The sequence below is a fragment of the Rhodococcus sp. AD45-ID genome (assembly GCF_003023755.1).
Taxonomy (GTDB): Bacteria; Actinomycetota; Actinomycetes; order Mycobacteriales; family Mycobacteriaceae; genus Rhodococcus_F; species Rhodococcus_F globerula.
The window spans coordinates 1544193-1601863 of the sequence record NZ_PYHL01000002.1 but is presented as its reverse complement, the minus strand read 5'-3'; the positions used below and the strand labels follow the sequence as shown (position 1 = coordinate 1601863).

Here is a 57671-nt window from a genome sequence, read left to right as displayed (position 1 = left end):
GTTCGATTGCCGACGAGCAGGAATTTGTGGTCATGGGCGGCACCACAGAGCCAATCGTTACCGCGATGCGCGAGTCGTATCAGCGAGACCTCGATCTGGAGTCCGCTATACGTATCGCAGTTGGAGCATTGCAGAAGGGTGGGCCGGCGCCCGTCGGAACAACCGAGGCCGAGCCCAGGGTGCTGACTGTCGAGGCACTGGAAGTTGCAGTTCTCGACAACAACCGTCCGCGCCGTGCGTTCAAGCGAATCTCGGGAGCAGCACTCGAAGCCATGCTGCCATCGGCAGCAGAGCCCCAGAGTAAGGCTGAGAAGACTGAGGATGCGCCGCCGTCAAACGGCGACGCACCCCAATAGCAACTGTTTTTCAGTCCTTCGAGATTCTGTAGACGGCAACCGCGGCCGGTTCGGTACTGAAATCGAACCGGCGCGCGTCTGCCACAACTTCACCGTCGGTGGCAATCGCTACAGACTCGGCATTCACCTGAACCGAGAGCGTCGGCGCCAGGGCGTGGATGTAGACCGGTGAGCTGCCCAATGTTCCTGTGGCAGCGGCAAACAGCAACCGGGCGCGGGAGAATTTCCGGTCGGCTCGCAAGTATCGGACGTCGAGCAGTCCACGGTTGAGTTCGGGCCGCGACATCGGGACCTGGTCGCCGGGGGAGTACCGGCCGTTTCCAACGAAGAGCATCCAGATACTGGCCTTGGTGCCGTCGATGGTGACACTCATCGGCTCTGCGGCGGCTAGCACGCGGATCATCGCCGCGGCGGCCGCCGGCCACTTGCCGAATCGCGGTTCCCACTTTTCACGTAGCCGTACCGCATCCGGATAGCCGCCCAGACTGGCTGTGTTGAGAAAACGAGCGGTAACCCCGGTATCGGTTGTCACCACGGCATGATCGACAAACGCTGCTTGTCCGGACTCGACCGCCGTCACCGTTTCAGCAACGTCCGCGACACCGACGTCGCGGGCAAAGTGGTTGAGGGTTCCACCTGGGAAAACTGCGAGCGGAAGATTGTGTCGTGTTGCCGCGTCCGCGACCGTGACGACGGTGCCGTCGCCGCCGCACACACCTACCGCTCGTGGTTTCGACTCACGAAGCTTCGCTTCGATCTGCTTGTCGAAATCTATGTCCGGGTTGAATTCGATAATGACTGCTGCGGGCAGGGCTTCCCGGATCGCATCCACGATGCCGTCGTCTTCGCTGCCGGATCCGGGATTTGTGAAGACGACCAGTCCGTCGCCTCCAGGCAGCGCAGGTACCACACACTCGGGACCAAGATCCGCGGGTTCTTCGTCGCGTACTGCCCACCACCTGCGCGTTCCCGCTGCCACGGCACCTCCGACGGCTATTCCGGCGAACACGTCCGAAGGCCAGTGCACCCCGTTGTGGACGCGTGAATAGGCGACGGCCGCGGCCAGTGGAGCGAGTACTGCGCCGGTTGTCGGAGATTCCATTGCTACCGCGGTAGTGAATGCGGCTGCGGAGGCGCTATGACCCGACGGGAACGACGAGGACGTCGGGAACTCGACTCCGCGCTTCGGGTTGATCCACGCGCGGACGGGTGGGCGTCGACGGGGAAAAAGCGGTTTCAACACACCGTTTGCCAGTGCGCTCGATCCGGCCAATGCGAGCATTCCGCGGGCAGCCGCGCGGCGCGGTTGTCCGCCGATCAGCGCGAGGACACCGGCGATAGCCATCCACAGGAACCCGTGGTTGGCTGCTCGCGAGAGCCGCCGCATCACGGAATCGAGCGTGGAAGGCTTCAGTGCGCCAGTGCTTTCCATCCATTTGACGTCGGTTCGGACAAGTTTTCGGTGCAGGTAGCTCACCCCGCCACACTATGCCGACTCGAGATGTTGTCGAGTCGTGACGCCACGGGAGTTCGTCAACACGGGTGAAGCGGGCATTCTGGTTGTACTGTCGAAGTGTGCAGAGACGAATCATGGGTATCGAGACGGAATTCGGCGTTACCTGCACCTTTCACGGGCACAGGCGACTGAGCCCCGACGAGGTTGCTCGTTACCTCTTCCGTCGTGTCGTGTCGTGGGGTCGTAGTTCCAACGTCTTCCTCCGCAACGGAGCGCGCCTGTACTTGGATGTTGGTTCTCATCCGGAGTACGCAACCGCCGAGTGCGACAGCCTCATCCAACTGGTCAACCACGACCGGGCCGGTGAGCGAGTTCTCGAGGAACTGCTCATCGATGCGGAAGAGCGGTTGGCAGAAGAGGGAATCGGTGGCGACATCTACCTCTTCAAGAACAACACCGACTCCGCCGGAAACTCGTACGGTTGCCACGAGAACTTCCTGGTCGCGCGAGCTGGCGAGTTCTCCCGCATCTCCGACGTGCTGTTGCCGTTCCTCGTGACGCGTCAGTTGATCTGCGGTGCCGGAAAGGTTCTGCAGACACCGAAGGCAGCCACGTTCTGTCTCTCCCAGCGTGCCGAGCACATCTGGGAAGGCGTCTCGTCGGCCACCACACGTTCGCGTCCGATCATCAATACCCGCGACGAACCTCATGCCGACGCCGAGAAGTACCGTCGCCTGCACGTCATCGTGGGCGACTCCAACATGGCCGAGACCAGCACGATGCTGAAGGTCGGCTCTGCCGCCTTGGTGCTCGAGATGATCGAGGCTGGAGTCTCCTTCCGCGACTTCGCCCTCGACAATCCGATTCGTGCCATCCGAGAGGTCAGCCACGACGTCACCGGAAAGCGTCCGGTCCGGTTGGCCGGCGGCCGCCAGGCCAGTGCTCTCGACATCCAGCGTGAGTATCACTCGAAGGCTGTGGAGCACCTGCGCAATCGCGAACCGGATCCGCAGGTAGAGCAAGTTGTCGATTTGTGGGGCCGCATGCTCGACGCCGTCGAAGCCCAGGATTTTGCGAAGGTCGACACCGAGATCGACTGGGTGATCAAGCGTAAGTTGTTCCAGCGCTACCAGGATCGTCACGGATTTGATCTGTCGGACCCGAAGATCGCGCAGCTCGATCTTGCGTATCACGACATCAAGCGTGGGCGCGGAGTGTTCGACGTGTTGCAGAAGAAGGGCTTGGTCAAGCGCGTCACGGAGGACGAAACGATCGACGACGCCGTCGACAACCCACCGCAGACGACACGCGCGAAACTTCGCGGCGATTTCATCACTGCAGCGCAGGCCGCGGGGCGTGACTTCACCGTCGACTGGGTGCATCTCAAGCTCAACGATCAAGCTCAGCGAACAGTCCTGTGCAAGGACCCGTTCCGTTCGGTCGACGAGAGAGTTGAGCGACTCATCGCGTCGATGTAGTGCGCTGACGTGTCGGCAACCGCAGAGCCACTAGGATTTCGGCGTGGCGACATCGAAAATCGAGCGGTTGATGAACTTGGTGATTGCATTGCTCTCCACCAGGCAGTTCCTCACTGCGGAGAAAATCCGTGATTCAGTAGCCGGTTACAGCGATTCCGCCAACTACGAGGCGTTCTCTCGGATGTTCGAGCGGGACAAGAACGAGCTTCGTGACCTCGGAGTTCCGTTGGAGACGGGACCGGCTGGGCGGTTTTCGACGGTCGAGGGATATCGGATCAATCGCAATGCGTATGAGCTTCCTGATGTCGATTTGACCAGCGAAGAGTCGGCGGCCGTTGCCGTTGCCGTGCAGCTGTGGGAATCGCCCGAGCTGATTTCCGCCGCACAGAGCGCCTTGCTCAAACTGCGTGCTGCCGGTGTGCAGGTCGACGGGGATGTTTCCGCCGCGCCGATTACCGCGATTCCGGCTCGCTCACGTGGTTCCGAACCGGCTCTCGGGAAGCTGCTCGCCGCAGTCGACGCGGGCCGGGCCGTTCATTTCCAGCATCGCGCTGCGCTCAACGAACCGTTCATCGAGCGGACAGTGGAGCCGTGGGGCGTGGTCACGCATAACGGCAAGTGGTATCTGGTCGGTCATGATGTCGATCGGGACGCTGTCCGCACGTTCCGCCTGTCCCGCATCGGTGACGATGTTCGCGAATTCGGCCCAGTCGGCGCGGTGCACAAACCGGAGGGTCTTGATCTTCGCGAGGTTGTGGACCGAGTAACCGGATCCGGTGTCGTGACCGGTACCGCGACTGTCTGGGTGGCGGCGAACCGCGCACACGAGCTGCGCAGGTTGGCGTCGTCGATGACGGATCGGACGCTGACCGAACGCGAGGGAAGCGTTCTGTCGATCCCGGTTCGATCGTGGGAGTGGACTGCCAGATTGATCGCCGGACACGGGGCAGATGCGTTGGTGCTTGATCCGCCGGACCTGCGGGCTGACGTGATCACCAAACTTCAAGGTGCTGCGGCACGCTCGGAGATTGCCGAGCAGAAGGAAACTCACTGATGAACAATCGCCTGTCGTCGAGGCTTGCTCGATTGCTGAATCTTGTTCCGTTTTTCATCGCGAACCCTGGAATGAGCGCCGCGGAGGCTGCCGCCGAACTCGGTGTCAGCACAACGCAGTTGATGAACGATCTCAATCAGTTGTGGGTGTGCGGGCTGCCCGGGTACGGCCCGGGCGATCTGATCGACCTGTCATTTTCCGAGGAGAGCATCGACGTCACGTTCTCCGCTGGTATCGACCGCCCCCTTCGGTTGACGTCGACCGAAGCGACCGCGTTGCTCATCGCGTTGCGCTCGCTGGTGGAGATGCCGGGCATGGTCGATCCGTCCGCGGCGCAACGAGCAATTGCCAAGATCGAAGCGGCGGCAGGCTCTGCGGCAGCGCGCGCCACGGGTAACGGGCATGAGGCCGAACCGGAAGTGGATGTCGCCGAAGATCCGGTAACGGCGACGGTCCGGTCGGCGCTGGCTGATCGGCGCGCACTGAAGCTGACCTACTACTCGGCTTCGCGGGACGCGGTGTCCGAGCGGGTGGTCGATCCAGTGCGAATCGTGTTGGTCGACAATTTCAGCTATCTCCAGGGCTGGTGCCGCCAGGCCGAGGGTGTGCGGTTGTTCCGATTCGATCGGATCGATGCGGCAATCGAACTCGACGAGCCGTCCACTCCGCCACCGCACGCGCTCGACGAGGATTCCAGTCTGGAATTGTTCAGCGGCGACGGATCACTGCCCGAAGCCCGATTGTTCGTAGCTCAGAACTGTGTCTGGATGCTCGATTACTACCCGATGGACGTCCAGAAGGTGAACGACGACGGTTCCGTCGAGGCAACAATGAGTTTCGGGACACTCGAGTGGATGGCACGGTTGGTTCTCGGGTTCGGTGAGGGTGTTCGGGTGCTTGCACCGCCGGAACTGGTTGCCGAAGTGCATAATCGGGCGGTGACGGCATTGGACGCCTACGACACGATCGGATCGTGAGCGGGCTTCACAGCAACCGCGCATGAAACAAACAGGTAAACGGTAGCTGAAGTAAGGACTTGGAAGCCTCCTTACGCCGGTTGTGTCCGGTAGCATCGAGGAATCTGATCATGGGAGGTCATTATGGGTGCAATGCAGCCGATGCATTGGCTGATTGTTGCTGTTGTCGTTGTCATTCTGTTCGGGTCGAAGAAACTGCCCGACGCAGCTCGAGGACTCGGCCGTTCACTGCGCATCTTCAAGAGTGAAGTCAAGGAAATGCAGAATGACGACGCGGCTCCTGCTGCGCCCGTCGTTGCTCAGGCCCCGGCTCAGCTGCCGACCGCACAGGTGACCGCTACCGGCGCTGCTGCTCCGATCGCGCAGCCGACCGAAGTCAAGCCGCTCTAGCTACATGCCGCTGTCCAACCGGGGTGAAATCTGTATTCACCCCGGTTGTGTGCTGACCAAAACCAGTTTGCCAAGAGCAGGATGTACCAGTGCGAATTCCGTTAGACCCGCGTAACCGCCAGCGGAAGGTCAACCCCGACGGCACCATGTCGTTGATCGACCACCTGTACGAATTACGAACTCGACTGCTGTTCGCGTTCCTCGGTGTCATCATCACCACCGCCTTCGGATTCTTCTGGTATTCCGCGTCGATTTTCGGGATCGAAAGCCTCGGCGACCTCTTGCGCGGACCGTACTGTGAGCTTCCGGTCGAAAGCCGCGCAAACCTCAGCGTCGACGATGCGTGTCGTTTGCTGGCAACCGGGCCGTTCGAGCAGTTCATGCTGCGATTCAAGGTGGCCCTCACCGCGGGGATCGTGCTTGCCAGTCCGATCTGGTTGAACCAGTTGTGGGCATTCATCACTCCGGGCCTGTATTCGAAGGAACGCCGCTACGCCGTGGCGTTTGTCACCGCGGGTGCCGGCCTCTTCATCCTCGGTGCCGTTCTTGCGTACCTGGTCGTGTCGAAGGCTTTGCACTTCCTTCTCACCATCGGTGACAACGTTCAGATCACCGCGCTCAGTGGTTCCGAGTACTTCGGATTCATCATCAACCTGCTGCTGATTTTCGGCGTCAGTTTCGAGATTCCGCTACTGGTCGTCGTACTGAACTTTGCGGGAATCCTTACCTACGAGCGGCTCAAGGCGTGGCGTCGCGGCTTGATCTTCGGCTTGTTCGTGTTCGCGGCCATCGCGACTCCGGGTTCGGACCCGTTCTCGATGCTCGCGCTTGCACTCTCGCTCACTCTGCTGTTCGAGTTCGCGGTACAGATTGCGCGCATCAACGACAAGCGCAAGGCCAGGAAGTCCGGCGAAGACTGGGGCGCACTGTCGGACGAGGAAGCGTCGTCGATCTCGGCGCCGACCGACTTGAACGAAGCTTTGGACGAACCCGCGAAGCCGAAGGCGGAGTCACGCGGATTGTTCGGCCGGAAGTCGAAGGCGAAGGCAACTGCCGCGACCGAAGCCGGTTCCGGTGCTGCCGGCAACACGTCGGGCCAGGACTTTACCGACACCCTGTGAGGCGTTCCCCGGTACCTTGTGAGGCGTGTCTCCAGGGTGCTGGGGTTGCCGTGTCGCCGGCGTGTGACACGCTGACGAGGTGGTTATGAGTAGTAGTGAAACGAGTTCTGATGTTGAGCTCAGCAAATTTGCTTCGGGGCTGAAGTTCGATCTCGATCCGTTCCAGATCAACGCCTGCCGCGCCCTCGAAGAGGGTCACGGTGTGCTGGTGTGCGCGCCGACAGGTGCGGGAAAGACTGTGGTCGGCGAATTCGCCGTCCACCTGGCGTTGGCTGCTGGGCGAAAGTGCTTCTACACCACGCCCATCAAAGCATTGAGCAATCAGAAGTACGCCGAACTGAGCGAGCGATACGGCCCCAGTGAAGTCGGTTTGCTCACCGGAGACACCAGCATCAACTCCGACGCTCCTGTTGTTGTCATGACCACCGAAGTGCTTCGCAACATGCTGTACGCCAATTCGGAGGCGTTGCGCGGTCTGTCACACGTTGTCATGGACGAGGTTCACTACCTGGCCGACCGGTTCCGCGGCGCAGTGTGGGAAGAAGTGATCCTGCACCTGTCCGAGGACGTGCGGTTGGTGAGTTTGTCCGCCACCGTGAGCAATGCCGAGGAATTCGGCGCCTGGATGGAGACTGTCCGCGGTGACACCACCGTTGTGGTCGACGAGACGCGGCCGATTCCGTTGTGGCAGCACATCATGGTGGGGCGCCGGATCTTCGATCTCTTCGACAGCCGTAGCAATCCTTCGGCCGGACCCTCGAAGTTTGTTGTCAACCAGGATCTGGTTCGGCATGTCAAACAACGTCAGGCCCTCGACCGGGTGGAAAGCTGGCAGCCGCGCGGCCGCGGCCGCAGTCGCTACCAGAGTGCCAACGATTTCCGGCCACTTCCCAGGCCGGACGTGATCGCACAACTGGACAAGGAAGGTTTGCTGCCGGCAATCACCTTCATCTTCTCGCGCGCCGGGTGCGATGCCGCGCTGACTCAGTGCGTTCGCTCGAGGCTGGATCTGACGACTCCCGAACAGGTGCGTGAGATCGACACGATCATCGACAAGCACATCGGTGGCCTCCCCAAAGAGGACTTGGAGGTGCTCGGTTACTGGGAGTGGCGTAAGGCGTTGCAGCGCGGTCTGGCAGCCCATCACGCCGGGATGCTGCCCGCTTTCCGGCAGACGGTCGAGGAGTTGTTCGTCAAGGGCCTCGTCCGCGCTGTATTCGCCACTGAAACTCTGGCACTGGGCATCAACATGCCGGCCCGCACCGTGGTTCTCGAACGGCTGGTCAAGTACAACGGCGAAACTCACGCTGAGCTGACGCCGGGTGAGTACACACAGCTCACCGGTAGAGCTGGCCGACGCGGCATCGATATCGAGGGGCATGCAGTCGTCCTGTGGCAGCCAGGTGTCGAACCGACCGACGTCGCCGGCTTGGCGTCCACCCGAACATTCCCGCTGCGCAGCTCTTTTCGGCCGTCATACAACATGTCGATCAATCTGGTGGATCGCATGGGCGTCAAGGAATCCCGCACGCTGCTCGAGCGCTCGTTCGCCCAATTCCAGGCGGACCGCTCCGTGGTAGGCGTGGTGCGGAGCATCGAACGCAACGAGACCGCGCTGAAAGCGTTGCAGGACAAGCTCGGTGGTCCAGACGGTGAGTACTACGAGTACGCGTCGTTGCGTGATCGACTGAGCGATCGGGAACGCAAACTCGAACGAGAAAGTCGTGAGGATCGCCGCGATCAGGCCGTCGCGTCGCTGCGTACGCTGCGACGCGGTGACGTCATCGCGATTCCGATCGGACGCCATTCGGGTACCGCCGTTGTGCTTGTGCCGGACAACGATCCGAAGGATCCACGGCCGTTGGTTCTCGCCGAAGATCAGTGGGCCGGAAAACTGTCCGCCGCGGATTTCCCCGAAGCTGCCGAAACGCTCGGTGTGATGCGGTTGCCGAAGTTCGTCGATCACCACACCGGACGGTCGCGGCGCGATCTGGCGTCGGCGTTGCGCAGCACCGGATTCACCGCGCCGCGCCGGAAGAAGCGGCACAAGGGCGGCGCGTCCGAGGACGCCGAGGTGGCGTCGTTGCGTCGCGCGATTCGGTCGCACCCGTGCCACAGTTGGCCCGATCGTGACCATCTCGGTCGTATCGGGGAGAAGTACAACCGGCTGGCTCGGGAAACACAGGCACTGCGACAAAAAGCGGCAGCCACCACCAATTCCTTGGCGCGTACGTTCGACCGCATCGTGTCGTTGCTCAAGGAGCGCGGTTACATGAGCGCCGAGTCCGTGCCCCAAGTGACAGAAGCCGGGCAACGTCTGAGCCGGATCTACAGCGAGAGCGACTTGCTGGTGGCCGAGTGCCTACGTACTGGTGCGTGGCAGGGTCTGACTCCGCCCGAACTTGCGGCGGTCGTGTCCTCGGTCGTGTACGAATCCCGTAGGGACGGCGACACGACGAGTCGAGTTCCGACGCAGGCGATCCGTCATGCGCTCACAGACACCCAGCGTCTGTGGAGTGAACTGCGAGCGGACGAAATTCGCCACAAATTGCCGCCGACGCGTGAGCCTGATCTGGGTTTTGTCACGGCGGTCTATCACTGGGCGAGCGACAATTCGCTGGTCGAAGCGTTGCTGGCTGCCGGTGTGCAGGGGCGCGCGTTGTCGGCGGGCGATTTTGTCCGCTGGTGCCGACAGGTAATCGATCTCCTCGATCAGGTGCGGCTGACGGCTACGGATCCCGTCGTCGCGAAGGTCGCGGCGAAGGCCGTGGGGGCGATTCGTCGCGGAGTGGTCGCTCTCGACGCAGCTTGAGCGCGGACTGTGTGGTTGGATTCCCAGGAGTTGCGTGTGCACGCGGCATCTGGCATGCGTGACGTACGCGGTAACTGAAGACTGGTGTTTCGAGTGGAGGCGAAGATGAGCGGGCCTTACGGACCGAATGATCCGAATGGGCAGTGGGGCAACGGTGAACAACCACCGCAGCAGCCGTGGGGACAGCCTGGATACGGGCAGCCGGGTCAGCCCCAGGGTCAGCCGGGTTACGGTCAGCCACAGGGCCAGCCTGCGTACGGGCAACCCGGATACGGCCAGCCAGGCCAGCCTCAAGGCCAGCCCGCGTACGGGCAACCCGGATACGGCCAGCCAGGCCAGCCACAGGGGCAGCCCGGTCAGCCCGGTCAGCCCGGATACGGTCAGCAGCCGTGGGGTCAGCCTCAGCAGCCCGGTCAGCCGGGTCAGCAGCAGTGGGGTCAACAGCCAGGCGGCGACCAGACTCAGGTCTGGGGGCAGCCAACGGCCCAGCAACCGCAACAGGCGTGGGGCGCGCAGCCCGGTGGTCAGCCCGGCGCGCCGGTTCAGTGGAATCAGGGACCGCAGCAAGGTGCAAAGTCCAAGAAGCCGCTGATCTTCGGTGCGATCGGTGTACTGGTCGTTCTGGCAGCCGTCGTCATCGGCCTCTTCGTATTCACGTCGAAGGACACGCTGGACGCAAATGCTGCGGCCAAGGGTGTCGAGAAAATCGTCACCGAGTCGTACGGCGCCAAGAACGTCAGCGACGTTTCCTGCCCGTCGGGTCAGGAAATCAAGTCCGGTGCAAAGTTCACGTGCACCCTCTCCGTCTCGGGTGAGAAGAAGTCGGTGACGCTGACGTTTGTCGACGACACCGGAACCTACGAAGTCTCGCGCCCCAGCTGAGTTGTCAGTTGTCAGCCGGTCGGCTTGCCGCAGCTTTGAGTGCCGCGGCAAGACGGCCGGCCGAACGCTCGATTCTCAAGGTTTCAGCCAGTTCGTCGAAGCGGGCTTGATCAACCGGTGCGTCGGGAAGTACGTCGGACCTCGAGAACTGCACATCCGCGTCACGCACGACACGCACAACGGGTAACGCGGCGTCGAGGTACGCCTTCGCTTCGGGCGACGTCAGTTTCGCTCGCAGACCTTTCGCCATATCGGATTCGGGATCTTCGGCAGCCGCGCGGATTCCGGCGAGCGATCCATACCTGAGCATGAGCGTCGACGCGGTCTTTTCGCCGACCCCCTTGATGCCAGGAAGTCCGTCGGACGAATCTCCGCGCAGCGCAGCCAGTTCCGCGTAGGCGTCGCCGGCGCGGTCGGCGGGCACACCGTATTTCTCGGCTACCTCGGCCGGCCCGAAAAGTTCGGCTTTAGCCAAGCCGCGGCCGACGTACAGGACGCGAACGGGAACGTAGTCGTCGGTGACAACCTGCAACAGGTCGCGATCTCCGCTTACGACGACGGTGAGATCGTCACGCTCGGTGGCGGCAAGCGTGCCCAGGACGTCGTCGGCTTCGAGACCGACCGCGCCGGCGGTGGCGATTCCCGCTGCCGCAAGAACATCCATGATCATGTCGACCTGCGGGGTGAGGGTGTCCGGCACTTCCTCGGACGAGCCGTCGGATCCCTCGGCAACGCGGTGAGCTTTGTAGGTGGGGATGGCGTCGACGCGGAACTGCGGCCGCCAATCCAGATCCAGGCAGACGGCGAGGCGACTCGGTTGGTGCTTGGTGATCAGCGACGCGACCATGTCGGTGAATCCGCGGACTGCGTTGACGGGTCTGCCGTCATCGCCGACAAAGGACTCAGGCAGTGCGTGGAACGCACGAAACCACAGGCTGGCACCGTCAAGGAGAAGCAAAGGCCCACTCATGGTCACCATCCTGCCAGTCGGCACTAATCTGGAAGCCATGACCTCTCCCGCCGAATATGGTTCACGTTTCCCCTCAGCCGTCTACGAATCTCGTATTGCCCGCGCCGCGGAGTTGGCGAGCGCGGCTGGTCTGGACGGTCTTGTGGTCACGCCGGGGCCGGATTTGCGCTATCTGACGGGCTCCCGAGCGGATTCGTTCGAACGGTTGACGGCCCTGGTGATCGCTGCCGACGGAGCAAGGGCGTCGGTGGTGCTTCCTCGGCTGGAACTGGCGTCGTTGAAGGAATCAGCGGTCGGGGATCTTGGCCTCGACGTGCTGGACTGGGTGGACGGTGTTGATCCGTATGCCATTGTCGCTGGTCAATTGCCGACGGGCGCGAAGGTCGCGGTCACGGATGCGATGCCTGCGCTGCATTTGATTCCGTTGGCCGACGCTGTTGGTTCGTTGCCGATTCTGGCTACGGGCGTGCTGCGTGAGCTGCGGATGGTCAAGGACGCCGCGGAGGTCGACGCGCTCCGTCGCGCCGGTCAGGCCATCGACCGTGTGCATGCACGGATGGCCGAGTTTCTCGTTGTGGGACGGACGGAAGCCGAAGTCGGCGAGGCGATTTCAGCAGCGATTCTCGAGGAAGGTCACACCGAGGCGGCATTTGTCATCGTGGGGTCGGGTCCGCACGGCGCCGATCCGCATCACGAGGTGTCCGATCGTGTGATCGAGAACGGCGACATTGTGGTGATCGACATCGGCGGGCCGGTGGAGCCCGGATACAACTCCGATTCCACTCGCACGTACAGCATGGGGAAGCCGTCAATCGAGGTTGCTGCCCAGTTTGCCGTGCTCGAAGCGGCTCAGCAGGCGGCTGTGGACTCTGTTCGCCCCGGCGTGTCGGCGGAATTCGTGGATGCCGCTGCGCGCGACGTGCTCGCTGCACAAGGGTTGGCCGAGGTGTTCGTTCACCGCACAGGCCACGGGATCGGCTTGTCGGTCCACGAGGAGCCGTACATCGTGGAGGGCAACAGCATCGAACTGGCCGAGGGTATGGCTTTCAGCATCGAACCGGGAATCTATTTCCGGGGCAACTGGGGTGCCCGGATCGAGGACATCGTTGTTGTCACCGCGGACGGTTGCGAGTCGTTCAACAACCGTCCGCACGGTTTGACGATCCTTTAGCTGGTCAGCTCTTCGGCCGCAGGTTTGAATGCGGCCGTTCCCAGAATGCGGGTGACGTCGATTTCGATGACCACCCGCGCCGGATTGATCCGTGGCTGGCGGTACCGCTCGGCGTAGCGCTGAACGGCGTCGGCCACGGATTCAGGGTCGTCGAGCACGCGCGCCGGACCTTCGAGGGTGAGCCAGCGTCCACCGTCGACAGAACTGATGGCGCCGTAACCACCCCGGGCGGCGTTGACGGCTTTCTGTGATCCGCCGCTGGTGATGACACGTGCTTTTCCTGCTTCCTGATCCCACGTGAATCCCACGGCCACGACGTGCGGTGTGCCGTTCGGGCGCAGAGTTGTCAGGGTGGCGAGATGGTATTCGCGCACGAACGCCAGACCGTCGTCGGAGAGCGCGGCGGGTGCGGAGGGGGTGATGGTCATGCCACGACGGTAATCGAGGACACTGGTGCAGTGACTGCGGGTGCGAACACTGAAGATGCCGAGACGGTCCTCCTGCTGGGAGGGCGAAGCGAAATCGGTCTGGAGATTGCCGTCCGGTTGGCCCCCGGCAGAAGAATCGTGCTGGCGGCGCGGCGCAGCAACGACCTCGAACAGCAACGCACGATGTTGACGGACGCGGGCGCCCTAGCCGTGACAGCCGTCGAATTCGATGCCGATGCAACCGACACTCATGCAGACTTCCTCGCACAGGTTGCCCGAGCGCACGGCCGGATCGACGTCGCGGTGCTGGCGTTCGGAATCCTGGGTGATCAGGCCCGCGCGGAAACCGACGCCGCTCATGCCGTTGCAATTGTTCACACCGATTACGTGGCGCAGGTCAGCATCCTGACTCTTCTCGCGGACTTGATGAAGCGACAAGGCCGCGGCAAGATCGCTGTCTTCTCGTCCGTGGCCGGTGTCCGGGTGCGCCGCGCAAATTACGTCTACGGTTCTGCAAAGGCCGGCCTGGACGGCTTTGCCAGCGGCCTCGGAGATGCGTTGCACGGCAGCGGAATTCAACTACTGCTTGTTCGGCCTGGTTTTGTGATCGGCTCGATGACCGAGGGCATGAAGCCGGCGCCGATGTCGAGCACACCGGCGCAGGTCGCCGACGCGGTAGTTCGGGGATTGCAGTCCGGCGCAACGCGGGTGTGGGTTCCGCGAATCCTCCAACCAGTTTTCTTCATGATGCGACTTCTCCCACAATCGATCTGGCGGCGGATGCCGCGATGACCGCCGACGAACCCGTTGTTGTCGTCGGTCTCGGCGCTGACGGTTGGGAGGGCTTGTCGGACTCGGCGAAGAGCGCTGTGCTCGGCGCTCAGGTGTTGATGGGTTCCTCGCGTCAACTGGACCTGATCCCATTGGTAGACGGCTCCTCGGCCGATCGGATCGCCTGGCCCACACCGATGCTCTCAGCGCTCCCCGGACTGTTCGACGCTCACGCGGGCCGCCGTATCTGCGTGCTGGCCAGCGGCGATCCGATGTTCCACGGGATCGGCGCCACACTCGTGCGTCTGCTGGGTGCTGACAAACTTCGGGTGATCTCGCACCCGTCGTCGATTGCTCTGGCGAGTGCTCGCATGGGATGGGCGTCGGCCGATGCGGAGTTGGTGAGCCTGGTCAACCGCGACGCCACCACCGTCTTGCCGTCCGTCACCGACGGTGCGCGGTTGTTGGTGCTGAGCAACGGCAGGGCCACACCCGGCGAGGTGGCAGAAATACTGACCTCCACCGGTTTCGGTCGGTCCACGATCACTGTCCTCGGACAGTTGGGTGGAGCGCACGAATCACGCACCGTTGCCCAGGCGGACGAGTGGGATGTCGATGCCGCAGATGTCGACCCGTTGAATGTTCTTGCCGTGGAATGTGTTGTGTCGGGCGCACCGCACCGTCTGACGCGCGTGCCCGGATTGCCCGACGCGGCATACAGCGGTGACGGTCAGATGACGAAGCAGGAGATCCGCGCGCTGACGATCTGTGCGCTGGCCCCGGCTCCCGGTGAATACTTGTGGGATGTCGGCGGCGGGTCTGGCACTGTCGCGATCGAATGGATGCGCACCCACCCACGTTGCACCGCAACGTCATTCGAGCAGGCGGCATCGCGGATCTCCCAAATCGAGGGTAATGCGCGGGCCTTGGGTGTGCCGAGCCTCGATGTCCTCGGGCGCGCGCCCGAATCGTTTGCCGAGGTGACTCGCACACCCGATGCCATCTTTATCGGCGGAGGTGTGACGCAACCCGGAATGCTCGACGCCTGCTGGGACCACCTCGAGGCCGGCGGCAGACTGGTAGCCAACGCCGTTACCGCAGAATCGGAAGCGTTGCTCCTGGAGTGGTTCACCCGATTCGGCGGCACGCTGCGTCGGTTGCAGATCCAGCGGGCCGAGCCCTTGGGAACATTCAACGTGTGGCGACCCCAACTGCCCGTCGTGCAGTGGTCGGTCACAAAAACGGAGGCAACTGCCGGTGCAGATGCCGATCACACAGAGGAAGACGCTCAATGACCGTTCATTTCATCGGTGCTGGTCCCGGTGCTGCCGACTTGATCACGGTGCGCGCCCAGCGCATCATCGCGGCAAGTCCGGTGTGCTTGTACGCGGGCAGCCTCGTCCCCGCGGAACTGCTCGAATACTGCCCGGCCGGCGCGCAGGTGGTCGATACCGCTCGATTGAGCCTCGACGAGATCACCGCGCTGCTCGTGGCAGCGGATTCGGCGGGACACGACGTAGCGCGGTTGCATTCCGGTGACCCGTCGATCTTCAGTGCGGTAGCCGAGCAGGCGCGACGGCTGGACGCAGCCGGAGTCCGATACGACATGGTGCCGGGTGTTCCGGCGTTTACCGCGGCAGCGGCCGCACTGGGCCGTGAATTGACGGTTCCGGGCGTATCGCAGACCATCGTGCTGACCCGAGTGTCGACGCTGTCGACAGCGATGCCCGAAGGTGAGGATCTCCGGTCACTCGGACGCAGTGGTTCGACCATGGTGATTCATCTCGGCGCGCACCGCATCGAGCAGATCGCCGACGAGCTTGCCGAGAACTACGGTATCGACTGCCCGGTCGCGGTGGTCGCATTTGCGTCGCGCCCCGACGAGATCGTGGTGCGTGGAACGTTGAGTTCGATAGTGCGTCAGGTTCACGAGGCCGGCATCACCAAGACTGCCGTAGTCATCGTCGGACGCGTGCTCACGGCCGAGGGGTTCCCGGATAGTTACCTGTACTCGGCCGCACGTGAGCGGGTCACACACTGACCGTGCACAACGCCCGCCCCCGCGTTCTTGTGCTCGGAGGAACCGGCGAGGGACGCGAGATTGCCGCCCGCCTCGCGGATTCGGTGGACCTCGAGGTGGTCACGTCGCTCGCCGGCCGAGTCCGCGACCCGCGCTGGCCTGAAGGCGAGGTTCGCGTCGGGGGCTTCGGTGGCGCCGAGGGCCTCGCGGGGTGGTTAGCGGAAAACGATATTCGTGCCGTGCTCGACGCGACGCACCCATTTGCGTCCCGCATCACGGCTAATGCTCATCTGGCGGCTCGCACCTGCGAGATTCCGTTTGCTGTCTGCCAGCGGCCGTCGTGGGCGCAGCACCCACAGGACCGATGGTTTCCGGCTCGCGATCTCAGCCATGCTGCGGAATTGGTCCCTGTGTTGGGCACTAGAGCGTTCTTGACCATTGGTAGGCAGGGAGTTTCTGCGTTTGCCGAGGTCAGCGGCGTGAGTTTTCTCGTGAGGTCCATTGATCCACCGACGGGCGCCATGCCTGCGCCCCACGAACTGATCCTGGCGCGCGGGCCGTTCGACGTCGAATCGGAGCGCGAACTCATGCGCCGCCGCGGTATCGACGTTGTAGTGACCAAGAGCAGCGGGGGTGACCAGACGTACGCCAAGATTGTTGCCGCTCGGCAACTGGGCTTGCCGGTGATCGTGGTGGAGCGCCCACCGGCACCGGAGGGCGTGGAAAGCTTCAACTCGCCTTCTGCCGCCGCAGCGTGGCTCGAATCGACAGTTACGTGAAAGTTCGGGGGCACGCGGTTCAGGTTCGTCTAAGGTTCGCGGAACATACTGGACCTATGTCAGGAACGGGTCCAACACGCCGAGGGTGCCTATGAGGGTGTCCGTCCCCGCACTCGGGCGTCGGAAGCGTTCGACAATTCGTGTCCGGACTCTCCACGCCCGCGTGAAAGTACTCACTGCAGGCTTGGTGGCGATTGCTGTGATCGCGTCTGCTGCTTCGGTGTATTTCGTATTCAACGCCTACCTTCAAGGCAACGTCGATCGTCAGTTGGAGCGAACAGCCGACGCAATTGCCGATACCGTCAACTTCGGTGGTGTCACACCGGTTTTGGGACTGACAGCCGGCGCCGATACCGCAGTGATCCAAGCTGTCGGATTGGTGACGACCGATGGAGCATTGGTGACGGCAACACCGGGATTGCCACCATTCAGTACCAGCGGTGAGGCAATCAAATCCCTGGCCCACAAAGCTTCCGGGTCCACCATTGCGACCTTGGATTCGTATCGGGTGTTGGTTACGCCGTCGGTCGCGGGTCAGACTTTGATCGTCGCGCAATCGCTCGGGCCGACAAATTCCGTCTTGAAGCGACTTGCGGTAGTGCTGGCTGCGCTCGGTGCCGCGGGTATCGCGTTGGCCTATGCCGCAGGAGATGCTGTGGCGCGCACAGGATTACGGCCGATCGCACGATTGACCGCGGCGACACAACGTGTTGCCGCAACGGACGATCTCACACCGATACCGGTCACGGGCGACGACGAGTTGGCCTCGCTGACTGTCAGTTTCAACCGAATGCTGGGCACCCTGTCGGAATCACGGGCGCGTCAGCGTAGATTGATCACTGATGCCGGACAGGATTTGCTGGCACCCCTGACGGCATTGCGAACGAATATCGAACTGTTGATGTCGATCGACACCGCCTCCGGAACTGTGTCGGAAGCCGAGACAGCACTACTGCGAGACGAGATTACACATCAGATGATGGAATTGACCGCCCTGGTCGGCGAGCTTGTCGACCGTGCCCGGGTCGACGAAAGCGCCTCCGGACGAATCGAATCTCACCTGTGATTCATCCCTCACCTGGAGTTATGTATTTGCGAAATATTTTCTGACAATTCACTGCTGGTTAGTTGGGGGAGTTGAGATCATTCTGGGTATAGCCCGATTGGGGTGCAAACCGGAAGAGGGTTTGCGGGGGACCCTCGAGTGAGAGAGGAGTTCTCGTGGTCAAGCAAGCACGCGCCGAGCTGACGCGGCAGCAGATCGTCGCCGGCGCGGCAGCACAATTCGAAAAGACCGGGTACGGCAGCACAAGCATGAGTGACATCGTGGAGGGCGCCGGCACCACGAAGGGCGCCCTGTACTTCCACTTTGCATCGAAAGACGAACTGGCACAGTTTGTCATCGCAGAACAGCACCGCATGTCCATCGAGTCGGTCGAGGCGATATCCGCAACGTCGGCGACTCCGCTCGAAAAAACGGTCATGCTCACCCATGAGATGGCACGGCAGATCGTCGAGGAACCCATCGTCCGAGCCGGAATTCGATTGACCTTGGAACTGAGCACATTCGAAGGTCCCGTCGAGCCGTACGCAGACTGGATCAATGCGTGCACCGAACTCGTGCAGCAAGCGAAGGACAGCGGTCAGATCAAGCCGTCGGTGGACGTCGCCGCTTTGGGGCGATTCATTCCGGCTGCGTTCACCGGAGTTCAACTGGTGTCCAACGTGATCACCCGGCGCACTGATCTCACCGAACGTGTCGATGAGATGTGGCAGTTGCTCCTACCGGGAATCGTGTCCGGGCCGGCCGTTGGTGACATCGACCGACTCGTGAAGGCGCGATGGGAACCCGCTGCCGCCTAGCTGTGCCACACTGCTGACGTGGACCAGGAACCGCTGACCTACTCCGAAATCGGAGCAACAGGTGGCCTACTGCCCGTTGGCTATCACCACGTGCGCGAGCGTGCGGTGGTCGGTACTACCCGCGCCGATTTCGAGGCAGCGGCCAATACTGTCATGACGTGGGGGATGCATCGCGGCGCTGGATTGACGGTGAAAGCTGCCGGTGACACCGCCAGGACCGGCGAAGACGCAACTTTCGGTTTCGGACCGATATCAGTGCCCGTCCGCGTTGTTTACGTGGTCGACGAGCCGAACCGGACCGGATTTGCGTACGGCACGCGCCGTGGTCATCCCGAGTGCGGTGAAGAGTCGTTCATTGTCCATTTCGACGAACTCGGCAATCAGGTTCGCCTCGAGATCACGGCATTCTCCAAGCCCGGTACCTGGTGGGTGCGGTTGGGTGCTCCGATCGGGCGTCTGGTGCAGGGATGGGTGACCCGGCGCTACATCCGCGCAGTGATTGTGAAGGATTTTGCTCGCTGAGCGAACAAAATCCTTCACAATCAGGTTAGGGGTAGCGACGCGGCGTGAACACCTGTCGGCCGGAACCGGTATCCACAACCTTTGTCATGGACGATCCGACGATCAGCAACGTGCGCATATCGATCTCGGACGGTTCGAGATCGCCGAGCGTGACGATGCGCACCGATTCCTCCGCGCCGGCAACATCGCGGCCGATGATGACCGGGGTTTCGGGGGAGCGGTGCTCGAGTACCAAATCCTTCATGGCCTGGACCTGCCACGTTCGGGATTTCGACGCCGGGTTGTAGACGGCAAAAGCCATATCTGCCGCGGCGACCGCGGAGATTCGACGCGACACCACTTCCCACGGCTTGAGCCGATCCGAGAGGGAGAGCACGGCGTAATCGTGACCCAGCGGGGCTCCGACACGGCTGGCCACGGCATTTGCCGCTGTCATGCCGGGCAGGATTCGGACGGGAACGCCGCTCCACTGATCTTCGGCTGCCACCTCGAGTACCGCTGCAGCCATGGCAAATACACCGGGATCGCCGGACGAGACGACGGCCACGCGGGCGCCGTTCTTGGCGAGGTCGAGGGCCATCGCTGCCCGCTCCGCTTCGACGCGATTGTCGCTGGAATGGCGGCGCTGTCCGGGGCGGGTTGGCACGCGGTCGACGTACGGGCCGTATCCCACAAGGTCTGTGGCCAGTGAAAGTTCATGCGCCACTTCAGGTGTGGTCCATGCGGTGTCGCCGGGTCCGAGGCCGACGACAACCACTTCACCCGCGGTGTTTTCGCGCGTCGCTGCATTGTTCGACGGGCTGGGAACTATGGCGATGGAGAAGTACGGCACGCCCGCTGGATCGACGTCGGCGGCAGCGTCGACGCGCTGGCGAGGTGTGCTGGCTCGCTCGACATAGTGCGCTTCGCCGAGTCGGCCGGCGTCCTCGAGTGAGCGCAGAACCGGCGGGAAGGTGCGGCCCAACTTGAGGATCGCTGCGGCGTCTGTTTCCTTCAAGCGTCGCGTGAGCTCCGCTTGCGGCAAGGTTCCGGGCAGGATCGTGAGGATTTCGTCACCTTCGACCAGGGGTTTTCCGAGTGCGGCCGACGCGGCACTGACGGAGGTGACACCGGGGATGACCTCGGCTTCGAAACGATCCGCCAGGCGTTTGTGCATGTGCATGTACGAGCTGTAGAACAGTGGGTCGCCCGCGGCGAGTAGTGCCACAGTGCGTCCGGCGGCCAAGTGGACGGCCAACCTTTCGGCTGCGGCTTCGTAGAATTCGTTCATCGCACCCTGGTATCCACCGGGGTGGTCGATGGTTTCGGTCGTGACGGGGTACACGAGGTGTTCCTCGATCTGGCCCTCGCGCATGTACGGAGCAGCAACCCCGCGGGAAATGCTCTTACCGTGCCGCGCGGAATGGAATGCGATGACGTCGGCCTCGCCGATCACTCGGGCAGCTTTGACGGTCACCAACTCCGGATCGCCGGGTCCGATACCGACTCCCCACAACTTGCCTTCGCTCATTCTTGTTCGCTCGCAATCGCATTGACGACAGCCGCGGTGACGGCACTGCCGCCGCGTCGGCCTCTCAGTATCAAATGTTCTATGCCGCTGGGGTGTCCGATCAGCGCTTCTTTGGATTCTGCGGATCCGATGAATCCCACGGGTCCGCCGACGATAGCAGCAGGCCGCGGTCCGCCCGCCTCGATCAGGTTGAGGAGATGGAACAGCGCGGTCGGCGCATTGCCGATCGCGACCACGGCGCCTTCGAGTTTCGGGCCCCAGAGTTCGATAGCCGCCGCAGAGCGTGTGTTGTCGATTGTGTTCGCCAGCAAGGGAACCTGCGGATCGCGCAGTGTGCAGATCACGTCGTTGTCGGCGGGCAGACGCTTACGGGTAATGCCGGCGGCGACCATGTTCGCATCACAGAAGATCGGCGCACCCGCTCGCAGGGCAGCCCTCGCGACGGTGACGACGTTCGGTGTGAACGCGATGTCGTCGACCAGATCGACCTGACCGCTCGCATGGATCATCCGCACAACAGCTTGCGAGACATCCGCCGGAAAACGGCTCAGGTCGGCTTCAGCCCGAATTGTGGCAAAGGACTGGCGATAAATTTCTGCGCCGTCACGGATGTACTCGATCATGGGGCACAGGATAGAGGTATCACCGATCGGCCTGATTCACCCGGTAACCGTCGGTCGTCGCAATCACGTCGGCTACTTTCGCGCGGGGGCGCCCGCAGGAACGGTCACAGCCCGCCCAATGCTGCCGCCCTTCGATCGGTAGTGAATTCTGCTCGACCGCTTCGATGGCGTCCGCCCGGACATCGGCGAGCGACTTCTCGCATCCAGGGCTTCCGGTGCAGGCTGTGACGTCGAGCCACGGCGAATTCTCGTCGAAGATCAAGCCCATCGGAGCGAGAACTCGCACCACCTGCTCGGCTGCGCCTTCGTCGAGATCGAAGATCATGATCGAGCGCCACGGCGTCACGACCACGGGTTTTTCGATGGCGGCGAGAAATTCGGCGAGCCGTGCGTCCAGGAGTCCGAAGCGGAGTCCGCCGCCTAATGCGACGGTTCCGTCGCGTTGTTCGAGCCATCCGATCGACGGCCCCGCATCCGGGGCGAGGTCGACGGCACCGGCAAATTCCGCTGAAAGGCCCAGATGATCGATGGTTCGAGCGATTCCGTCTGGCACTTCGGCAAGTCGCCAGTGCTTGTCCCGAAGATTCAGGAACGCGTGCGCGGCCTCGAGGAGCATCGGCACAGCGTCGTCGACATGGACAAGGTGGTTCGTGCGATGCCCCGCGAGGACGAGTGAGTGCTCGGATTCGCTGTGGGCGTGCAGTCCGAAATCGCCGTGCAGACCGCTGATGTCGCCGCGGCCGTCGTCGAGTGTGAAGAGTATTCGCCCTGGTAGCTGCGCCAACGCGGGGTTCGACTGCACCGCAGCGTCAAGAGTGCGAACCAGCTCACGCACATCGGCGACACCCCCGATTCGGCCGGACAGCGGCGACGCCAGAATGTTGCGAACCCGCTCATGCGTTGCCGAGGGGAGCAAACCAGCGGACGCGATCCGTTCGGCGAATACGCGGGGGTCCTTGACGGCTCGGAGCTGAATATTCCCACGTGAGGTGAGTTCCATCTGACCGTTGCCGACGTCGCGCGAAGCCTCGGCCAGCGTTTGCAATTGGTGTGGAGCCAAAGCGCCGCCGGGTAGGCGCACGCGCGCCAACGGGCCGTCTGCGGCCTGGTGGACCTGCAGCGCTCCAGGGCACGCGTCTGGCTGAGAACGGTCTGTGGACATGGTTCAAGGGTACGACCGTGCAGAGCACGGACCCGCGACCGGTAGCATCACGGTCAACCAGTGACAGCAGGTGAGGAAACCGGTGAGATTCCGGTGCGGTCGCGCCACTGTGAGTGTGTACAAGCGGAAGTGTTTCCGTTCGTAAACACGAGTCAGACCCTCAACTGCTGTCCATGAAAGATCTTTTTCACGGGGCGCGAAACCCCAGGAAGGTTTCACCTGTGATTCTTCTGCTCTCGACGTCCGACACCGATCTGCTGAGCGCTCGCGCAAGCCAGGACAACGGAGACGGCGTTTCGTATCGCTGGGCAAACCCGTCCAGGCTGCTGGTTTCCGAGGATCTACCCGGCTTGCTCGACGGCGTCGATCTTGTGATCGTGCGCATCCTCGGCAGCCGTCGGAGCTGGGAAGACGGTCTGGACATGGTCCTGGCCAGCGGCCTGCCCGTCGTGGTGCTCGGCGGCGAACACGCGCCTGATGCCGACCTCATGGAGTGCTCGACTGTCTCCCCGGGGGTTGCGGCTGAAGCGCACAATTACCTGGCCGAGGGCGGCGCAGACAACCTGGCGCAGCTGCACCATTTCCTGTCCGACACGGTGCTGCTCACCGGTCACGGCTTCGAGGCCCCGACGCGGCTGCCGTCGTGGGGAATCGCTGAATTTGCCCCCGACATCAGCGACAACAGTGGTCCCGTCATCGCGGTTCTCTACTACCGCGCCCAGCACCTCGCCGGGAATACCCGCTACGTCCAGGCGCTCTGCGACGCGATTGCCGATGCCGGCGGCACCGCGCTCCCGATCTACTGCGCCTCGCTGCGCAGCGCCGAAGCCGAATTGCTGACCACACTCCGACGCGCCGACGCCATGGTCGTGACGGTTCTCGCGGCCGGCGGAACGAAGCCGGCCACAGCATCCGCGGGCGGCGACGACGAAGCCTGGGACGTGGCAGCGCTCGCCGCATTGGACGTTCCGATCTTGCAGGGACTGTGCCTGACCAGCAGCCGCGCCACCTGGGATGCCAACGACGACGGATTGTCGCCGCTCGATGTCGCGACGCAGGTTGCGGTCCCCGAATTCGACGGACGCATCATCACGGTGCCGTTCTCGTTCAAGGAAATCGATTCAGACGGACTGTCCACGTACATGCCTGATCCGGAGCGCGCAGCCCGCGTGGCCGGCATCGCGGTGCGTCACGGCAAGTTGCGTCATATTCCGACACCGGAGCGCCGTGTTGCCTTGATGCTGTCGGCGTACCCCACCAAGCACGCTCGCATCGGCAATGCCGTTGGCCTCGATACACCTGCCAGCGCAATCGACCTGCTCACCGAAATGCGTAGCGCTGGTTACGATCTCGGACCCATCGACGGACCGGACTCGGTTCCCGGGTTGGCCGCCAAGGATGGCGACGCGCTGATTCACGCGTTGATCGCCGCAGGCGGGCAGGATCCCGACTGGCTCACGGTCGAGCAGCTCGAGGGCAACCCGATCCGTATTTCGGCGGCGCGATACCGCGAGTGGTTCGCCACCCTGCCCGAAGATCTGCGCAGCGGCGTCGAAGAACACTGGGGCGAAGCGCCCGGCGAGCTGTACGTCGATCGCTCGCAGGACCCGGACGGCGAAATCGTCATCGCGGCACTGCGATTCAACAACATCGTGCTCATGGTCCAGCCGCCACGGGGATTCGGGGAAAAGCCCGTCGCGATCTACCACGATCCGGATCTGCCGCCGAGCCACCACTACCTCGCCGCGTACCGCTGGATCGCTGCAACCCCGGACAACGGCGGATTTGGTGCCGACGCGGTTGTTCACCTGGGCAAGCACGGAAACCTCGAATGGCTGCCAGGCAAGACGCTCGGCATGTCCAGCAACTGCGGCACCGACGCCGCTCTCGGTGACCTGCCCCTCATCTACCCGTTCCTGGTCAACGACCCGGGGGAAGGAACACAGGCAAAGCGTCGTGCCCACGCGACGCTCGTCGATCACCTGATCCCACCGATGGCCCGCGCCGAAAGCTACGGCGACATTTCCCGCCTCGAACAACTACTCGACGAGCACTCCAACATCTCCGCGCTGGACCCGTCCAAGCTCCCGGCCATCCGCCAGCAGATCTGGACCCTGATGCGGGCCGCCAAGATGGACCACGACCTCGGACTTGCCGAGCGCCCGGAAGAAGACGTGTTCGACGACATGCTCCTGCACGTCGACGGCTGGCTGTGCGAGATCAAGGACGTCCAGATCCGCGACGGTCTGCATATTCTCGGCCGCGCACCCGAGGGCGACGCCGAAATCGAACTGGTCCTCGCAATGCTGCGCGCCCGCCAGATGTGGGGCGGCGAGCAGAGCGTCCCAGGTCTGCGCGAGGCTCTCGGACTCAGCGAAGACGGCGACGAATCACGTAATCGCGTCGACGACATCGAAGAAAAGGCGCACGCTCTGGTCCGCGCGATGTCGGAAGCCGAGTGGAATCCTGCTGCCGCAGAAGAACTCAGCGACGACCTCACCGTCGTGAAGATCCTTCAGTTCGCCGCCACTGAGGTGGTTCCGCGCCTGCGACAGACGAACAACGAGATCAAGCAGGTCCTGCACGCGCTCGACGGCGGCTTCATCGCGGCCGGCCCGAGTGGCTCACCGCTGCGCGGATTGATCAACGTGCTCCCCACTGGTCGCAACTTCTACTCGGTCGATCCCAAAGCAGTTCCCTCGCGACTGGCGTGGGAGACCGGCCAGGCAATGGCGGAGTCTCTTGCCGCCCGCTACCTGGCCGACCACGGTGAGTACCCGCGCTCGGTGGGGCTGTCCGTGTGGGGTACCGCCGCCATGCGTACCTCAGGCGACGACATCGCAGAAGTGTTTGCACTCCTCGGTGTTCGCCCCGTCTGGGACGAAGCCAGCCGACGCGTCGTCAACCTCGAGGTCATCGACCTCGAAGAACTCGGCCGCCCGCGCATCGATGTCACAGTCCGCATCTCCGGCTTCTTCCGCGACGCCTTCCCGCACGTCCTGGCGCTCCTCGACGACGCTGTCCAGTTGGTCGCAGCGCTGGACGAAACGGATGAACAGAACTACATCCGCGCCCACGCCCAGGCAGACCTCGCCGAACACGGAGACGCGCGACGTGCAACCACGCGTATTTTCGGCTCCAAGCCCGGAACCTACGGCGCTGGTCTGCTGCAACTCATCGACTCCAAGACGTGGCGCGGCGACGACGATCTGGCCGATGTGTACACCACGTGGGGCGGCTTTGCGTACGGCCGCGGCCTCGACGGGATCCCCGCCGCCGACGACATGCGCAGCGCGTACCGTCGAATCAACGTGGCGGCCAAGAACACTGACACGCGTGAGCATGACATCGCGGATTCCGACGACTATTTCCAGTACCACGGCGGCATGGTCGCAACCGTGCGTGCGCTGACCGGAAAGTCGCCCGAGGCATACATCGGCGACAGCACCCGCCCGGAATCGGTTCGCACACGGACACTTTCGGAGGAAACGGCGCGCGTGTTCCGCGCTCGCGTCGTAAATCCGCGGTGGCTCGACGCGATGCGTCGTCACGGTTACAAGGGTGCGTTCGAGATGGCAGCTACCGTCGACTACCTCTTCGGATACGACGCCACCACCAATGTTGTTGCGGACTGGATGTACGAGAAGCTGGCCGAAACCTACGTCTTGGACGAGCAGAACCAGAAGTTCATGACGCAGTCCAATCCGTGGGCATTGCACGGTATCGCCGAACGACTTCTCGAAGCTGCTGAGCGCAAGATGTGGGAGCATCCGGAGCAGAAGACGCTCGACGGGTTGCGTCAGGTGTATCTCGAAACTGAAGGTGAGCTCGAAGGGGAGTAGTTACCCGAGTTTGTCGGTCCTTCGACCCATAATGGCGGAATGTCAGTTTGCACACGTTTCCGACGGGACGGCGTCCGCTGCACCAACCAGACCGAGTACGTCGACGGTTGGTGCCGCGCGGGCGAGTGCGACGGATTCTTGCGGGCCGAACATTCGGGCGCCCCGGAATCGGTCGGTGTTCCGCACGGCACGGCCAGACACATCCGCATGTCTCGAGATTTGCCGGTCGGCGACATCTCGCTCGAGGATGTCCACGACGTGCGGGTTACGGTGCGCGCCACGGACAGCTTTCGCTACCACCACGGCGGAGACGAGCGGGCAGCGGAGTTGCAACTGCGCAACATGCTCGAGGATTTCCTGCTGAAGTCTGCCCGCAGACCGTCGAGTGGCGGTTACCTGCGGCTCTCGCGCAACGGTTTCGACGTCGTGCTCTCGCCCGATCGAGGCACGATTACGGGATATTCGACGATCCACCGTGAGCGGACGTGGGAGCAGGTCAAGAGCGGGGTCAAGTCGCGTTTCTCGGGTCGTAGTCATGGCGGTCCGGGAGTGCCACGCCCGGAAATCGGTCCGCCGGTGTTGGCGGAGGACTTTGCCAACACCTTCGACCCGGCTTCCGTGCATCTGACGGTGCGGGTCCGTCAGGCGTTTGCGCGTATCCATGCGCTGACTTCCGACGTCGACACCACAATTCGGCAGTCCCTCGCGCAATGGGACCCACGGACGCTGGTCAGCATCGATGAAGGGCTGTTCGAAATCCAGGCTGACAACAATTTCTGGCTGGTCTCACCTGATTGCCGTGTGCTGATCGGGGTCCGGGACCATCCGTTCAGCAGGTAGATCGCCTCAGCGCTTCGAGTTGATGATCTCCGCGATGTTTCGCTCGGCCAGAGCTGTGATGGTCAACGACGGATTGACCGTGCCTGTGCTTCCGGGGATCGCCGCTCCGTCCATGACGTACAGACCGTCGTACCCCTTGACCCGGCCGTAACCGTCGGTGGCTTTGCCCAAGACTGCGCCGCCGAGTGGATGCGCGGTGAACGAGCAGTTGACGTCCTGCGCAAACGGCAATGCCGACGGCAGCGTCGAACCTGCAAAGGCCATTTTGTTCTGCACAGCTCGCAAGGCCTCGATCGTGGCCGCGCTGCCATTTTGCGGCCAGTTGAGAACAACACGGTCTGCGCGCGTGTCGAAGCTGAAATCGGCGCGCTGCGGATCGAGGGTCATACCCAGGCTGGCAAGCATGCCGATGTTCACCGGAACTCCTGCCGCATGCCAGTTCTCGAGAGACAGAGGCAGTCCCGTTTCGTCGACGATGCGCGATGCGGAAGGTGCTGCCTGCGCTGAGCCGTCGCTGAACCCTAAGGATCGCACCATCGCGCCGTCGCCGTTGGTGCCCCACCCTTTACCGATGTGTTCGTTGAGCTTCGGCAGGGCGCCGGTCGCCTGAGCGCGGACAAGCAGTTCGGACGTTCCGATCGACCCAGCGCCGAGAAAAAGACGATCGCACGTAATGGTGCGCCTGGTCAGCACGGCGCCGGTGGGATCACTCGATTCGACGTCGACAACGTAACGTCCGTCCTTTTCGCGGCCGATGCTCAACACCTGATGCCCGAAGCACACCGTGGTCTTGCCCGTGGCTTCAGCGGCAGGAATGTAGTTCTGAGTGAGATCGAATTTTGCGCCGTTGGAATTGCCCATGTTGGTGTCGCCGACGGTTGCGGACGTGCGGGAGCCGCCGCTCAGTTCGGAGCGAACGACGTCCCAGTTCCAGATGCCGTCGATGCGATGCGGATCGAAGCCGGCACGGCGGGCATCCTGATCCCACCGACGCGAATGCCCGAAGTTCGCCGTTCGGTAGAGATCCTCGGGCAGCGGGCTCAGGCGCAACATCTGGCGGACCTTGGGGTACCAGGTAGCGGACATCTCGTCGTAGTTCAACGAGTTGCCGAACACGGCGTCGAAGAATCTACGTTCGGGTGCGATCATCACGCCGGTAAAGATGACGGACCCGCCGCCGACTGCGGCTCCGCGCCATACCGACATGTTTTCGTAATCGGTGGCGTCGAGAACTCCACTGAAGTAATCGCACGCAACGGGAATCCCGGTGAGGTTGGTGAACGACGTCCGGCGAAACACGCCTCGGCCGTCAGCGAGCAGGTCCGAGGTATGGATTTCGCGATACGGATCATGAGGCCATCGAAGTCCCCGTTCCAATACCGTGACCTGAGTCCCGCTCTGCGCGAGTCGAAGCGCGGTGGCACTGGCACCGAATCCGGAGCCGATAACAATGGCTTCCGAATGCTGCTGGGGGACTGGTGAGGGGTCAAATAGTTCGGGAACGAGGTTGCGGTAGTGGTCCATGCCCATCGGGAGGGTGTGCCGCGGCGTCGCGTGGCTCACGGCAGTGGACGTCACCGTTGTCGTGGCGGCAACCGCTGCGCCAACACCGGCCGCCTTCAAGAAACTTCGACGCTGCATGATGAAAAGCTCAACTCCCGACACCTCGAAGACATAGGTAACGACAGAATAGCTCGAGTGAGAATTCGGCTGGGGATCATGCATAGCTTGGAGCCCCTAAAGTGCGGCAATCCGGACATATTGATTGATCGCGGAGCAGTGTCTGAAATGCCGGTCGCGTGATAACCGCGATTCGCACCTATCCTCGACAGGTGACCCCAGACTTCAAGCGAGTGACAGAATCCAAGTACGTCCTGCTCACCACATTCCGTAAAGACGGCACACCCGTCGCAACGCCGCTATGGGCTGCCCTCGACGGTGAGCGGTTGCTGGTGTGGACGGTGGCCGATTCCTACAAGGTGAAGCGGATCAGGCGGAACCCGTCCGTGACCGTTGCGGTGTGCGATGCTCGCGGAAACCCCAAGGGTGACCCGGTCGCCGCGAAGGCAGAAATCCTCGACGGGCCTGGAACCGATCATGCCCGCGATGCGATTGCTCGTCGCTACGGAATCATCGGCTGGCTCACCATGAAGGGCAGTCTCCTCCGTCGCGGCAAGACCGGAACCGTCGGGATCGCGATCTCCGAAACATAGTCGGGTGCCTATTCGATGAATAGTGTTTTCGGACAACATGATTGGATGAACTGATCAATCGAGCTGACGGCTAACGTGCCGTAGTTTAGCGAATGTGGAGATTCATTCCTAGTCATCGCATGGTGTGGCTCGGGTCGATACGCTGGACATGTCGGTGTGTGCGACGCACCAGCACAGACGCACCATCACAATGGGTGCTCGCCCTCATCGGCATGTCCAGATCTTCGATCTGACGGAGTCTCCCATGACGCTCACCAATCAATCACATTCCAAGGGTTCGTCCGCAGAATCTGATGTCGCGCCTATCGTGACTCAGCTTCGGGAAGCGTATGCAGGTGGCCGGACCCGTAAAGCAGACTGGCGCAAAGCCCAGATCGAGGGAATCGAACGATTTCTCGACGAACGCGAGCAGGAGATAGCGGCGGCTCTTGCGGCAGATCTCGGACGCAGTGAGATCGAGGCGTGGCTCGCTGACGTCGCACTCGTCAAGGCAGAGGCGACCTACGCGCGAAAACGTCTGCGCTGGTGGATGCGTCGGCGACCACAACCGCTCCCGCTGAACCAACTGCCGGCAGTCGGCTGGGTCCAGTACGAGCCGCGCGGTGTCGTGCTCGTGATCGGAGCCTGGAACTATCCCGTCTATCTCACTCTCGTCCCACTTGTTGCAGCACTTGCTGCGGGCAACGTAGTCATCGTCAAACCGTCGGAAGGGGCTCCTGCGACGTCCGCACTGCTGGCTCATTGGCTGCCGCGGTACGTCGATCCAGAGGCCGTTGTGGTTGTTGAAGGCGACGCACAGGTGACGCAGGAACTATTGTCCCAAGGCCCTGACAAGGTGTTGTTCACGGGCGGTTCCGAGATCGGGCGCAAGATCCTGGCAAGAGCGGCGCCGGACTTGACGCCGGTACTGCTCGAACTTGGTGGCAAGAGCCCGGTCGTCGTCGCTGCCGACGCCGAAATGGATGTCGTAGCCAGACGCGTTGCGTGGGCGAAGTTGTTCAACTCGGGACAGACATGCCTTGCGCCCGACTATGTGCTCGCGGAACGGTCGATCCACGAACAATTGGTGCGTCGCATCATCGACACTCTCACGCAGTTTCGCGCCGATCAGCAGGGCGCGGGATTGCAGGTCGTCAACGAGCGGCAGTTCGACAGGCTCGCCGCAAGCCTGGCCGACACTTCCGGGCGGATCGTGTTCGGGGGTGGATCGAATCGTGATGCCCTCACGATAGAACCGACGGTGATCACCGACCCCGATCCTGACGACGCAGTGATGCAGGAGGAGATCTTCGGGCCGATTCTTCCTGTGCTCGCCGTGGATTCGATCGACGAGGCGATCACGTTCGTCAACGCGCGACCCAAACCACTTGCTGCGTATTACTTCACGAGTTCGCGAACCGTGGCGACAAAGCTGGTCAATGCGATCAGTTCTGGTGGGGCAGTGGTGAATCATGTGACCGTGCACGCGATGGTGCCGCAATTGCCGTTCGGTGGTGTCGGTGACAGCGGGATGGGCGCCTACCACGGAAAGTGGGGCTTTGACGCGTTCAGTCATCGTAAGTCTGTGCTGGTCAAGCCATTCAAGCCTGATCTGAAGTTCGTCTACCCTCCGTATTCCGCGCGTTCCGTGAAGATCATGCGCAGACTGTTCTGAATCCTCGACTTCGGCAATCGATTTCGATGTCCGCAGGAGAAGTGATGATCGATGGCACCGATGACATAGTTCTTGTCCATCCGTCGGGAAACGAAGTGCGTACCGCAGTAGAGGCGTTCCAGCACACCGCGCGGATGCACCCCGACAAAGTCGCGTTGCGGACTCCTGGCGGACATCAGGAGGTGACCTGGCGTGAATACGCGCGGCGTGTCGAGGCCATCGCCGGTGGACTGGCCGAACTAGGCGTTCGGCGCGGCGACACCGTCGGGCTCATGCTCACCAACCGGCCGGAATTCAATCTCGTTGATACTGCAATCACGCATCTAGGAGCTATTCCGTTTTCGGTGTACAACACCAGCGCGCCAGAACAACTCCAATTTCTGTTTACCGATGCGGGCAACAAGGTGGTCGTCACCGAGCAGGTGTTCCTGTCGCCGATCGCAGCATCTCGCGTGACATTCGAGCACATCGTCACCGTGGACGGCCCGGCGGATGGAGCGCTCGAGTTGGCGGAGATCGAATCGAATCCGGCCGCGAACTTCGATTTCGAGGCGTCGTGGCGAGCGGTGAGACCGGACGATTTGGTGACCCTTGTCTACACCTCGGGCACCACCGGTCCCCCTAAAGGTGTGGAGGTCACGCAGCGCAACGCAATCGCTGCCGCCAGGGCGATAGCCGGCTTCGACCTCGGGTTCGAGGACCGGGCTATCTCGTACCTGCCGTCGGCCCACATTGCGGATCGGATTTCCACGCACGGCGCCAACCAGATCTTTGGTGTGCAAATCACGGCGGTCGGAGATCTGCGCGACTTGATGTCCGCGCTGTCCGATGTCCGGCCGACCATGTTCGTCGGTGTCCCACGGGTCTGGATGAAGATCAAGGCCGGAATTGAGGCAAAGCTGGCAGCGGAAACAAACCCGATCACGTCCAAGTTGGCGGCGTGGTCTTTCGCTGTGGGTGCGCGAGCGGCGAGAGCGACTCTGAACGGGACACCACGGGGGCGGGCGTTGCAACTGCAATACCGGGTCGCCGACACCTTGGTGTTTTCGAAGGTGCGGACCGCGTTGGGGTTCGATCAGCTCAGGTTGGCTTTCACAGGCGCAGCGGCTATTCCTGTCGAGATCCTCGAGTACTTCACCGGCTTGGGTATCCCGTTGCTCGAGATCTGGGGGATGTCGGAAACTATCGGCCTCGGTGCGATGACCACGGCCGACAATCTGAAGATCGGGACAGTGGGTAAACCCGTCACGGGCGTAGAAATCAGACTCGCAGCGGACGGTGAAGTTCTGGTACGAGGACCGATCGTGATGCGCGGATACCGCAATCAGCCCGAGAAGACCGCTGAAACAATCGATTCGGACGGCTGGATGGCGACTGGCGATATCGGAAAGTGCGATGACAACGGCAACCTGACCATCGTCGACCGCAAGAAAGAACTCATCGTCAATTCGTCGGGAAAGAACTTGGCGCCCAACAATATCGAGAATGCTGTCAAGGCATCCTCGTCGTTGATCGCCCAAGTTGTCGCGATCGGTAACAACCAGAGCTACGTCACCGCGCTGGTGACGCTGGATCCGGACGTCACTGATCTGCGAGCAGAGGCCCTAGGGGTGCCCGGAGCGCAACTCGCGGATTTGGCAGCACACCCGAAGATCGTGGAAGAGGCAACACTGGCAGTCAGGGCTGGAAACGCAAAACTATCCAGAGTTGAACAGGTGAAACGCTTTTCGATTATTCCATCGGCGTGGGTTCCAGGCGGTGATGAACTGACGCCGACGATGAAGTTGCGGCGCACACCGATCGCGAGTAAGTATGCCGACACGATCAAAGCGCTCTACGCAGAACGCAGGAATGACGGTGTCATCAACGTGGGTTGATCACATCTTGGCCGATCGGGCCATAGCGAAGGAGTAGAGACCGTAGGTGATGATGCCAAGTCCCGCGGCCACCAGGAGTGCGACTCCGTAAGGTTGGGCGCCGAGGGTTTTCAGGGCACCGTCGAGGCCGGAGGACTTATCGGGGGCCGATTGGATCACCGCAACGATCACAAGCACACCCACTGCCGCAATGGCCAATCCCTTGGCGATATACCCAACCGTGCCGAGGCGTCGAACCAGATCACTGGTGGGCCCATCGAGGTCGTCGAGGAAGTTCTGGCTGGCTCCCTTGTACACGTGGTAACCGCCGATCGCGACAATGACGAGAGCGCCGACAACGAGTGCGACCGAGCCGACACCGGATTGCATCAGACGCGCGGTGATCCCGGTGCTCTGGCTGCTGCTGGATTTGCCGATTCCGCGTGCAAAACCCCACGCGGTGAACGCAAATGCAAAGTAGACCGCGGCCAGGGAGAACGCCTTGATTCGATCGAATATTCGCGACAATTTCTTATTGGCATCGGGCCTGGACGAACTGCCGAGTACACCTTCAACCACCCGCCACAGGCCCATAGCTGCAAATACGACGACGCCGATCCAGAGCGCCAAGCCGCCACCCGGCTTGTTCGCCAGTTCTGTCATCGCCCCGGACTGGTCTGCGGTTCCGCCGCCGCCCCCGAGAGCGAGGCGGATGGCGATGTAGCCGATGATCAGGTGAACGATGCCGCTCCCGACGAAGCCTGCTCGGGCAATACGCTCGAAGATGCTGTTCTGGGCGACTTGGCCGGCGGTAGAGGACGAGTTGTTGTATCCCGTCGACGCGGAATTTGGATCGTCCGGGTTGGTGTGAGGCATGTTGGATCTCCAGTTACTGGGCGGAAACGGTTACGGACGATCCTGGTAATACTATGTGACTGCTGCCGTCGATCGAAAGTTCGATCGGTGCAGCATCTTTCGTCTCCGACGATACGGTCACTGAAGAATGTGTGCATTGGATCTGCAATCGATGGCCACGGTAGTAGATCGTGAAGGCAAGTTCGCTCAGTTCGATCGGCAATTGCGGATGCAACCACACAACATCGTCACGGAAGTCGAGGCCGGTGTAACAGCGTTCGAGAATATCGATCGCGCCCGCCATCGCAGCGAGGTGAATGCCCTCTCGCGTACGGCCATGCTGGGAGTCCGAGAGATCCGACGCGAGCGCGCTGCGAAGCATGTCCCATGATTGCGAACGATTACCGCGGACGAGCACCCAGGTGTGCGCGATTCGGCTGAGAGTCGATCCGTGCGTGGTGCGGGACAGATAGTAATCGATCATGGACGGAATCGACGACGGATCGAAGTGGTAACCCAACCGTGCGATCAGATCGGTCAGTTCCTCCGCGGAAAATACATACAGCAGCATGAGTAAGTCTGCTTGCTTGGATGCCTTGTAGTGGACGGTCGAGTCGCCTTCAGCTTCGAGAATGAGATCGAGCCGACCGATATCGAGGTACCGGGATCGGTAGTCTGCCCAATCCAGTTCTTTGAGGGTATCGAAACCCTCGAATTGCGCGAGCAGGCCATTCGGAAGGAAGGTGAGGCGCAGACGACGACTCATCTTGTCCCAGGCCGCCAACTCGGATTCTGTGACCTCGAGGTCTTCGGTGATGGATCGGCTTGTGCGGCCGAGAATCTCGACGGCGTCGAGCGCTCGCATCAGTGACCACTCCGTCATGATGTTGACGTACGTATTGTTGTCGATGCCTTCGCCAGGGCGACCTGGATAGCCGTCATGAAATTCGTCCGGGCCCATGATGCCCCGGACGTCGTATCGGTCATCGGTGGCGTCGTAGTCAGCCCGGCTGATCCAAAAGCGCGCATTTTCGACTAGAAGTTCGACCGCGTGATTCCTGAGAAATTCGAGGTCGGTGGTTGTTTGCCAGTAGTGCCATACGTTGTATGCGACGGCGAGGTTCACGTGATGCTGACGTCGGGAATTGTCGGGCATCCAGCGCTTGGATCGCGGATTGAACAGTGCAGTCGGCGTTTCCTCGCGCCCATCGCTACCGCTCTGCCAGGGGAACAGTGCGCCATCGTGTCCTGTCTTTCCGGCATTGCTCTTTGCCTGTCGAAGTCGGCGACTTCGATACAGCAGCAATGATCGTGTCAATTCGGGTAGGCGCAGAGTAAGGATTGGCGTGACAAACAATTCGTCCCAGAACACGTGCCCGCGATAGGCCTCGCCGTGTAGTCCTCGCGCCGGAACGCCCACGTCGAGATCGATGGTGTGCGCGGACAGGGTCTGCAGTGCGTGAACGAGCTGGACGTTGGCGGCCAAAGATGTTGTGACATCGGAGCCCAGAGTGATGGCAAATTTGTGCCACAGAAGCTCCCACGCGATGCAATGCCGGCGGAACAATTCGCGATGGTCGGCCGCATCGATTGCGTGTTCCCGTGCAGCATGGTCGGGTTCCGCTATTGCGTGGTCACGAGATGTGAAGAGCGACATGGTTTTTTCGAAAACTACGGGCTGACCCGATGTTGCCGTGTATGTGACCAACTGTGCGACGGAATTTTCGCTGACGTCCACGCGCCGTGTGTGTTGCGGCGTCGACCCGTCATCGAACCGGACTCTCAACCGTTCACACTGCGACACACGGATATGTGAGGTCGACGTTTCGACTGTCGTCGAAACACGTTCGTGATCAACCGCTTCTGCGGAAATGACGGTGAGGTGGTGATTCGCCAGTAAGGAATAGTCCGGGACGTTGTTGTTAGACACGGCTGCATTGATTCCCGAGCGCACATGGACAGTGCCGTCCCAGTTCTCGGGGATGATCGTCGTGCAGATTGCTGCGAGGTGAGGATCGTCCATCGATACGAATCGTTGTTGACGAATTCTGGTCACTCGGCCGGTGATGTCGCGGAAAGTCGTCTCACGCCGAACCGTCCCGCAGCGTAGATCGAATTCTTCATGGTGATGATCGATCAGATGGGACCCGCTCCCAAGCCACTGGCCGTCGGGTCCGGCCACGGTGAATACCGTCCAATCCGGAATATTGACGGCACTTTCGTCGTCGCGAGACCTACCCGCTGCCTCCGAAGTCAATCTGTTGTAGCACCCGGCGATGTATGTGCCGGGGTAGTGCACGCCGTCGTCATGTGATTCCGGGAGCGCTCCGCGGGTGGCGAAATAGCCGTTCCCCTGTGTCAACAGTGTTTCCCGCAGCCCAGCGGTGTCGGGGCTGAGGCCGCGGTATTCGAGGGACCAGGACGGGTCGGCGCCGTCGGTACACAGTTCGCACGCAGCATCGTCGTTGTCGCCCTCTGCCGAGGCAGAGGTGACGAAGTGGTAATCGATTTCGCTGACGTCGGACACCACGAAGTCGGCTCCGCTGCCGATCAGGTCTGCAACGTTCTCCGCCGGGCCCAGTCCGATACTGAGGCCGAAGCCGCCGGAATTGGCAGCGCGGATTCCGGCGGTCGCGTCCTCGATGACAACACACTCAGATGGCGGGACTGACAGGCGCGCTGCAGCTTCCAGATAGGTGTCGGGGTTCGGTTTCCCTGCAAGGCCGCGCTTTGCGGCGTCGATGCCATCACAGCGGATATCGAAGAGGTTTGCCAAGTGGGCGCTGTCGAGTACGAACTTCGCGTTTCTGCTTGCCGAGACAATCGCTGTGTGGACGCCGGCCGAGCGCAACTGCTGAATCCACCGGACCGTGGGAACAATCACTTCGACACGGTGTCGACCAAGCTCTTCGAGGAAGTACGTATTCTTGCGCCCGAGAAGGTCGGTGATGGTAACCGCATTCGGGGAGCCCTCCGAATTTCCCAGCGGGAGAACCACATCGCGCGACGTGAGATACGACTGCAGGCCTTGAGCTCGTGCTTTGCCGTCGATATATCGCCGGTAGTCGTTGTCGCTGAGTTCCACATCGCCGACCTCGCCTCGCTCGGTCAGGTAGTGGAAAAGTCGCCGCCAGGCCGCGAGATGAACTTTCGCGGTGTCGGTGACCACACCGTCCATGTCGAACAAGACGGCTCGCAAGACCTTGCCGTCGATGACGATCGACGCCCGAAGAGTTTCATCTGCCCGCCAGATCGTCATGGCAGTAGCGCTGGCGATCTGGGCGAATGGATCGAGGTAGGGAGGGCTTCGCTCGCGTCGAACGCAGAAGTGCCTGCGTGGATTACCAATCTCGCTCCCTTCGGCAATGCGGTTCCCTTCACGGTATCGGATATTCCGGAGAGAGTGGCGATGCGCAGCATGCCATCGCGTGTTGGTCTGCAAAGTATTTCGCCACGCGGGTTCCGATAACTTTTCCGAAGATTAGCTTGAATTTTTTCACCAGCATTTCAGGTGGGATTAATATGCGCATTACAGTCGGTTGAGCAGGCTGTATACGCGAAATTAACCCATGTCTTGCTGATTGTCGTATTTTCGACTCTTCGGTGGAGATGCTGTGCGCGATGACAAAACATGATCTACATTCGGTGTTGTAAGGATTGATTCAACCTCACCACGGAAGGGAAGATTGAAATGGGTAGTTTGGAAGATTTCGATATCTCGGCAGTGCTGCAAAAGTTGATCGCATTCGTGGATTCATTCTCATCGGACTCGCCGGAGACCGTGGAATAATGTAAGTGACGAAAGGTGCTGCGTACGCCCTATTAGGGTGCGTACGCAGCACCAACTGTCGTTTGCGGAACGTGCAGCGTCGGCCATGTATTCAACTCTGATTGAATACGAAATCTATTTATTCTTCAAATTATCTGCATCCCGGAATGCAGTCCCGTTCTATTCCTTGTCCGCATAGTATTAAAGCGGGGCTAGCTCCTGATGGGTTGAGATGGCGAGCCGATTCCAAGTGTTGATCGCTGAGATTGCCATCAACAGGCGAACGATCTGATTCTCGGAGTATGACGCCTTCACTCGCGCCCAGACTTCATCCGAGACGCCACCTTTCCCGATGAGCGTCACTTCTTCCGTCAATTCCAAGACGGCCTGCTCGGCGTCGCTGAACCACGACGACGCTTCTCTCCAGGCCGCTAATACGTCCAGCCGGCGTTGATCCTCGCCGTCTTTTCGGGATTCGGTTGTGTGCATGTCCAGACAGTAGGCGCAGCCGTTGATCTGCGAGGCACGGATTTTCAGGAGATGGAGTGTTTTCGATTCGAGGTCGCCGGCGTGGACATATTTCTCGATGGCCAGCATGCCTTTGTACGCCTCGGGGTCTATGTCGGTGACAGACAGTCGTTGGGTGGCGTGGGGTCGACTTTCGATGGTGCTCACGTGGTCCTCCTTTTGCGTCTGCTGGGGGAGCGAGCCGTGATCGCTCCGAGTTCCACGTTAGTGACGAGGAATTGCTTTTTACACCGCTGGCGCTCGAGTGGTGTGTCCTGTTTCGGCACCGTGCGCATCGTCGTATGCCAGAGTCGCCAGATGAGCGAAGAGGTGGGACCTGAGGCTTGGTGGACTGTGCTCGTCGGGATCACAGCGCTGCTCGTTGCCGGCGCTTGTGGTGTTGCCCTGTGGAGTGCCGTGCCACTCGCTTCGTATGTGTACTTCGCGCTCGCCATGGCCGTGCTCGCTGCCCTGGGTGCAGTGTGGTTGATACTCAGCCTGATTGGGTGGTTCAAATTTCGAGCCTTGCGCTGGAGTTTGATTGCGCCGGCGCTCGTTCTCCTCACATGTGCACTTGTAGCGCTGTCGGTGCCGTCGCGAATTGCGTTCATGGCGTCGAAGGACTCACTGGCTGCCGAGGCCCAGGAATGCTCGACGTCGGCGACTGACCGTCGAATAGGTGTGTATCAGGTCAGGCGGATCGAGTCAGTTGAGCACGGGTGTCTGTTCTTCATCGAAGGCGGGCTGATCAATTCGATCGGTCTGGCGTACCTGCCGGGCGGGGCGCCGTACCTCGGCGTTCCCAGACATGACGGCGACATCGGCTACCAGGAACTCGACGGTGATTGGTACACGTTCGTGCAAGTATTCTAGGTGCCTGTCAGGCGATCAATGCCGTGGCAAGATCCCGATATTCTGCCGCTGGGAAGGAAGTCGGGTCTGCAGTGAGCACTTGGATTGCTACTTCGTCGGCGCCCGCTTCGTAGTGCGCTTCGATGCCGGCACAGACACGTTCGAGGTCACCCCACGGAATCAGCGTGTCCATCAGAGCGTCGCTACCTCCGCCCAACAAATCCTTGTCGGTGTACCCCAGACGGCGGAGGTTGTCCGAGTAGTTCGGCAACGACAGGTAGCCGCGCATGTATTCGCGGGCGATCCCGCGGGCAATGGTTTCGTCCTCTTCGAGGACCACGGCAACTTCAGGTGCGAGCAGTGGCTCGGCTCCGAGAATCTCGCGGGCAAGGGCTGTGTGTTCTGGCGGCACGAAGTACGGGTGTGCTCCGGCCGATCTGGCAGCCGACAGCTTGAGCATGCGAGGGCCGAGGGCTGCCAGGACTCGGCGACTGGCGGGGACCGGGTCCGGTGCGGCGTCCAAAGCGTCCAGGTACTGGACCATGTGGGTGTAAGGCTTGGTGTAGGTGTGCTGCGCCTTCGCATCGACGATCGGTGCGTGGCTGGTTCCTACTCCCAGGAGAAAGCGACCAGGGTAGTCGCGCTCGAGGTTGCTGACGGCTTGGGCGGTTTCGGTGGGGTCAGCATGCCAGATGCTGGCAATGCCGCTGGCGACACCGATTCGCGTTGTCGCAGATAGCACTTCGCCGTACACGGCAGGCAGGCCTTCTCCGAAACCGCCTGACGTCCACAACCGCGTGTAACCCAACTCGTCGAGTTCGCGAGCTGCGTCGAGTGCTGCCTCGCGATGTTGCGGACTCAGCCAGAGCGCGCCACCCCATGCACTTACTTGTCGTGTCATAACGTGAGCCTAGCTATTGATCCACTCGAGGGTGATGAATCACCACGTTCAGTGTTGGGTCGGAGACGAGAGTTCCTTGGCGGTAGAGGACCGTCCAATCACGTTCGCGCCGTTGCCAAATAGTTGCCCTGCGGGTGAGCTTGGTGTCTTGCTGGAGCGTATAGGTCAGTAGATAGGTAGCCGGGGCGATCTCGCGTAGGTGGAACTCTCTGGTGGCGGACACTGTCCTTGCAGCCTTGGTATCCCCAATTCGCCTTGCAGCAGTTTCGCAACACAGTGAACCGGCGTGTGATATCGAGAAGCTCGTTGACCTCGTTGTCGGCCCTCAGTCCAGACGATAGCGATGCCCATCCGCGTATTCCCCACGCCGTCTATCCGGTCGACTACGGGATACCTTGCCGGCACAAACGGCGGCGACGGCGACGGCATCGACGTATTAGTCGGCACCGACACCGGCGCAGCGCCGGGTCCGAGTCCAGCATCCAGGCCGTCACCGTTGGATACAGCTTTCCGGCGCGATTCGAAAGTACAGATCACCCGGTCGATCGCCGCGTGGCAATTGTGCTCGCGCAGGCGGGATCATCCGCGCGTGTGCATAATCGGCGAGCGAACTCGGCGACGTCACGACCTGCTATGGGGGTTATACGCCTCTCCCAGAGCCGAGTGAAGTAGCAGCTCGATTCCGAACTGATCGCCGGTAGGGCGAGCGGTCTGGGTGCTGCGTTTGAGGTCTGACGTGTACAGCGACGGAACAACATAGAGCGGTATCAGTTCGCGCAAGCCGAACCGCGATCGAATCTGCATGCGCTCATTCTTTCCAGACGCCATCGGTGGCTTTGATCTCGCGGATCATCGAAGGTCCGCCTGTGGGCCAGGTCTGGATGAGGTAGTCCTCGGTGGGTGTGTCGACGTCAAGGTCCCAATGCGATGCTCGTCCACGGGTGGCGATGCGGAAGTGCCGAGCACCTCGGTGGGAGGTGAGCTTCCCGAATTCTTCGACGATCTCGTTTGCCAAGGTGATGAAAAGCATGGGTTCGCGGCACACGACGGTGACTTCCTCGATGTTGTCCCATGCGTCGAGATCGATATAAGGACCACCGTTTTCGAAAATATGGTCATCACCGGACAACAGTTCAAGTGTGACATTGACGGGACCGTAGGCGATTCCGGTGTGAACGGAGATGAGGTGGTTGCCGGCGTCGAAAACCTGGCCGGTGGTGTAGGTGTCGGTGGGATCGGCGTCGGCAGCCGAGATGAGAAACGTGTGGTGCTCGACCTCTATCAATCCTGTGATCGTCATTGGTTGATTAGAGCAGCTGCCCCTGCGCGCGTCGTGACTGCGGCAAGAAATCGTCGGGGTTGTCATTGTGGTCTGGGACTTGACGGCCCGTCGGCCCTGGCACACTCGCAGTAATAGTGGACCAGGTTCCTGGTCCTCACGGTTAGGGAGCGGAGGTCGATGATGAGAGTTCGCAGAAATTACGGGTGGCTTCGATCGAGCAAATCAAGAGTCATCGTTGTTGCGGCTCTTACCATGTTCTTCGTCGCGGCTTGTAGCAGCCCTGAACCCGAACATGACGTGGCGACAGAAATCATTGCCTTTGCAGATGGCGACGGTTCGATTTACACGATGAAGCCGGACGGGAGCGGCCTTCGCCAGCTCACCACCACCATCACTGACGACAACTACTCTGAATACGCGTCCGACCCTGCTGTCGCTCCGGATGGAAGCAAGATTGCTTACACCCGCGGATCTGGGATCGCGGTGATGAACGTCGACGGAACCGAGCAGACGACCGTGACCGACCGCGGCGGTTCCCCCAATTTCTCGCCGGATGGCTCGAAAATCGTATTCGGCTGCGTCGGCGGGATTTGCCTGATCAATGCTGACGGTTCCGATCGGCAACAACTCTCACCGGAGGTGAATGACGATCGCAGCATCCCGAGTAGGTCTTTTCCTTCGTTCTCCCCGGACGGAACGAAGATCATCTTCAACGAAAACGGCTACATCGCAGGGTTTTCGGCTGACGGCACCGGATGGTTCCAGGTGCTGCGTGACCAGTACTGGAACTCCGATCCCGCCTATTCGCCGGATGGGTCGACGATCGTCTTCTCGAGCAACCGTGGCGGGAAGAACCAATCCGAGACATATGTGATGACAGCCGACGGTAAGGACATTCGCGCACTTACGACGGAACATGATGTCGGAGCCGTGTATTCGCCAGACGGCTCGAAGATCGTCTACACGCACGGGGTAGCTGAACCTCGCACCCTGGTGGGTATCTGGGTCATGAACCCAGACGGCAGCGAACCACGGCTGTTGACCTCAAAATCGCTGATCGCTCAAGCCCCCAGTTGGGGCGGATATGCGTAACGACAACCTTTTGGGGTAATTGTCGCAATTTTTCGGGAATAGGCCTGGCCGCAAACAAATGTGTGGTCGACTCGAACCGCACATAGCGCGGGTCTCTGTCTGTCGTCCGCGAAAAACACTCCCACGGGGAACGGAGATGCGATGCAGAAAGTGCCGAGCGGGACGAGGGCCGACTGGTTCTGACAGCTCTGACCGCGGTACTGATTGCAGCAGGCGGTGGCAACGCATCCGCTCAGCCCACATCCTGGGGTCCACTCGCCGCTCCCAACCCGTTCCTCGGACCAATGGGTACCTCGACGATGCACGGTGACGCCGGTTCCTCCGATGCGACACCACTCAGCGGTCCGGGCACCGGGAAATTAGCCGTTGATCCGCTTCCCTTGGCTGCAGCATGCCCGACACTGCTCGAGGGATCCGATGGATTGGTTCTCGCGCTGTGTACCAGCATCCTCGGCCAGACTCCGACGGTGCACCTGATAGACACGTCGGCGCTCGGCACCGGATCGGCGGGTTCGTCGGTCGGATCATTCTCACCTGCTGCTTCCGTTGCGCAACTTGAACTTGCGAAAGGCAGCTTGCTCGGCGGTGTCTATGCGTACCTGGACAACGACAACCGGCTTGTTGCGGTGGATGGTAACCGCATGCTGGTGCGGGTGCAGCACGAACAGAAGCCAAACGGCGGTTGGCGACTCTTCGTCGACCAATCAGTTGATCTGACCTCGTCAATTCCCGACGGCGACAATGTCACCGGCCTCGCACCGGACTGGCAAGGCAACGTGTGGTTTGCAACTGGTGCCGGTCGCGTCGGTAGCGTCGACGGGGGAGGAGTCGCCCGCACACTGCAATTGCCGGCCGGCGAGGAAGTGCAGAACAGCATCTCTACCTCGGCGTTCGGCACCGCCGTCGCGACTACTCACGCGCTGTACCAGCTCAGCGCCACGCAGGACGGCACCCCGACAATAGATTGGCGTGCACCGTACGACCGTGGCAGTGCCCGCAAGCCAGGTCAACTCAGCTGGGGAACCGGTTCCACGCCAACCTATTTCGGCCCCAATGGGGACGACTACGTGACGATCGTCGACAATGCCGACACTCAGGTGCATCTCTTGGTCTACCGAGCTGCGACCGGTGAAATGGTCTGCAGTCAGAAGGTTCTCAGTACCGCAGGGCCAGGCAGCGAGAACTCGCCGATTGGTATCGGCAACTCGGTGTTCGTGGCCGGCACTTACGGCTATCCCTACCCGACGGTGCCTGAGGGCGCCGGGCCCGCGGTACCCGCGAGTGCACCGTTTGTCGGCGGCATGACGCGAGTCGATGTCGATAATGCTGGAACCGGATGCCACACAGTGTGGGACAACGACGCTCGTAGTTCTGCCGTGCCGCATCTGTCGACTGCCGACGGAAATTTGTACACCGTCGTTCGTCAAGGGCTTCCGCTTTCATCCGACAGCACCACCCCGCTCGACGGCTTTGCGTTCACGGTGATCGATCCGAACACCGGGGAGGTGCTTGCGTCGCGCGATCTGCCCGGGACCATAGTCAACGACACCTTGCAGATGTCCGCGCTGATCAATTCGAGTGCTGACTACCTTCAAGGGACGATCACTGGAGTAATTCGAGTCGGCGGCTAACACAGCCCGCCGACCTCGACGCACTCTGCACCACTATCGGCAAGCGCACAGCCGTGCATCTGTAACCGGCGTCTCGGCACCCAGTATCAGGCAATCTCACGCGTGCTGCGTGGAATTCGATGACCTTCGATGATTCTCTGCCTGAGGGGAGGAATCGCAATGCAGCATGGTCGGTATCAGTTTTCCGGTGTTGTCGATCCTCGATACCGAAACACTGTCGCTGCAACCGTGATTCAACTTCACTGCGTGGGCAATAGCATCTCGGTCGGATTCGAATTCCCCAACTGTCGAGGTGCCTTCCGGGAGGGTGATCTTGTACTTCTCCATTACAAAACTTCTTCGTGTAGTCCTATGGACGGCATACCCAGAGTGGGTGGGAGGGAAACGTTTCTACTGCGCCGCGCTGACCGACGACATGTGGAAATCGGGAATGCGCAGCGGTGGCATGGCGGTGCGGGTGAACCAGTCTTTCCATTCGCGGGGGAGCGTGATCTCGGTGCGTCCGGCTTCGGTGACACGGCGAAGGAGGTCCAGCGGGCTTTCGTTGAAGCGGAAATTGTTGACCGCGCCGACGATCGTGCCGTTCTCGATGAGGTACACACCGTCGCGGGTCAACCCGGTGAGCAGCAGCGTTGTCGGATCCACCTCGCGGATGTACCAGAGTGTGGTGAGGAGGAGACCGCGTTCGGTTTTCGCGATCATGTCCTCGATGCCGGTGTCATCGCCGCCGGTGAGGATCAGGTTGTCACCTGGCACGGCAACCGGTCGGTCGAATTCGCGGGCAGCATGACGCGGATACGCGAGGGCTGAGATCGTGCCGTCTTTGATCCAGTCGACACGATCGATGTCCATACCGTTGTCGAAGAGCGAGACGGATTCACTCGACGACGTGGTCACCACGAACGGCGCGGATTTCAAGCCGACGGCGTCCGGGTCCGAGGTCAGAGTCAATCCCAGTGTTCCGAGGGTTTCCCCGATTCGCGTGCCACCTGTCCTCGACAGTGCGGTGTGGCCTTCCTCGGCTCCGCGGCCTTCCATGGTCCACATCAGGTAGATCATGAGGTCTGCAACCGCGGACGGCGGAAGAATTGTTTCGTACCGTCCAGCCGGCAACGCGACCGAGTTTTTTGCCCAGTCGAGACGAGTAGTCAACTGGGACAAAAGATTGGGTATGGAGATGTCGCTGAAGTCGACCGTCCCGGATCCGACCCAGGCGCTGGCGTCGCCGCGTTTGCCGTTGATCTCGACTGAGCCGGTGGGCTGGATGGTACGGCGACGAAGTCCGGTGGAGGTTCCGAGCCACGTGGTGTGCAGTTGATGATGCGCAAAGCCGAACAGTTGATCCTGTCCGTCGAAACCGGCGGAGAGGTCGGCAGCAAGGCGACTGAAGACGGCGATGTCGGTCAGTGCAGGGCCGGATTCCCATTCGGAATCTGCTGGACCTGCCGGTACAAGGTCGGAGGCGTCATCGGCGGGTGTTGCACTTCGGGCGGCGTCCTCGCTTGCTTTCACGACGGTCTCGATCTGCGCGGGATCGACACTGCTGGAACTCACCGTCCCGACACGGGCGACGTCACCGTCCCGAACAATCGAGACGACGGTCCAGGTCCGAGACAGTGAGACACCGTTCGTGGTCATGGAGTTGTTGGCCCACCGCAACGACGCTTCGCTGGCGTCGGTGACGATGATGATCGACTCGTCGACAGTGCGCGCAGCCAACGCGCGTTCCACTACCTGCTGCGCCGTGATCACTGCTGGGCCTCCGAACGGGTGTTGAGGATATTGATACCGCGGAACAAAGCGGACGGGCATCCGTGACTGACGGCGGCGACCTGTCCAGGTTGGGCTTTACCGCAATTGAATGCGCCGCCGAGTTTCCACGTCGACGCTCCGCCTACAGCTTCCATCGAGCCCCAGAAGTCGGTGGTCGTGGCTTGATAGGCGACGTCGCGGAGCTGGCCGTCGAGTTTGCCGTCCCGGATTTTGAAGAACCGCTGACCCGTGAACTGGAAGTTGTAGCGCTGCATGTCGATTGACCACGACTTGTCTCCGACGATGTAGATGCCGTCCTCGACTCTCGAGATCAAGTCGGCCGTCGACGTGTCGGTCTCCGGATCGGCGGAGAGGGATACGTTGGCCATTCGCTGGATGGGAACGTGGTGCGGCGAATCGGCGTACGAGCACCCGTTGGAGCGCTCCAGGCCCAGGCGAGGTGCAAACGCGCGGTCGAGTTGATATCCGACCAGCGTGCCGTCTGCGACCAAGTCCCAGCGCTGGGCGGCAACGCCGTCGTCGTCATAGCCGACGCTGGCCAGTCCGTGTGCGACGTTGCGGTCGGCCGTGACGTGCATGATGTCGGTGCCGTACTTCAGTGTGCCGAGCTTGTCGGGGGTCGCGAAGGAGGTGCCGGCATAGGCGGCTTCGTATCCGATTGCCCGATCGTATTCGGTTGCATGCCCGATGGATTCGTGAATGGTGAGCCACAGGTTGGTCGGGTCGATCACGAGGTCTGTGGGGCCAGGTGTGACCGACGGCGCCTTGACCTTCTCGGTGAGCCACTGCGGGATCTGCGCCAGCTCCTCAGCCCAGTCCCACGTGCTACCGGTGCCGAGATACTCCCAACCCCGCGCGGCCGGCGGCGCCAAAGTACGCATCGACTCGAAGCTGCCCGCTGATTTGTCGACGGCTGTTGCCTCGATTTCGGGATGCAGTCGCACCCGTTGCTGGGTAATCGACGAGCCCGCCATATCGGCGTAGAACGTCTGTTCCTTGACCTGGAGAACCCCAGCGGTGACGTGGTCGACGCCGTCGGACGCCTGAAGTCGGCCCGAGTAGTCCAGGAGAAGATCGACCTTGTCGGACGTCGGAGTGGTGAACGGATCTATCTCGTACGGAGACACCCACGTGGCGTCGGCGTAGATCGGTTCGTCGGCAAGAGTCACCGGATCGCGATTGAGTGATCGCAACGCCCTCGCCACCTCGACGGCTTGCCGTGCCAACGACGACGCAACAGCGGGTGACACCTCCGCGTGGGAGGCAAAACCCCAGGTTCCGTCCACGATCACGCGGACAGCCACACCCACTTCGTCGCTGTCCGAAACCGATTGAACTTTGCCGTCGCGCAACCGGATCGACTGAGTGAGCAACCGGTGCACACGTACATCCGCGTGCTCGGCTCCGGCGGCGCGCGCTGCGGACAGCGCGGCGTCCGCTACTGCCTTCAGAGGGAGGGCGAGGAAATCTGCATCGACATCTCGGGTGACGGTCACCGTCATGACGCTAGCCGAACTGCTGCCACCCCAGGCGAATCACCATGGCAATCACAACAACCAGCAGTGTGATCCGGACAAAACCGGAGCCTTTACTCAGCGCCATACGCGAACCGACGACCGCGCCGAGAACATTGCACACGGCCATCGCCAATCCCAAGCTCCACCACACGTGGCCGGTGACGGCAAAGTACGTCAACGCGCCGAAATTGGAACCGAGATTGATGACCTTGGCCATCGCCGCGCTGCGGACGAACTCCGTTCCGAGAAACGTCGCGAAGCTGATGATCAGGAACGTGCCTGTACCGGGGCCGAGTAAACCGTCGTAAAGCCCGATGAGTCCCGCTGACAGCAAGATCACCAGAGCCGACTTGCGTTGAGTCGGGCGGTGCGTGGCGAGCGTCGTACCCAGGCTCGGACGCATCGTGACGAACACGGCGACGGCCACCAGGACAACCATCACGATCGGAATGAAGTACTTTTTGTCGATCAACGACACTGCCGCCGCGCCACACGCTGCAGTAATCGCGGCCAAGATCGCCGCCGGGATCAACTGTCGCCATTGCATCGGAATTCGGCGTGAGAACGTCCACACCGCAGCGCTGGTCCCGGTGAACGCGGTGAGCTTGTTGGTAGCCAATGCGGCCTGCGGCGTCAACTGGGGTGCAACCAGGAACAGTGCCGGCAGCAGAATCAGCCCGCCGCCGCCGACAACGGCATCAACCCATCCGGCCGCCGTCGCCGCCGTCATGAGCAGGCCCCAGTCCGCAATATCCACGGCGGTGACTCTCTCACAGAGTGAGCGGTGATGCGGTGACGGTGTGGGAGTCTTGATCGCATGAGGAGGTTCAGCCTGTGGCTGCGAGGCAAGCCGATGATCGCCGACGGCGCGTTGGCGTTGCTGTTCTTTGCCCTGGAGATCGTCTCGTACATAAGCTCTGAGCGCGAGGAACATTGGCAACAACTGGCGCTCGGATTCCTGATCTGCCTTCCCGTCCTCTGGCGTCGTAAGTACCCGCGAGTGTCTGCGGTGGCGATCCTCCTGATGTCGTTCACCAGTACTTTTCTCATGTGGATGAGTGGGAATGCATCAGTCGAACATCCCGGGTTGCTGGCGTTAGGCGTAGCTCTCTACACGCTGGTCGTGTACGTGGACCGGCGCACCGCCGCGATTTACCTCGGCTTTCTCCTCATCGACTCGACTCTGGCGATGCTTGTGGTGCGAACAGACATCGTCCTGGATCTCATCGTTACCGCAATGCTGTTCGCCCTGGCTTGGATCAGCGCCGAATTTGTCAGTGCCAGACGCGCGTATGACGAAGAAGTGGCGGCACGTCTGGAGGTGGCCGAATACGACCGCGACCGCCGGGCCGAGGAAGCCGTTGCCGCGGAGCGGACCCGCATCGCGCGCGAATTGCACGACGTCGTTGCCCACGCGGTGAGCGTGATGATCGTCCAAGCCGACGGGGCGAGCTATGCCGTCGACACGAATCCGGCGCTAGCGAAGAAAGCGCTTGGCAACATCTCGAGCACAGGGCGAGACGCGCTGGCAGAACTACGACGCACGGTCTCGCTGTTGCGCACCGAAGTCAACAACGAGGCGATGCCGCAACACGGTTCTGCGGGCATCGCGAAGGTTGTGGAGATGATGCGTGCGACGGGTTTGAACGTACGACTGGAGTTGACTGGCGAACTCGACGACATCACGCCGTCCGTGAGTTTGGGTATTCACCGGATCGTTCAGGAGTCACTGACCAACGTGCTGCGTCACGGCGGCGACAGTCCGAAAGCGCGAGTTACCGTGCGCCGCACCGACACCGCAGTCCTGGTGGAAGTCATCGACAAGGGGATGGCGACGTCTGCTTTCACAGGTGGTTCCGGCAACGGCTTGGTCGGAATGCGTGAGCGCGTCGCAGTTCTGCAGGGAACTCTCGAGACCGGTCGACGCCCTGACGGCAGCTGGCGTGTGTACGCCGAGCTTCCCCTCGCGATCCAGGATTGACCGACCGGGCCAGGCGCGGTTTCCGACTTCCGGCACGGCTGAAGTTGTCCAGGCTCACCTGCACAACGTGACGCGACGGGTTTCGCATTCAACCGGCCTGGCCGGTGCATTTGTGCTGCTTGAGCACCACAATACCTCTGGCGAACAGACCATAATTCTTCTCTGCGGAGATTCGAGTCCGCGAAGCTGAACGAACCGTGCGGTGAATCGACGGTTGACATCGCTCCTTCCTGAAAGCAGAATAACTTTCTGTACATCAGAAAAACTATCGAAATGAGGCTTCTCATGCGTGACGCGGATGGCGTTATAGCGAACGTCCGACGAGGCATGCTCCCTGCGCACATCTACAACGACGCAGAGGTTTTCGAGGCTGAGAAGGAGCGGCTGTTCAGCCGTGCATGGATGTTTGTTGCGCACGAGTCGGAATTGCCGCAGGTTGGCGACTACGTTGTGCGCCGCGTCATGGAGAATTCGTTCATCGTCAGCCGTGACCAGTCCGGCGAGATCCACGCGATGTTCAACATGTGCCTGCACCGCGGTATGCAGGTGTGCCGCGCCGAGCAGGGCAATGCCTCGCACTTCCGCTGCCCGTACCACGGCTGGTCGTACAAGAACGACGGCCGCATCGTCGGTATGCCGTTCCACAAGGAGGCATACGGCGGCGAGGAGGGCTTCGCGCGTAAGGGACAGCGACTGCTGCCGGCGCCCAGCCTGGGCATCTACAACGGGCTGATCTTCGTGTCGATGGACCCGGACGCCGAGTCGCTGGAGGACTTCCTCGGCGACTTCAAGTTCTACCTCGACTACTACACCAAGCAGAGCGCGAGTGGCGTCGAGGTTCGCGGACCCCAGCGCTGGCGAGTCAAGGCCAACTGGAAGATCGGCGCCGAGAACTTCGCCGGCGACATGTACCACACGCCGCAGACGCACACGAGCGTCGTCGAGATCGGCCTGTTCCGCGAGCCGAAGGCGGAAAAGCGTAAGGACGGCAACACATACTGGGCGGGCAAAGGCGGCGGCACCACGTACAAGCTGCCCCCGGGAACCTTCGAAGAGAAGATGAACTACGTGGGCTACCCCGACGAAATGGTCGAGCGCATGAAGGAGCAGTGGTCCCAGGAGCAGGTCGACGTCATCGGACGCGACGGCTTCATGATCTCGGCCGCTTCGGTCTTCCCGAACATCAGCCTGGTTCACAACTGGCCGAAGGTCGCTGAAGGCGACGACGTCCTGCCCTTCATCTCCATCCGGCAGTGGCAGCCGATCAGCGCCGACGAGACCGAGGTCCTGTCCTGGTTCGTCGTAGACAAGGAAGCTCCGGAGGAGTTCAAGAAGCTCTCCTACAAGGCCTACCTGATGTGCTTCGGCTCCAGCGGCATGTTCGAGCAGGATGACGTCGAGAACTGGGTTTCTCTGACCAATACCGCCGGTGGGTCCATGGCCCGCCGCCTGCTGCTCAACGGCCGCATGGGCATGCTGCACGACGACAGCCCGGTAGTGCAGCCATTGACGGAGGACGAGTTCTGCGGTCCCGGCGTGGCGCACGTCGGCTACGGCGAATACAACCAGCGGCACCTTCTCAACGAGTGGGCCGACTATCTGGAGAAGCCGGCGCCGGTGACGGAGAACATTCACGTCGGTGCTCCCAATGTCGATGGTGAGTGCAGCAGTGACACGGCAGCGCAGTGCAGCAGCGAGAAGGCGGAGGTATAACTCATGAGCACCTACATCCCCATCGACTCCGCCAGCTCCCCGCTGGGTCAGGCCGCGTCGAAGACCACCGCCGTTGGCTCCTCACTGGCATTCGACGATCCGCGGCACCTGACCGCGAATCGCTGGCTCGTGGAGGAGACTTACATTCTCGATCGACAGGAGTACGACGCCTGGCTCGATACCCTCGCCGAGGACATCCATTACTTCATGCCGATCCGCGTCACCACGGCGCTGGGAACCGGCTATGACACGGCCAAGGACATGGCGCACTTCGACGAGGACAAGTACTCGTTGAGCCGTCGCGTCGCGCGTTTCGACACGGGCCACGCGTGGGCAGAGGATCCGCCCTCGCGACTGCGTCACCACCTGTCCAACGTCCGCACCTTCGCGACGGAGAACGAGAACGAACTCGTCGTCGAGTCGGCAGTCCTGTTGTTCCGCAGCCGCGGTGACGTGCTGGAGCCCTCGCTGCTCTCGGTTGGTCGCGTCGACCTGCTGCGTCTCGAGGGGGACGTCTGGCGCCTGGCCCGTCGGCACATCGCCGCCGACGAGTCCGTGCTGCGCATGCAGAACCTGGCGGTCTTCCTGTGAAGCTCGCCTGGGAGGGTGAAGCCGAGGACGCCGCAGCGGCAGCCCGGGCGAGTTCCCGGCTCGGCGTGCTGCAGGACCAGCGCGACGGTGAGACCATCGTCGTCGCGAATGAGTTCGCCGACATGCGAATCTCGAAGGTCCACACCCGCAACGGCGTTCGGCTGCTCATCGAATCGCCGAAGTCCGGCCAGTGGATCACTCTCGACGCTCTCGAGCTCGAAGCGCTGACGTGGCAGAACGAAACCACGCTGTCTGCGATGGTCGGGAAACCGTTCCAGTCGCTCCTCGGCACCGAGGACGCCTCGTGACCGGCTGGCTCGACGGTAAGCGTGCGCTTGTCGTCGGGGCGGGCTCCGGCATCGGGCGCGGTGTGGTCGACGCCTTCCTCTCCGAGGGCGCCAAGGTCGGCGTCCTCGAACTCGACACTGCCAAGTGTGAGGCACTTGCGGCCGAGCACCCCGAGGTCGAAGTTGTGCAGGGCGACGCCACCAAGGCTGCCGCGAACCAGACTGCGGTCGCTGCCGTCGTGGATCGCTTTGGCGGCCTGGATATTCTGGTGAACTGCGTCGGCGTCTTCGACTTCTACCGCAAGCTCGAGAGCATCGACGCCGACATGCTGGATCAGGCGTTCGACGAGATGTTCGCGATCAACGTCAAGTCGCACCTGCACAGCGTCAAGGCCGCGACGCCGGCGCTGCGTGAGTCGGGTGGGTCGATCGTGCTCACAGAGTCGACGTCGGCCTACTACCCAGGCCGCGGCGGAACCCTGTATGTCGCTTCCAAATTCGCCGTACGAGGATTGGTCACCACCCTCGCGTACGAGTTGGCACCGGACATCCGGGTCAACGGCGTGGCCCCTGGCGGCACCCTGGGGACCGATCTGAGCGGGCTTACGACGCTGGGACTGACCGAGAACCGACTCGACGGTCCGGACCGCGCGAAGGAACTCGCCGGCCGTAACCCGTTGGGAGTCGCACTCTCCGGCATCGACCACGCGTGGAGCTACGTCTTCCTCGCCTCCGACCGATCACGCGGCATTTCCGGCCGCGTCGTCCACTCGGATGGCGGCATGGGCATCAAAGTTTAAGAGTCGCACCGCGCGACCTACCGAAAGAAGAACTTGGAAATGGCAATCCTCAAAGCGAACCTCGAACTGTGCCAGGGCTATGCAAACTGCGTGGTCGCGGCGGACGACGTCTACGACATGGACGACGACGGCCTCGTGGTGCTGCTCAAAACCCGGGTGGACGAGTCCGACCGCCAGCGCGTCGAGACCGCAGCGAAGAGCTGCCCCGCCAACGCCCTCTGGCTGGAGGAAGAGTGAGCGGCGGGGTTCTTGTCGTCGGCGGCTCGGTCGGCGGTATCCGTACGGCCCGGGCGTTGCGCAATGAGGGCTACGCCGGGGCGGTAACAGTCGTCGAGGCCGAGCCGCACTTGCCGTACGACAAGCCGCCGCTGTCGAAGGTTCCGCTCGATGGCGACGCGCACGTGCCACTGCTCACCGCGGCGGAGGCACGAGAGCTCGACATCGAGCTCAGGTTAGGCGCTGTCGCAATCGAAGTGCGGGCGCAGGCCAACCAGCTGGCACTCGCCGACGGCACAGTTCTCGACTACGACGAGCTGGTGATCGCTACCGGCGCCGCGGCTCGGCCCTCGCCGTGGAGCGGCCCTGGTATCCATGTACTTCGCACTCTTGCGGACGCCCGCGCGCTGCGCGAGAGTCTGCACGGCGCGAACCGTCTCCTCGTCGTCGGTGCCGGGTTCATCGGTGCGGAAGTCGCGTCACTCGCGCGCAAGCAGGGCATCGACGTCACGATTGTCGATCCCGCCCCTGTCCCGATGGCCCGTATTGTTGGCACTGAACTGGGAGAACGCCTGTCGGACCTGCATCGGGTGCATGGCGTGGAGGCTAAATTCGGCACCACCGTCAGCGCACTCGACTGCGTAGACGACAGTCTGCGCGCGACGCTTTCCGACGGCTCAGAATTTCCGGTCGACGCTGTCGTGGTGGGAATTGGTGCGGTTCTGGAACTCGGGTGGTTGGAGTCGTCAGGCCTGACGCTCGACGACGGTGTCGTCTGTGACGAATACGGCCGCACTCCCGACTTTGCGAACATCCACGCTGTCGGTGACATTTCGAAGTGGTACCAACCGCGGCTCGGCACGTCGGCGCGGGTTGAACACTGGACTAACGCTGTCGAGCAAGCAAACACGGTGGCCCACAACATTGTTCACTCGGATGATTTGCTCGCGCACGACCCGGTGGCCTATGTGTGGAGCGATCAGTACGACTGGAAGATTCAGTTGTTCGGAACCCGTGACGTTGCGGCAGAACCGCTAGTGGTGGAACAGTCCGACCCGCTACGTTTGGCAGCGATCTGGCAGGACTCCGAGGGCCGGGCAAGCGGCGGTTTTACCGTCAACTGGCCCAAGGCGTCGGTCCAGCTGCGGCGGACTATCGCTGCCGGCGGACCCGCCGATGCGGTGCACGCGCAGCTTTCGACTCCGGCGGTGAAGCGATGATGTCCGGGGAATTGGCTGAACTACGGCATCTGGTGGCGGAGGGCTGCCGAGTTTTGGCGGCTCGTCAATTAGCGCCCGGCATTCTCGGGCACATCAGCTACCGGATCGACGACACCAGGCTGCTGGTTCGGTGCCGCGGCGCCCAAGAGCGCGGGCTGGCGCACACGACGCCACAAGATATTCGGTTGGTCGAATTGACCGGTGAGCCAGGCGCTCCCGGCGAACTCGACGGCTACACCGTGCCGTACGAGCTGCCTCTTCACAGCCGGGTTCTCATGCGTCGCCCCGATGTCATGTCGGTGGTGCACGCGCATCCCGCCAACGTAGTGGCAGCCGATCTCGCCGGGCTGACAATCCTGCCCATTGTCGGCGCCTATGACATCCCGGGGGCCGTGCTGGCACATAGGGGAGTGCCTGTATTCCCCAGGGCCGCTTTGATTCACAACTCTGCGCTTGGCGACGATGTCGCTGATTCCCTGGGCGAGCGGCCAGTGGTCCTCATGCGCGGACACGGACTCACGTCCACCGGCACCTCGGTGCAGGAGGCGGTTCTTCGCGCAATCTCCGTCGACACGATCGCGTCACTGTCGTTGTCCATCGTCTCGGCGGGCGGCACGTTGAAACCGATCGGTGCCGAGGATCTGGCCGACTTGCCGAATCTTGGTGCCGGTCTCAATCTGGGTGCCGCGTGGCGCCACGAGGTTTCTCTGCTCGGCTCTCAGTAGCAGGCGATTGCAGCTACTACTGGTGCCGAAAGCGCGATTTGTGCGGCATCTGGGATAGGAAAGTCCCGGTGACGGTCTTGGCCCAGGTGAATCCTGGGAGGAGTGGCGAAGGCGGGCGGTCAGTTCGGCGAGCGTGGACGTTGCGAGGGTCGAATGTTTGAACCACTGAGGACCAAGGTGCACCGCATGAGTAGCGGGGGATTCCCGAACGAGAGTACTGCGGGCAGCAGTTGACGACTGAACTTTCGGCGTACCTGACCCCCTTGTCCTGAAGTCTTCTGGAATGACTTTGCTGTCGTCAACCGGTCAACAACCGCACGTCAGACGCGGCATCCCGAAAAATATAGTGCTGCTTGCCTTCTGATCGAAATAGGTGGGAGGTTTGTCGCTGAGGAAGTTGACGAAACTCTCAGGCGCCACGACCAGAAATGTACTCATGTCCGACGGCGGAATGCGACGCTGATCCGATTCGCCAAAAACCGGCCTGACACCGCCGTGGCAGAACGGATGTAGTCGTGGCGAAAACCCACTGCCGAGCACAATCCGCCGGATCCCCATGGTCGCCGCGCTCGGTCAGCAGATACAGACCTGCACAGATGGCCGGCTGGAGTCGAAATTCCTCCACCCCCGATTTTCGAAGACCGGAATGGTCTGCGCCTGATGGAGGGTTCAATCTGATCACGTCGACGTTCGAAGGCCTCGAGGCGTTAACGGTTTCCATGTGAATTACATCGAACTTGTTGCCATGAGCGGAAGACTACCTCGCTGGAGTATTGGAATCCGGCAGCGTTTCAACTGCACACATGGGCGACCGATCACGCCCATATCCGGGTCAGCCTCTGCCGGTCTGATCTTTCACCGATCAGACCGGCAGAGGCGCCTCATGAAAGATTGACGTCAGTGCAATCACCATCAGATATCGGAAGTCCACGCAGATTGTGCCGACGTGACAGCAGATTTCTTTTGGTGACGGCACTGCCCTAAACGACTCGCCGCTACGTCCACTTTCCGATAACTTAGGATTAGTAGCCTAAAATCGGCAAGGGTCAGATATTGCTAATGTTAGGGCATATCACCCCGGATTGCTGCGCGGTCGCGGTCAGGATTAGCGAATATTAGTACCACGATAGCGGCCAGGAATGCAAGAATTCCTATAGCCTGAAATGACTGCCCGTACCCTACGGCCGGACTAACTGCATTATCAACGATTACACCGGTTGCGTAAGGAGCGATTAGTCCGCCGATGGCCATCACGGCGAGATATACACCCATGGTGCCGGCAATCTGCTGGGGCGGGCAAATTTCTGAGATAGCAGCATTAAGAAGGGGAAATGCCATACTTACCGCGGCATACCCAACCGATACAACAGCCACTGCGACGATTGGCACGTTAATCATTGGTAGCACGGCCAAGATTGTGCCACCAATGAACACTCCGATGCACGGAACGATAATCCGCGATGTCCGAGACTTTCCACCACGCAACAATACGCGGTCAGTTGTCACACTCGACCCAATCATCAAGATGAGTGCGATAACTGATGGGATCGCGAACATTGATCCAGCCTGCATTGCCGAGTATCCGAGGCCGAGTTCAAAATATGACGGAAGCCAAGTAAGAACGACCGTTGTCAGCGCATAAACCACGATGGTCAAGATGCAGCAGCTAACAAAGGTACGAGACAGAAAAATTGTTCGCCAGGGAACGCTTGGCTCCATATTCACCAGGTCGGCTTGCGGAGTCTTCGGGGTCCGACCTGTGAAGGGTCCTTCCCTCCAGCCGATCGCCCAGCAGACTGACCAGGCAAGACCAAGAATTGTCAATGTGATGACGGCATATCGCCAGCCGAAGGTAACAGAAATCGCGGTCAGGATTGGAGCGAGTAGGATTTTTCCAATTGACCCCGATCCCATCAGGAGTGCCCCGGGCAGTCCGCGCTTCGCCGGCGGATGCCAGGAGTATGCCGCCGTATGCATGAGCGCAGAACTAGGCCCTTCGGCGAAGCCCAGCACCATACGGCCAGCGATGAGTGTCACTATGCTCGCAGATATGACGAGTGGCAATAGAGTGACCGACCACATAGCTGCCAGGAGTAGAAGCCCCCAACGCAGAGTCATGTACTTGTTGATCGGACCGGCCAAGAATCCGCCGATCGTAAAAGTTAGGAAGAAGAGCGATCCAACCATTCCTATCTGCGTGGAGGTAAGCCCTAATTCACGTTTCAGTGGTTGTGCAATGATGCCCAGGATTGCTTTATCTGCAAAGTTTACAACATAAAGGAATACGACTAGTCCAGTCATGCCCCAGGCTGTTCTAATATTTACTGCCGCCTTGACGGTGGCAGAGTTAGGTATTTGATCAGTGGTCATCTTGACGTTCCTTTGGACAGGCGCTTTGACATTTTAGGCTTCGGCGCTCGGCTGTAGATCGGCCAATAGCTCGACCGCATGGGTACGGAATTGGATCAGTTCCGGATGCAAGGCAGTGTCGGGTCATGGTCAGAATTGGACTTGGTGAGAACGTCGAATGCATGAGGAGCGGCCGATTCAAGAATCAACCGAGTAATCACAGCTACTCCACCAAAGCCGCAGGCTCACTTGGCCGCTAACGGGCGATCGGCCAGTTCTCCCAAACGGGCCTCAGGGACCATTTGAAGTGTCCCCGCCGGCCATTAACACCCACTCGCGTCGGGTGATCCGCATCACGCGGGATTATGTTAGCAGAAGTAAGTTCTTCTGGGAAGAGAAGCGTAAGACCTGCGACGTTCGGATGCTCGCCAATTGTCGCCCGATACTGGAAGTCGATCCCGCCCTGCAACCTGGATCGACCCAGCGCCGTCGATGTCGTCAAGGGCAGTAATCCCCTCGCGCGCAGGAGGAGTCACCGCCTTGCCGGACCGGAGTCTCCTGCGATACGGCCAATCGACCCGCCGGTATCGGCAGGTCGATTTCGTCGGCGCCGCGGGTCCAGCCATGATCAGTGGCGAAGTCCACCGACAATGGCTCCGTCTGCAATATCGGTCCGTCTCGATGTGTGCCGATACCAATTCATCGACATTGCTTCTCATGCAACAACTCCCGAACGCTGAGGGTATGTGTTGATTGGTGACCACAGGATTAGTGCCTCGGGAACTGATAGGGCGCTGAGGACGTTGCGCGCGCTGGTAGCCGTTGGAAGTGCATGTTTCGGGATCGGGCAGAAGTCGACT

At 61.4% G+C, this 57671-nt stretch carries 49 protein-coding genes and 1 riboswitch (1 of these 50 only partly in view); of the genes, 32 read left to right on the top strand and 17 right to left on the bottom strand.

The window, feature by feature from the left end:
• Positions 1 to 356, top strand: the final stretch of a protein-coding gene (prcA, locus tag C7T36_RS23550; protein WP_045067829.1) for a proteasome subunit alpha. Its footprint begins 433 nt before the window's first position; only the last 356 of its 789 coding nucleotides appear in the window; the start codon falls outside the window, past its left edge; the stop codon is at positions 354 to 356.
• 10 nt (positions 357 to 366) lie between these two features.
• Here prcA and C7T36_RS23545 read toward each other — a convergent pair whose 3' ends face one another.
• The gene (locus C7T36_RS23545) at positions 367 to 1788 is read right to left on the bottom strand and encodes a phosphatase PAP2 family protein (RefSeq protein ID WP_181317509.1); all 1422 of its coding nucleotides are present in this window, start codon (positions 1786 to 1788) and stop codon (positions 367 to 369) included.
• A gap of 143 nt (positions 1789 to 1931) precedes the next feature.
• Here C7T36_RS23545 and pafA point away from each other — a divergent pair, with 143 nt between their 5' ends.
• From pafA to C7T36_RS23510, 7 genes are all read left to right on the top strand, one after another.
• A complete protein-coding gene (gene pafA / locus C7T36_RS23540; protein ID WP_181317503.1) occupies positions 1932 to 3290 on the top strand; it encodes a Pup--protein ligase in 1359 nt (452 codons plus the stop codon).
• A 43-nt stretch (positions 3291 to 3333) separates the two neighbouring features.
• The gene (locus C7T36_RS23535; protein WP_045067827.1) at positions 3334 to 4344 is read left to right on the top strand and encodes a YafY family protein; all 1011 of its coding nucleotides are present in this window, start codon (positions 3334 to 3336) and stop codon (positions 4342 to 4344) included.
• Entirely contained in the window at positions 4344 to 5321 is a 978-nt protein-coding gene (locus C7T36_RS23530) for a YafY family protein (protein WP_045067826.1), read from the top strand. The genes C7T36_RS23535 and C7T36_RS23530 overlap by 1 nt, the downstream gene beginning before the upstream one ends.
• Positions 5322 to 5444: 123 nt before the next feature.
• On the top strand, positions 5445 to 5711 hold the full coding sequence (gene tatA, locus C7T36_RS23525; RefSeq protein WP_033231961.1) for a Sec-independent protein translocase subunit TatA: 267 nt from the start codon (positions 5445 to 5447) through the stop codon (positions 5709 to 5711).
• A gap of 89 nt (positions 5712 to 5800) precedes the next feature.
• Complete coding sequence (gene tatC / locus C7T36_RS23520) at positions 5801 to 6832, top strand: twin-arginine translocase subunit TatC (RefSeq protein WP_045067825.1); 1032 nt, start codon at positions 5801 to 5803, stop codon at positions 6830 to 6832.
• Positions 6833 to 6917: 85 nt separating this feature from the next.
• A complete protein-coding gene (locus C7T36_RS23515; RefSeq protein WP_045067824.1) occupies positions 6918 to 9644 on the top strand; it encodes an RNA helicase in 2727 nt (908 codons plus the stop codon).
• A 105-nt stretch (positions 9645 to 9749) separates the two neighbouring features.
• Positions 9750 to 10526 carry a DUF4333 domain-containing protein gene (locus C7T36_RS23510; RefSeq protein ID WP_045068157.1) on the top strand — a complete coding sequence of 259 codons (777 nt, stop codon included), beginning with the start codon at positions 9750 to 9752 and terminating at the stop codon, positions 10524 to 10526.
• Positions 10527 to 10530: 4 nt separating this feature from the next.
• Here C7T36_RS23510 and C7T36_RS23505 read toward each other — a convergent pair whose 3' ends face one another.
• Positions 10531 to 11496 (bottom strand): 5'-3' exonuclease, encoded by a 966-nt coding sequence (locus C7T36_RS23505; RefSeq protein ID WP_045068155.1) that lies wholly within the window; start codon positions 11494 to 11496, stop codon positions 10531 to 10533.
• A 37-nt stretch (positions 11497 to 11533) separates the two neighbouring features.
• On the opposite strand from C7T36_RS23505, the gene C7T36_RS23500 reads away from it, so the two are divergent.
• Positions 11534 to 12667: a Xaa-Pro peptidase family protein gene (locus tag C7T36_RS23500; RefSeq protein WP_045068153.1), complete on the top strand. Its 1134-nt coding sequence runs from the start codon at positions 11534 to 11536 to the stop codon at positions 12665 to 12667.
• On the opposite strand, the gene C7T36_RS23495 is transcribed toward C7T36_RS23500, so the two are convergent.
• On the bottom strand, positions 12664 to 13095 hold the full coding sequence (locus tag C7T36_RS23495) for a PPOX class F420-dependent oxidoreductase (RefSeq protein ID WP_033231965.1): 432 nt from the start codon (positions 13093 to 13095) through the stop codon (positions 12664 to 12666). The genes C7T36_RS23500 and C7T36_RS23495 overlap by 4 nt on opposite strands.
• Positions 13096 to 13125: 30 nt before the next feature.
• Here C7T36_RS23495 and C7T36_RS23490 point away from each other — a divergent pair, with 30 nt between their 5' ends.
• From C7T36_RS23490 to C7T36_RS23460, 7 genes are all read left to right on the top strand, one after another.
• Positions 13126 to 13887: an SDR family NAD(P)-dependent oxidoreductase gene (locus tag C7T36_RS23490; RefSeq protein ID WP_045067823.1), complete on the top strand. Its 762-nt coding sequence runs from the start codon at positions 13126 to 13128 to the stop codon at positions 13885 to 13887.
• A complete protein-coding gene (locus C7T36_RS23485) occupies positions 13884 to 15161 on the top strand; it encodes a bifunctional cobalt-precorrin-7 (C(5))-methyltransferase/cobalt-precorrin-6B (C(15))-methyltransferase (RefSeq protein ID WP_045067822.1) in 1278 nt (425 codons plus the stop codon). Before C7T36_RS23490 ends, C7T36_RS23485 begins: the two co-directional genes overlap by 4 nt.
• Entirely contained in the window at positions 15158 to 15907 is a 750-nt protein-coding gene (gene cobM, locus C7T36_RS23480; RefSeq protein ID WP_045067821.1) for a precorrin-4 C(11)-methyltransferase, read from the top strand. Before C7T36_RS23485 ends, cobM begins: the two co-directional genes overlap by 4 nt.
• 2 nt (positions 15908 to 15909) lie before the next feature.
• On the top strand, positions 15910 to 16665 hold the full coding sequence (locus C7T36_RS23475; protein WP_033231969.1) for a cobalt-precorrin-6A reductase: 756 nt from the start codon (positions 15910 to 15912) through the stop codon (positions 16663 to 16665).
• 163 nt (positions 16666 to 16828) lie between these two features.
• Positions 16829 to 17731, top strand: a complete 903-nt coding sequence (locus C7T36_RS23470) for a HAMP domain-containing protein (protein WP_230590022.1) — start codon at positions 16829 to 16831, stop codon at positions 17729 to 17731.
• Between the two features lie 155 nt (positions 17732 to 17886).
• The gene (locus C7T36_RS23465; protein WP_033231970.1) at positions 17887 to 18528 is read left to right on the top strand and encodes a ScbR family autoregulator-binding transcription factor; all 642 of its coding nucleotides are present in this window, start codon (positions 17887 to 17889) and stop codon (positions 18526 to 18528) included.
• An 18-nt stretch (positions 18529 to 18546) separates the two neighbouring features.
• Complete coding sequence (locus C7T36_RS23460) at positions 18547 to 19050, top strand: DUF1990 domain-containing protein (protein ID WP_239654738.1); 504 nt, start codon at positions 18547 to 18549, stop codon at positions 19048 to 19050.
• A gap of 25 nt (positions 19051 to 19075) precedes the next feature.
• On the opposite strand, the gene cobJ is transcribed toward C7T36_RS23460, so the two are convergent.
• From cobJ to cobG, 3 genes are read right to left on the bottom strand one after another with little or no spacing between them, the layout of a single operon-like run.
• Complete coding sequence (gene cobJ, locus C7T36_RS23455) at positions 19076 to 20560, bottom strand: precorrin-3B C(17)-methyltransferase (protein WP_045067818.1); 1485 nt, start codon at positions 20558 to 20560, stop codon at positions 19076 to 19078.
• The gene (locus C7T36_RS23450; protein ID WP_033231973.1) at positions 20557 to 21183 is read right to left on the bottom strand and encodes a precorrin-8X methylmutase; all 627 of its coding nucleotides are present in this window, start codon (positions 21181 to 21183) and stop codon (positions 20557 to 20559) included. The genes cobJ and C7T36_RS23450 overlap by 4 nt, the downstream gene beginning before the upstream one ends.
• A 19-nt stretch (positions 21184 to 21202) precedes the next feature.
• Positions 21203 to 22345 (bottom strand): precorrin-3B synthase, encoded by a 1143-nt coding sequence (cobG, locus tag C7T36_RS23445; protein WP_045067817.1) that lies wholly within the window; start codon positions 22343 to 22345, stop codon positions 21203 to 21205.
• 74 nt (positions 22346 to 22419) lie between these two features.
• A riboswitch (cobalamin riboswitch) is annotated at positions 22420 to 22503 on the top strand.
• A gap of 63 nt (positions 22504 to 22566) precedes the next feature.
• Between cobG and cobN the strand changes: the two genes are divergently transcribed.
• A complete protein-coding gene (gene cobN, locus C7T36_RS23440) occupies positions 22567 to 26187 on the top strand; it encodes a cobaltochelatase subunit CobN (RefSeq protein ID WP_045067816.1) in 3621 nt (1206 codons plus the stop codon).
• Positions 26188 to 26226: 39 nt separating this feature from the next.
• Entirely contained in the window at positions 26227 to 27027 is an 801-nt protein-coding gene (locus tag C7T36_RS23435) for a hypothetical protein (RefSeq protein WP_045067815.1), read from the top strand.
• A 6-nt stretch (positions 27028 to 27033) separates the two neighbouring features.
• Here C7T36_RS23435 and C7T36_RS23430 read toward each other — a convergent pair whose 3' ends face one another.
• Positions 27034 to 28668 carry a GMC oxidoreductase gene (locus C7T36_RS23430; protein WP_045068151.1) on the bottom strand — a complete coding sequence of 545 codons (1635 nt, stop codon included), beginning with the start codon at positions 28666 to 28668 and terminating at the stop codon, positions 27034 to 27036.
• Between the two features lie 191 nt (positions 28669 to 28859).
• Here C7T36_RS23430 and C7T36_RS23425 point away from each other — a divergent pair, with 191 nt between their 5' ends.
• The 3 genes from C7T36_RS23425 to C7T36_RS23415 all read left to right on the top strand — a co-directional run bounded on the left by C7T36_RS23425 (position 28860) and on the right by C7T36_RS23415 (position 32771).
• On the top strand, positions 28860 to 29240 hold the full coding sequence (locus tag C7T36_RS23425; protein ID WP_045068149.1) for a PPOX class F420-dependent oxidoreductase: 381 nt from the start codon (positions 28860 to 28862) through the stop codon (positions 29238 to 29240).
• Between the two features lie 244 nt (positions 29241 to 29484).
• Entirely contained in the window at positions 29485 to 30894 is a 1410-nt protein-coding gene (locus C7T36_RS23420; RefSeq protein WP_045068147.1) for an aldehyde dehydrogenase family protein, read from the top strand.
• Positions 30895 to 30941: 47 nt separating this feature from the next.
• Positions 30942 to 32771: an AMP-dependent synthetase/ligase gene (locus C7T36_RS23415; RefSeq protein WP_375129340.1), complete on the top strand. Its 1830-nt coding sequence runs from the start codon at positions 30942 to 30944 to the stop codon at positions 32769 to 32771.
• Here the strand turns inward: C7T36_RS23415 and C7T36_RS23410 are convergent, their stop codons facing one another.
• The 3 genes from C7T36_RS23410 to C7T36_RS23400 all read right to left on the bottom strand — a co-directional run bounded on the left by C7T36_RS23410 (position 32772) and on the right by C7T36_RS23400 (position 38049).
• Positions 32772 to 33626, bottom strand: a complete 855-nt coding sequence (locus C7T36_RS23410; protein ID WP_045067813.1) for a DUF1206 domain-containing protein — start codon at positions 33624 to 33626, stop codon at positions 32772 to 32774. It lies immediately after the preceding gene.
• A 13-nt stretch (positions 33627 to 33639) separates the two neighbouring features.
• Complete coding sequence (locus tag C7T36_RS23405) at positions 33640 to 36864, bottom strand: HAD-IA family hydrolase (protein WP_051730316.1); 3225 nt, start codon at positions 36862 to 36864, stop codon at positions 33640 to 33642.
• A gap of 711 nt (positions 36865 to 37575) precedes the next feature.
• A complete protein-coding gene (locus C7T36_RS23400; protein WP_239654737.1) occupies positions 37576 to 38049 on the bottom strand; it encodes a carboxymuconolactone decarboxylase family protein in 474 nt (157 codons plus the stop codon).
• Positions 38050 to 38199: 150 nt separating this feature from the next.
• Here C7T36_RS23400 and C7T36_RS23395 point away from each other — a divergent pair, with 150 nt between their 5' ends.
• Positions 38200 to 38754 (top strand): hypothetical protein, encoded by a 555-nt coding sequence (locus C7T36_RS23395; RefSeq protein ID WP_045068142.1) that lies wholly within the window; start codon positions 38200 to 38202, stop codon positions 38752 to 38754.
• A 7-nt stretch (positions 38755 to 38761) separates the two neighbouring features.
• On the opposite strand, the gene C7T36_RS23390 is transcribed toward C7T36_RS23395, so the two are convergent.
• The 3 genes from C7T36_RS23390 to C7T36_RS23380 form a co-directional block, all read right to left on the bottom strand.
• Complete coding sequence (locus C7T36_RS23390) at positions 38762 to 39634, bottom strand: TIGR03620 family F420-dependent LLM class oxidoreductase (RefSeq protein ID WP_045067812.1); 873 nt, start codon at positions 39632 to 39634, stop codon at positions 38762 to 38764.
• Between the two features lie 621 nt (positions 39635 to 40255).
• The gene (locus tag C7T36_RS23385) at positions 40256 to 40438 is read right to left on the bottom strand and encodes a histidine phosphatase family protein (RefSeq protein ID WP_045067811.1); all 183 of its coding nucleotides are present in this window, start codon (positions 40436 to 40438) and stop codon (positions 40256 to 40258) included.
• A gap of 4 nt (positions 40439 to 40442) precedes the next feature.
• A complete protein-coding gene (locus C7T36_RS23380; RefSeq protein WP_045067810.1) occupies positions 40443 to 40934 on the bottom strand; it encodes a hypothetical protein in 492 nt (163 codons plus the stop codon).
• A 279-nt stretch (positions 40935 to 41213) separates the two neighbouring features.
• Here C7T36_RS23380 and C7T36_RS23375 point away from each other — a divergent pair, with 279 nt between their 5' ends.
• Together C7T36_RS23375 and C7T36_RS23370 are read left to right on the top strand one after the other, a co-directional pair.
• The gene (locus C7T36_RS23375; protein ID WP_045067809.1) at positions 41214 to 42008 is read left to right on the top strand and encodes a PD40 domain-containing protein; all 795 of its coding nucleotides are present in this window, start codon (positions 41214 to 41216) and stop codon (positions 42006 to 42008) included.
• A gap of 284 nt (positions 42009 to 42292) precedes the next feature.
• The gene (locus C7T36_RS23370) at positions 42293 to 43639 is read left to right on the top strand and encodes a hypothetical protein (RefSeq protein ID WP_375129283.1); all 1347 of its coding nucleotides are present in this window, start codon (positions 42293 to 42295) and stop codon (positions 43637 to 43639) included.
• 390 nt (positions 43640 to 44029) lie between these two features.
• Here the strand turns inward: C7T36_RS23370 and C7T36_RS23360 are convergent, their stop codons facing one another.
• Genes C7T36_RS23360 through C7T36_RS23350 form a run of 3 tightly spaced genes read right to left on the bottom strand, consistent with a single transcriptional unit; the run spans position 44030 to position 47659 of the window.
• The gene (locus C7T36_RS23360; RefSeq protein ID WP_045067806.1) at positions 44030 to 45391 is read right to left on the bottom strand and encodes a metallopeptidase TldD-related protein; all 1362 of its coding nucleotides are present in this window, start codon (positions 45389 to 45391) and stop codon (positions 44030 to 44032) included.
• Positions 45388 to 46914, bottom strand: coding sequence for a TldD/PmbA family protein (locus tag C7T36_RS23355; protein WP_045067805.1), 1527 nt, complete (start codon positions 46912 to 46914; stop codon positions 45388 to 45390). Before C7T36_RS23355 ends, C7T36_RS23360 begins: the two co-directional genes overlap by 4 nt.
• 4 nt (positions 46915 to 46918) lie before the next feature.
• A complete protein-coding gene (locus tag C7T36_RS23350) occupies positions 46919 to 47659 on the bottom strand; it encodes a TSUP family transporter (protein WP_267951586.1) in 741 nt (246 codons plus the stop codon).
• 87 nt (positions 47660 to 47746) lie between these two features.
• Between C7T36_RS23350 and C7T36_RS23345 the strand changes: the two genes are divergently transcribed.
• The 8 genes from C7T36_RS23345 (at position 47747) to C7T36_RS23310 (ending at position 54462) form a co-directional block, all read left to right on the top strand.
• Positions 47747 to 48910 carry a sensor histidine kinase gene (locus C7T36_RS23345; RefSeq protein WP_045067804.1) on the top strand — a complete coding sequence of 388 codons (1164 nt, stop codon included), beginning with the start codon at positions 47747 to 47749 and terminating at the stop codon, positions 48908 to 48910.
• 285 nt (positions 48911 to 49195) lie between these two features.
• On the top strand, positions 49196 to 50623 hold the full coding sequence (locus C7T36_RS23340) for an aromatic ring-hydroxylating dioxygenase subunit alpha (RefSeq protein ID WP_045067803.1): 1428 nt from the start codon (positions 49196 to 49198) through the stop codon (positions 50621 to 50623).
• 3 nt (positions 50624 to 50626) lie between these two features.
• Entirely contained in the window at positions 50627 to 51214 is a 588-nt protein-coding gene (locus C7T36_RS23335; RefSeq protein ID WP_045067802.1) for a 3-phenylpropionate/cinnamic acid dioxygenase subunit beta, read from the top strand.
• Positions 51211 to 51522, top strand: coding sequence for a hypothetical protein (locus C7T36_RS23330; RefSeq protein ID WP_033231990.1), 312 nt, complete (start codon positions 51211 to 51213; stop codon positions 51520 to 51522). The genes C7T36_RS23335 and C7T36_RS23330 overlap by 4 nt, the downstream gene beginning before the upstream one ends.
• A complete protein-coding gene (gene hcaB / locus C7T36_RS23325; protein ID WP_045067801.1) occupies positions 51519 to 52301 on the top strand; it encodes a 3-(cis-5,6-dihydroxycyclohexa-1,3-dien-1-yl)propanoate dehydrogenase in 783 nt (260 codons plus the stop codon). The genes C7T36_RS23330 and hcaB overlap by 4 nt, the downstream gene beginning before the upstream one ends.
• Positions 52302 to 52340: 39 nt before the next feature.
• On the top strand, positions 52341 to 52538 hold the full coding sequence (locus C7T36_RS23320) for a ferredoxin (RefSeq protein WP_033231992.1): 198 nt from the start codon (positions 52341 to 52343) through the stop codon (positions 52536 to 52538).
• The gene (locus C7T36_RS23315; protein ID WP_045067800.1) at positions 52535 to 53737 is read left to right on the top strand and encodes an NAD(P)/FAD-dependent oxidoreductase; all 1203 of its coding nucleotides are present in this window, start codon (positions 52535 to 52537) and stop codon (positions 53735 to 53737) included. Before C7T36_RS23320 ends, C7T36_RS23315 begins: the two co-directional genes overlap by 4 nt.
• Positions 53734 to 54462 carry a class II aldolase/adducin family protein gene (locus C7T36_RS23310; protein ID WP_045067799.1) on the top strand — a complete coding sequence of 243 codons (729 nt, stop codon included), beginning with the start codon at positions 53734 to 53736 and terminating at the stop codon, positions 54460 to 54462. The genes C7T36_RS23315 and C7T36_RS23310 overlap by 4 nt, the downstream gene beginning before the upstream one ends.
• Before the next feature lie 1062 nt (positions 54463 to 55524).
• Here C7T36_RS23310 and C7T36_RS23305 read toward each other — a convergent pair.
• Positions 55525 to 56832 (bottom strand): MFS transporter, encoded by a 1308-nt coding sequence (locus tag C7T36_RS23305; RefSeq protein ID WP_045067798.1) that lies wholly within the window; start codon positions 56830 to 56832, stop codon positions 55525 to 55527.
• Positions 56833 to 57671 lie beyond the last annotated feature (839 nt).

What these genes read in the sequence shown, in the direction of transcription:
- C7T36_RS23545 (WP_181317509.1), bottom strand. Translation starts at nt 1,788, where the DNA reads ATGGAAAGCACTGGCGCACTGAAGCCTTCCACGCTCGATTCCGTGATG.
- C7T36_RS23530 (WP_045067826.1), top strand. Translation starts at nt 4,344, where the DNA reads ATGAACAATCGCCTGTCGTCGAGGCTTGCTCGATTGCTGAATCTTGTT.
- tatA (WP_033231961.1), top strand. Translation starts at nt 5,445, where the DNA reads ATGGGTGCAATGCAGCCGATGCATTGGCTGATTGTTGCTGTTGTCGTT.
- C7T36_RS23515 (WP_045067824.1), top strand. Translation starts at nt 6,918, where the DNA reads ATGAGTAGTAGTGAAACGAGTTCTGATGTTGAGCTCAGCAAATTTGCT.
- C7T36_RS23510 (WP_045068157.1), top strand. Translation starts at nt 9,750, where the DNA reads ATGAGCGGGCCTTACGGACCGAATGATCCGAATGGGCAGTGGGGCAAC.
- C7T36_RS23505 (WP_045068155.1), bottom strand. Translation starts at nt 11,496, where the DNA reads ATGAGTGGGCCTTTGCTTCTCCTTGACGGTGCCAGCCTGTGGTTTCGT.
- C7T36_RS23500 (WP_045068153.1), top strand. Translation starts at nt 11,534, where the DNA reads ATGACCTCTCCCGCCGAATATGGTTCACGTTTCCCCTCAGCCGTCTAC.
- C7T36_RS23495 (WP_033231965.1), bottom strand. Translation starts at nt 13,095, where the DNA reads ATGACCATCACCCCCTCCGCACCCGCCGCGCTCTCCGACGACGGTCTG.
- C7T36_RS23485 (WP_045067822.1), top strand. Translation starts at nt 13,884, where the DNA reads ATGACCGCCGACGAACCCGTTGTTGTCGTCGGTCTCGGCGCTGACGGT.
- cobM (WP_045067821.1), top strand. Translation starts at nt 15,158, where the DNA reads ATGACCGTTCATTTCATCGGTGCTGGTCCCGGTGCTGCCGACTTGATC.
- cobJ (WP_045067818.1), bottom strand. Translation starts at nt 20,560, where the DNA reads ATGAGCGAAGGCAAGTTGTGGGGAGTCGGTATCGGACCCGGCGATCCG.
- C7T36_RS23450 (WP_033231973.1), bottom strand. Translation starts at nt 21,183, where the DNA reads ATGATCGAGTACATCCGTGACGGCGCAGAAATTTATCGCCAGTCCTTT.
- cobG (WP_045067817.1), bottom strand. Translation starts at nt 22,345, where the DNA reads ATGTCCACAGACCGTTCTCAGCCAGACGCGTGCCCTGGAGCGCTGCAG.
- C7T36_RS23435 (WP_045067815.1), top strand. Translation starts at nt 26,227, where the DNA reads ATGTCAGTTTGCACACGTTTCCGACGGGACGGCGTCCGCTGCACCAAC.
- C7T36_RS23430 (WP_045068151.1), bottom strand. Translation starts at nt 28,668, where the DNA reads ATGCAGCGTCGAAGTTTCTTGAAGGCGGCCGGTGTTGGCGCAGCGGTT.
- C7T36_RS23420 (WP_045068147.1), top strand. Translation starts at nt 29,485, where the DNA reads ATGACGCTCACCAATCAATCACATTCCAAGGGTTCGTCCGCAGAATCT.
- C7T36_RS23410 (WP_045067813.1), bottom strand. Translation starts at nt 33,626, where the DNA reads ATGCCTCACACCAACCCGGACGATCCAAATTCCGCGTCGACGGGATAC.
- C7T36_RS23405 (WP_051730316.1), bottom strand. Translation starts at nt 36,864, where the DNA reads ATGACGATCTGGCGGGCAGATGAAACTCTTCGGGCGTCGATCGTCATC.
- C7T36_RS23395 (WP_045068142.1), top strand. Translation starts at nt 38,200, where the DNA reads ATGAGCGAAGAGGTGGGACCTGAGGCTTGGTGGACTGTGCTCGTCGGG.
- C7T36_RS23390 (WP_045067812.1), bottom strand. Translation starts at nt 39,634, where the DNA reads ATGACACGACAAGTAAGTGCATGGGGTGGCGCGCTCTGGCTGAGTCCG.
- C7T36_RS23385 (WP_045067811.1), bottom strand. Translation starts at nt 40,438, where the DNA reads ATGCAGATTCGATCGCGGTTCGGCTTGCGCGAACTGATACCGCTCTAT.
- C7T36_RS23380 (WP_045067810.1), bottom strand. Translation starts at nt 40,934, where the DNA reads ATGACGATCACAGGATTGATAGAGGTCGAGCACCACACGTTTCTCATC.
- C7T36_RS23370 (WP_375129283.1), top strand. Translation starts at nt 42,293, where the DNA reads ATGGGTACCTCGACGATGCACGGTGACGCCGGTTCCTCCGATGCGACA.
- C7T36_RS23355 (WP_045067805.1), bottom strand. Translation starts at nt 46,914, where the DNA reads ATGACGGTGACCGTCACCCGAGATGTCGATGCAGATTTCCTCGCCCTC.
- C7T36_RS23350 (WP_267951586.1), bottom strand. Translation starts at nt 47,659, where the DNA reads ATGACGGCGGCGACGGCGGCCGGATGGGTTGATGCCGTTGTCGGCGGC.
- C7T36_RS23345 (WP_045067804.1), top strand. Translation starts at nt 47,747, where the DNA reads ATGAGGAGGTTCAGCCTGTGGCTGCGAGGCAAGCCGATGATCGCCGAC.
- C7T36_RS23340 (WP_045067803.1), top strand. Translation starts at nt 49,196, where the DNA reads ATGCGTGACGCGGATGGCGTTATAGCGAACGTCCGACGAGGCATGCTC.
- C7T36_RS23335 (WP_045067802.1), top strand. Translation starts at nt 50,627, where the DNA reads ATGAGCACCTACATCCCCATCGACTCCGCCAGCTCCCCGCTGGGTCAG.
- C7T36_RS23320 (WP_033231992.1), top strand. Translation starts at nt 52,341, where the DNA reads ATGGCAATCCTCAAAGCGAACCTCGAACTGTGCCAGGGCTATGCAAAC.
- C7T36_RS23310 (WP_045067799.1), top strand. Translation starts at nt 53,734, where the DNA reads ATGATGTCCGGGGAATTGGCTGAACTACGGCATCTGGTGGCGGAGGGC.
- C7T36_RS23305 (WP_045067798.1), bottom strand. Translation starts at nt 56,832, where the DNA reads ATGACCACTGATCAAATACCTAACTCTGCCACCGTCAAGGCGGCAGTA.